This window comes from Acetobacterium wieringae (assembly GCF_001766835.1).
In the GTDB taxonomy this organism is placed as follows: domain Bacteria; phylum Bacillota; class Clostridia; order Eubacteriales; family Eubacteriaceae; genus Acetobacterium; species Acetobacterium wieringae.
Map to the genome: position 1 here is coordinate 56190 of NZ_LKEU01000042.1, position 41566 is coordinate 97755.

48 protein-coding genes, 2 tRNA genes, 2 riboswitches and 1 other annotated feature (1 of these 53 running past the window's edge) are annotated in these 41566 nt (G+C 42.0%); of the genes, 38 read left to right on the forward strand and 12 right to left on the reverse strand.

From position 1 onward, the window contains the following. On the reverse strand, positions 1-10 hold the 5' portion of the coding sequence (locus tag ACWI_RS16025; RefSeq protein ID WP_070372454.1) for a Crp/Fnr family transcriptional regulator. The gene continues 647 nt to the left of window position 1, outside the view; the window shows 10 of its 657 coding nt (coding positions 1-10); its start codon is at positions 8-10; its stop codon lies off the left edge, out of view. 99 nt (positions 11-109) lie between these two features. Between ACWI_RS16025 and ACWI_RS16030 the strand changes: the two genes are divergently transcribed. The 28 genes from ACWI_RS16030 (at position 110) to ACWI_RS16165 (ending at position 24095) form a co-directional block, all read left to right on the forward strand. Further along, a complete protein-coding gene (locus ACWI_RS16030; RefSeq protein WP_070372455.1) occupies positions 110-913 on the forward strand; it encodes an ATP-binding protein in 804 nt (267 codons plus the stop codon). 573 nt (positions 914-1486) lie between these two features. Further along, the gene (locus ACWI_RS16035) at positions 1487-2275 is read left to right on the forward strand and encodes an ATP-binding protein (protein WP_070372456.1); all 789 of its coding nucleotides are present in this window, start codon (positions 1487-1489) and stop codon (positions 2273-2275) included. Positions 2276-2338: 63 nt separating this feature from the next. Then, positions 2339-4264, forward strand: a complete 1926-nt coding sequence (acsV, locus tag ACWI_RS16040; RefSeq protein WP_070372457.1) for a corrinoid activation/regeneration protein AcsV — start codon at positions 2339-2341, stop codon at positions 4262-4264. A gap of 15 nt (positions 4265-4279) precedes the next feature. Further along, positions 4280-4927, forward strand: a complete 648-nt coding sequence (locus ACWI_RS16045; RefSeq protein ID WP_070372458.1) for a DUF3786 domain-containing protein — start codon at positions 4280-4282, stop codon at positions 4925-4927. Continuing rightward, a complete protein-coding gene (locus ACWI_RS16050; protein ID WP_070372459.1) occupies positions 4927-5583 on the forward strand; it encodes a DUF3786 domain-containing protein in 657 nt (218 codons plus the stop codon). The genes ACWI_RS16045 and ACWI_RS16050 overlap by 1 nt, the downstream gene beginning before the upstream one ends. A gap of 185 nt (positions 5584-5768) precedes the next feature. Continuing rightward, positions 5769-6704: an acetyl-CoA decarbonylase/synthase complex subunit delta gene (gene acsD, locus ACWI_RS16055; protein ID WP_070372460.1), complete on the forward strand. Its 936-nt coding sequence runs from the start codon at positions 5769-5771 to the stop codon at positions 6702-6704. Positions 6705-6723: 19 nt separating this feature from the next. Next, positions 6724-8064: an acetyl-CoA decarbonylase/synthase complex subunit gamma gene (gene acsC, locus ACWI_RS16060; protein WP_070372461.1), complete on the forward strand. Its 1341-nt coding sequence runs from the start codon at positions 6724-6726 to the stop codon at positions 8062-8064. A gap of 74 nt (positions 8065-8138) precedes the next feature. Then, positions 8139-8924 (forward strand): carbon monoxide dehydrogenase/acetyl-CoA synthase methytransferase subunit, encoded by a 786-nt coding sequence (gene acsE / locus ACWI_RS16065; RefSeq protein ID WP_070372462.1) that lies wholly within the window; start codon positions 8139-8141, stop codon positions 8922-8924. Between the two features lie 283 nt (positions 8925-9207). After that, entirely contained in the window at positions 9208-11106 is a 1899-nt protein-coding gene (cooS, locus tag ACWI_RS16070) for an anaerobic carbon-monoxide dehydrogenase catalytic subunit (protein WP_070372463.1), read from the forward strand. A gap of 26 nt (positions 11107-11132) precedes the next feature. Next, positions 11133-11918, forward strand: a complete 786-nt coding sequence (locus tag ACWI_RS16075) for an ATP-binding protein (protein WP_070372464.1) — start codon at positions 11133-11135, stop codon at positions 11916-11918. A 73-nt stretch (positions 11919-11991) separates the two neighbouring features. Continuing rightward, positions 11992-14160, forward strand: a complete 2169-nt coding sequence (gene acsB, locus ACWI_RS16080) for an acetyl-CoA decarbonylase/synthase complex subunit alpha/beta (RefSeq protein ID WP_070372504.1) — start codon at positions 11992-11994, stop codon at positions 14158-14160. 177 nt (positions 14161-14337) lie between these two features. Next, a complete protein-coding gene (locus ACWI_RS16085) occupies positions 14338-14985 on the forward strand; it encodes a DUF8180 domain-containing protein (protein ID WP_070372465.1) in 648 nt (215 codons plus the stop codon). Between the two features lie 157 nt (positions 14986-15142). Beyond that, positions 15143-15340 (forward strand): CooT family nickel-binding protein, encoded by a 198-nt coding sequence (locus tag ACWI_RS16090; protein ID WP_070372466.1) that lies wholly within the window; start codon positions 15143-15145, stop codon positions 15338-15340. 3 nt (positions 15341-15343) lie between these two features. Beyond that, a complete protein-coding gene (locus ACWI_RS16095) occupies positions 15344-15766 on the forward strand; it encodes a DUF3842 family protein (RefSeq protein WP_070372467.1) in 423 nt (140 codons plus the stop codon). Then, positions 15767-15985 (forward strand): DUF8180 domain-containing protein, encoded by a 219-nt coding sequence (locus ACWI_RS16100; protein ID WP_070372468.1) that lies wholly within the window; start codon positions 15767-15769, stop codon positions 15983-15985. Between the two features lie 216 nt (positions 15986-16201). Beyond that, entirely contained in the window at positions 16202-17035 is an 834-nt protein-coding gene (locus tag ACWI_RS16105) for a M15 family metallopeptidase (RefSeq protein WP_139142397.1), read from the forward strand. A gap of 142 nt (positions 17036-17177) precedes the next feature. Further along, positions 17178-17254: transfer RNA gene (locus ACWI_RS16110), tRNA-Arg, on the forward strand. A gap of 179 nt (positions 17255-17433) precedes the next feature. Beyond that, positions 17434-17619, forward strand: coding sequence for a hypothetical protein (locus tag ACWI_RS16115; protein WP_070372470.1), 186 nt, complete (start codon positions 17434-17436; stop codon positions 17617-17619). Positions 17620-17695: 76 nt separating this feature from the next. Then, entirely contained in the window at positions 17696-18193 is a 498-nt protein-coding gene (locus ACWI_RS16120) for a GNAT family N-acetyltransferase (RefSeq protein WP_242871638.1), read from the forward strand. A 255-nt stretch (positions 18194-18448) separates the two neighbouring features. Further along, the gene (rpmG, locus tag ACWI_RS16125) at positions 18449-18598 is read left to right on the forward strand and encodes a 50S ribosomal protein L33 (protein WP_014355470.1); all 150 of its coding nucleotides are present in this window, start codon (positions 18449-18451) and stop codon (positions 18596-18598) included. An 18-nt stretch (positions 18599-18616) separates the two neighbouring features. Next, the gene (gene secE, locus ACWI_RS18645; RefSeq protein WP_084633762.1) at positions 18617-18994 is read left to right on the forward strand and encodes a preprotein translocase subunit SecE; all 378 of its coding nucleotides are present in this window, start codon (positions 18617-18619) and stop codon (positions 18992-18994) included. Between the two features lie 13 nt (positions 18995-19007). Further along, positions 19008-19544 (forward strand): transcription termination/antitermination protein NusG, encoded by a 537-nt coding sequence (gene nusG / locus ACWI_RS16135; protein WP_070372471.1) that lies wholly within the window; start codon positions 19008-19010, stop codon positions 19542-19544. Positions 19545-19615: 71 nt separating this feature from the next. Beyond that, positions 19616-20041, forward strand: a complete 426-nt coding sequence (gene rplK / locus ACWI_RS16140) for a 50S ribosomal protein L11 (protein WP_070372472.1) — start codon at positions 19616-19618, stop codon at positions 20039-20041. Between the two features lie 61 nt (positions 20042-20102). After that, a complete protein-coding gene (gene rplA, locus ACWI_RS16145; protein WP_070372473.1) occupies positions 20103-20792 on the forward strand; it encodes a 50S ribosomal protein L1 in 690 nt (229 codons plus the stop codon). Between the two features lie 75 nt (positions 20793-20867). After that, positions 20868-20988 (forward strand) — a sequence feature (ribosomal protein L10 leader region). Positions 20989-21012: 24 nt separating this feature from the next. Next, a complete protein-coding gene (rplJ, locus tag ACWI_RS16150; protein ID WP_070372474.1) occupies positions 21013-21534 on the forward strand; it encodes a 50S ribosomal protein L10 in 522 nt (173 codons plus the stop codon). Positions 21535-21581: 47 nt separating this feature from the next. Continuing rightward, positions 21582-21965 carry a 50S ribosomal protein L7/L12 gene (rplL, locus tag ACWI_RS16155; RefSeq protein WP_070372475.1) on the forward strand — a complete coding sequence of 128 codons (384 nt, stop codon included), beginning with the start codon at positions 21582-21584 and terminating at the stop codon, positions 21963-21965. 80 nt (positions 21966-22045) lie between these two features. Next, positions 22046-23497: a proline--tRNA ligase gene (gene proS, locus ACWI_RS16160; RefSeq protein WP_070372476.1), complete on the forward strand. Its 1452-nt coding sequence runs from the start codon at positions 22046-22048 to the stop codon at positions 23495-23497. A 19-nt stretch (positions 23498-23516) separates the two neighbouring features. After that, on the forward strand, positions 23517-24095 hold the full coding sequence (locus tag ACWI_RS16165; RefSeq protein ID WP_139142398.1) for a hypothetical protein: 579 nt from the start codon (positions 23517-23519) through the stop codon (positions 24093-24095). A gap of 60 nt (positions 24096-24155) precedes the next feature. Here ACWI_RS16165 and folK read toward each other — a convergent pair whose 3' ends face one another. The 4 genes from folK to folE are packed head-to-tail and all read right to left on the reverse strand — an operon-like array spanning position 24156 to position 26844. Beyond that, positions 24156-24974 carry a 2-amino-4-hydroxy-6-hydroxymethyldihydropteridine diphosphokinase gene (gene folK, locus ACWI_RS16170; protein WP_070372478.1) on the reverse strand — a complete coding sequence of 273 codons (819 nt, stop codon included), beginning with the start codon at positions 24972-24974 and terminating at the stop codon, positions 24156-24158. Continuing rightward, positions 24956-25783: a dihydropteroate synthase gene (gene folP / locus ACWI_RS16175; protein ID WP_070372479.1), complete on the reverse strand. Its 828-nt coding sequence runs from the start codon at positions 25781-25783 to the stop codon at positions 24956-24958. The genes folK and folP overlap by 19 nt, the downstream gene beginning before the upstream one ends. Positions 25784-25793: 10 nt before the next feature. Beyond that, positions 25794-26276 carry an HD domain-containing protein gene (locus tag ACWI_RS16180; RefSeq protein ID WP_070372480.1) on the reverse strand — a complete coding sequence of 161 codons (483 nt, stop codon included), beginning with the start codon at positions 26274-26276 and terminating at the stop codon, positions 25794-25796. Between the two features lie 10 nt (positions 26277-26286). Beyond that, entirely contained in the window at positions 26287-26844 is a 558-nt protein-coding gene (gene folE, locus ACWI_RS16185) for a GTP cyclohydrolase I FolE (RefSeq protein WP_175440967.1), read from the reverse strand. A 138-nt stretch (positions 26845-26982) separates the two neighbouring features. After that, a riboswitch (THF riboswitch) is annotated at positions 26983-27075 on the reverse strand. A 368-nt stretch (positions 27076-27443) separates the two neighbouring features. On the opposite strand from folE, the gene ACWI_RS16190 reads away from it, so the two are divergent. The 6 genes from ACWI_RS16190 to ACWI_RS16215 all read left to right on the forward strand — a co-directional run bounded on the left by ACWI_RS16190 (position 27444) and on the right by ACWI_RS16215 (position 32881). After that, positions 27444-27746, forward strand: coding sequence for a MoaD-like domain-containing protein (locus tag ACWI_RS16190; RefSeq protein WP_070372482.1), 303 nt, complete (start codon positions 27444-27446; stop codon positions 27744-27746). Between the two features lie 2 nt (positions 27747-27748). Next, positions 27749-29044 (forward strand): hypothetical protein, encoded by a 1296-nt coding sequence (locus ACWI_RS16195; RefSeq protein ID WP_070372483.1) that lies wholly within the window; start codon positions 27749-27751, stop codon positions 29042-29044. Positions 29045-29049: 5 nt separating this feature from the next. Continuing rightward, complete coding sequence (locus ACWI_RS16200; protein WP_070372484.1) at positions 29050-29769, forward strand: hypothetical protein; 720 nt, start codon at positions 29050-29052, stop codon at positions 29767-29769. 491 nt (positions 29770-30260) lie between these two features. Continuing rightward, on the forward strand, positions 30261-30971 hold the full coding sequence (locus ACWI_RS16205) for a CoA transferase subunit A (protein ID WP_070372485.1): 711 nt from the start codon (positions 30261-30263) through the stop codon (positions 30969-30971). Positions 30972-30982: 11 nt separating this feature from the next. Continuing rightward, positions 30983-31636, forward strand: coding sequence for a 3-oxoacid CoA-transferase subunit B (locus ACWI_RS16210; protein WP_070372486.1), 654 nt, complete (start codon positions 30983-30985; stop codon positions 31634-31636). 21 nt (positions 31637-31657) lie between these two features. Then, positions 31658-32881, forward strand: coding sequence for an L-lactate MFS transporter (locus tag ACWI_RS16215; protein ID WP_070372487.1), 1224 nt, complete (start codon positions 31658-31660; stop codon positions 32879-32881). 54 nt (positions 32882-32935) lie between these two features. On the opposite strand, the gene ACWI_RS16220 is transcribed toward ACWI_RS16215, so the two are convergent. Continuing rightward, a complete protein-coding gene (locus tag ACWI_RS16220; RefSeq protein ID WP_070372488.1) occupies positions 32936-33469 on the reverse strand; it encodes a M48 family metallopeptidase in 534 nt (177 codons plus the stop codon). 235 nt (positions 33470-33704) lie between these two features. On the opposite strand from ACWI_RS16220, the gene thyX reads away from it, so the two are divergent. After that, entirely contained in the window at positions 33705-34475 is a 771-nt protein-coding gene (gene thyX, locus ACWI_RS16225) for an FAD-dependent thymidylate synthase (protein ID WP_070372489.1), read from the forward strand. Positions 34476-34536: 61 nt separating this feature from the next. Then, on the forward strand, positions 34537-35400 hold the full coding sequence (locus ACWI_RS16230; RefSeq protein ID WP_070372490.1) for a hypothetical protein: 864 nt from the start codon (positions 34537-34539) through the stop codon (positions 35398-35400). A 28-nt stretch (positions 35401-35428) separates the two neighbouring features. On the opposite strand, the gene ACWI_RS16235 is transcribed toward ACWI_RS16230, so the two are convergent. From ACWI_RS16235 to ACWI_RS16255, 5 genes are all read right to left on the reverse strand, one after another. Then, the gene (locus tag ACWI_RS16235) at positions 35429-35908 is read right to left on the reverse strand and encodes an S-ribosylhomocysteine lyase (protein WP_070372491.1); all 480 of its coding nucleotides are present in this window, start codon (positions 35906-35908) and stop codon (positions 35429-35431) included. A 2-nt stretch (positions 35909-35910) separates the two neighbouring features. Further along, on the reverse strand, positions 35911-36447 hold the full coding sequence (locus tag ACWI_RS16240; protein ID WP_070372492.1) for a Holliday junction resolvase RecU: 537 nt from the start codon (positions 36445-36447) through the stop codon (positions 35911-35913). A 2-nt stretch (positions 36448-36449) separates the two neighbouring features. Then, positions 36450-37427 carry an RluA family pseudouridine synthase gene (locus ACWI_RS16245; RefSeq protein ID WP_070372493.1) on the reverse strand — a complete coding sequence of 326 codons (978 nt, stop codon included), beginning with the start codon at positions 37425-37427 and terminating at the stop codon, positions 36450-36452. 197 nt (positions 37428-37624) lie between these two features. Further along, complete coding sequence (fba, locus tag ACWI_RS16250) at positions 37625-38554, reverse strand: class II fructose-1,6-bisphosphate aldolase (RefSeq protein ID WP_070372494.1); 930 nt, start codon at positions 38552-38554, stop codon at positions 37625-37627. Positions 38555-38824: 270 nt separating this feature from the next. Further along, positions 38825-39583, reverse strand: coding sequence for a folate family ECF transporter S component (locus tag ACWI_RS16255; protein ID WP_070372495.1), 759 nt, complete (start codon positions 39581-39583; stop codon positions 38825-38827). A 52-nt stretch (positions 39584-39635) separates the two neighbouring features. Beyond that, positions 39636-39728, reverse strand: a riboswitch (THF riboswitch). Between the two features lie 158 nt (positions 39729-39886). Here ACWI_RS16255 and ACWI_RS16260 point away from each other — a divergent pair. Both ACWI_RS16260 and ACWI_RS16265 read left to right on the forward strand, forming a co-directional pair. Then, positions 39887-40222 (forward strand): rubredoxin-like domain-containing protein, encoded by a 336-nt coding sequence (locus ACWI_RS16260; protein WP_070372496.1) that lies wholly within the window; start codon positions 39887-39889, stop codon positions 40220-40222. 56 nt (positions 40223-40278) lie between these two features. Beyond that, positions 40279-40354 (forward strand) — tRNA-Thr (locus ACWI_RS16265). A gap of 11 nt (positions 40355-40365) precedes the next feature. Here the strand turns inward: ACWI_RS16265 and ACWI_RS16270 are convergent. Beyond that, the gene (locus ACWI_RS16270) at positions 40366-41451 is read right to left on the reverse strand and encodes a tyrosine-type recombinase/integrase (RefSeq protein ID WP_070372497.1); all 1086 of its coding nucleotides are present in this window, start codon (positions 41449-41451) and stop codon (positions 40366-40368) included. Positions 41452-41566: the final 115 nt, after the last annotated feature.

The following is a 41566-nucleotide window of genomic DNA, read 5'->3' on the forward strand; positions in this document are numbered from 1 at the left end:
TTTTATCCATATTTTCCCTTTGTGTTGCATATGCAACGGTAGTTTTGGGTAGATTATATTATGATTAGCTCAAGAAATCAATACATGATATTTCAAGGAGGAAAAAAAGATGATCCGAAAAATAATTTCGATAGATGAACAAAAATGTAATGGTTGTGGCTTATGTGCCGAAGCCTGCCACGAAGGCGCCATTGGTATGGTGGATGGGGTGGCCAAGCTACTGCGCGATGACTACTGCGATGGATTGGGGGATTGCCTGCCCAGCTGTCCCACTGGGGCGATTACCTTTGTGGAACGGGAAGCAGCTGCCTATGACGAAGCTGCCGTGCTGGAAAATATGAAAAAGAAAGAAATGGCTCAAAACAGTGGCGAGAAAAAAGCTGGTGGTTGCCCCGGAACGCATGCAAAAACGATTGTCCGGGAAAGTGCAGCAGCGGATGATGGTTTGGAACCACTGGCCTGTGGGTGTCCGGGCTCCTCGTCCAAGGCGATTGTTCGAGAGTCAGCAACAGCGCCGGAATCAACGGCATCGGCTGCTCCGGAGTCACAATTGCGACAATGGCCAGTGCAGATTAAATTAGCACCGGTTAATGCCCCCTATTTCAATGGTTCACATCTGCTGATTGCGGCAGATTGTACCGCCTATGCCTATGCGGATTTCCATAATCGCTTTATTAAAAATAAAATCACATTGATTGGATGTCCAAAACTGGATGCCGTTGACTATGCTGACAAGCTGACGGAAATAATAAAGCTTAATGACATCAAAAGTGTGACAGTGGTGCGGATGGAAGTTCCCTGTTGCGGTGGTATAACAGCAGCCGTGACCACGGCTCTTCAGAATTCCGGAAAAATGATTCCCTGGCAGGTGCTAACCGTCACAACAGACGGAAAAGTGCTGGAAAATGTCTAAAATACCATCGTAAAAAAACAACGAATTACAGAAACGGGTGGAGACATTATCCATGTGGTTTCGGCAAAAGAACAATCCATGAAGCATTTGATTGATATTTTTCTGCTGCCGTGGAAGTCTCTCACGATGAATGAACACGGATTTGTTTTCAATAAGTGACCTACTGATAAAAATTTGTCCTCAAATTTATTGCCTAAAAAATACGGCCATATCCCGAATCTCCGGGGATATGGCTTTTTTTCGATCAGAATAAACAAAGGAAGGACCATGGCAATGAGAAATTAAATGAATTTCAGATCATGGAAGGTCAGATCCGATGCAAAAAAACGCAGGTCTTATCATGGTTTCGTAAACCTTTGCAAAAATTGTTTAGAAATATTTTGCAAAGGCCTTAATTTGTGCTTTAAGTGATAAAGTTATGTTGTAAAACCAGAATGATTATGATATGATAGCCCTGTCGATACATATATATACAAGTTGACAAAATACGAATTTTTCCTGTTGAAAAAACAGTGATAATAACATACACTGTTTAAAGAAAATTGACCGGGAAATGATAATGGAGGAAACATTATGGCTTTTAATATTGCAGTTGCAGGCAAAGGTGGCGTTGGCAAAACAAGTCTTACCGGTATGCTTATTGAATATTTAGTGGCAGAAGGTCTGGGTCCAATTTTAGCAGTGGATGCAGATGCCAATGCCAATCTTAACGAAGTGCTCGGAGAAGAGGTTGATCTTTCCATTGGAGAGATTAAAGAAGAAGTCAACCGGGCTGAAATGGAAGGTGTGCCACTACCTCCGGGTGTGACGAAAACCGATTTTTTAAGATTGCGATTGAATCAGGCAGTTGCTGAAGGCAACGGCTATGATCTGTTGGTTATGGGCCGTAGCCAGGGCGCTGGTTGCTATTGTTATGTAAACGGAATCTTAAAAACCCAACTTGATATGCTGGCGAGTAATTATCAATATATCATCGTTGATAACGAAGCCGGGATGGAGCATTTAAGCCGGGGAACTCTTGGAAGAATTGACATGCTGATTTTAGTCAGTGACTGCTCCCGTCGGGGGATTCAGGCAGTTGGTCGGATCAAGGAACTGGTTTCGGAACTGAAACTGAAAGTACCCGTGATCAAATTGATTGTCAATCGGGCACCCGATGGCATCTTAAACGAGGGAACCGCTGAAGAAATCGAAAAACAGGGTCTTGACCTGATTGGTGTTGTACCACTGGATCAAAATGTTTTTGAATATGACGCCTATGGCAAACCACTGGTTCAGCTGCCCGCTGATTCACCAGCGAAGATGGCTTTAAGAGATATTGTCAACAAATTGGAAATCATCAAGAATAATAAAAATAAATAAATATGATCGGGGCTGTTTATCAGCCCTTTCAGACGGAAACTGCGGAAAAGGGGAGATTGTTAAATGAGTAAGGTACGATTTATAATTAAAGGAAAAAGATCCGTTGATTTAGTGGCCGGTGAGGGTGAGAATCTGCTGGATGCGGCCAGAAGAGCTGGCGTCATGATCGATTCGCCCTGCAGCGGGAATGCCACCTGCGGCAAATGCAAGGTAAAAATTGTATCAGGACAGGTCAAAACAGAAAAAACCAGACATATTTCTGAGGAAGAAATGGCCAATGGGATCGTTCTTTCCTGCAATGCAACCATTATGGAAGATATCGAGGTGGAAGTACCGGATTTAGCATCTTCTTTTGTCAATGAAATGCAGATTACCGATCTTTCAAACAATGAAAATAAAAACATTAAATACGTTCGCAAGAAAATGATCAAAGAAGGCATGACCAATGCCAGTCGGCTCTGGTCAGAGATCATCCAATTGCCGTGCCCCAGCATTGAAGACAATAGCGCTGATGAAGATCGGCTAAAACTTTATTTTCAACAAAATCTGGGCTATGAAGACATCACCATTAGTCTGAATGTGATGAAAAAATTGCCGGATGCCTTTAGAAAAAAAGATTTTTTAATCGAAGTCGTCTATCTAAAGCGTCGGGAAGTGGCTGAAATTCTCGATGTTAAACCGGCAAATGGTGAGAAATCGGTGCTCTACGGCATTGCCTTGGATATTGGAACAACTTCCGTATCGGCCTGTCTGGTGGATATGAACACCAATGAAATCCTGACAAAAGCCTCAATGGGGAATGCTCAGGTTAAATACGGGGCAGATGTCATTAACCGGATCGTTTATTCGGAAAAACCCGGTGGACTGGAAAATCTGCGCCATGCCATTGTCGATGAGAGTATTAATAGTCTTATCGAAAAAATGGTGAAAACCGTCGGGATTAATAAAGAAGACATCTACGAGGTCTGTGCCGCCGGTAATACCACCATGAACCACTTGCTTTTGGGTTTAAATCCCGACTATTTAAGACGGGAGCCGTTTATCCCGGCGATTAATGATATCCCCGAAATGAAGTGTGCCGAACTGGGAATCAATGTAAATCCGGAAGGAAAAATTTATCTGGCTCCATCGGTGGCTAGCTACGTTGGCGGCGATATTACCGCTGGAGTCTTTGCAGTACCGGTATGGATGCGGGAAGACTTTACCATGCTGGTGGATCTGGGAACAAACGGTGAAATTGTCTTTGGCAACAAAGATTTCTTAATGACCTGTGCCTGTTCAGCTGGTCCGGCTTTTGAAGGCGGCGAAATCAGCTGTGGCACCCGGGCCGTACCCGGTGCCATCGAACAAGTTACCATCAATGAAGAAGATCTTAGGCCCTTTTATAATACCATTGGCCATGTCAGTCCGGTGGGAATTTGCGGATCAGGAATTATCGATCTGATTTGTGAAATGAAGCGAACCGGCATTATCAACGGCAAAGGTCGAATGGAACGGGATCTGAATCACCCGCGCATCAAATTTGACGAATACGGGATTGGTCAATATTATCTCTATTCTAAAGAATTGGATAATGGCTCTAAAGATATTTACATTACCGAAATTGATATTGACAGCTTTATCAAGGCCAAAGGAGCCGTGTTCTCGGCGATTTATATTTTAATGGAAAGCCTGGATATGCCCATTGATGTGCTGGAAAACATTTATGTTGCTGGTGGCATCGGCACGAATCTGGATATCACCAATGCCATTGCTCTGGGAATGCTGCCAGATATACCAGTCGATAAATATTTCTATATTGGCAACAGCTCGATGCAGGGGTGTTATCTGGCCCTGACCCTCAGTGAAGGAAAAGATAAGATCCGTGAGATCTCTCAAAATATGACGTACATGGAATTAAGCGTCCACCCGACCTATATGGATGAGTTTATCTCAGCTTGCTTTATTCCGCATACCAATATGAATTTATTTCCGTCTCTGGAAAACTGAAACAGGAGATTTTAAATGGAAAATACCTTACGGGATGAAACCGCAATTGAAGAAAAAAGAAAAGATAAAATACCCTACGAACACTACAAGAGCTTGTTAAAAGACCTCGATCCTCAAACTGTTGCCAAAAACAGCACCTGTCCCTATGATGAAGAAGGGCGCTTCTTTACCGCTACGCTGATGGGAACCCCGTATAAGGTTGCCTATCCTCAGGGAGATGTGACGGATATGGATGGACAGGACTTTGATAATTATAAACTAAAAACCATGATTTTACGCTATCTGATCAATGCCAAAGGGATTAAGGCTACCGGCGAAAACATTGCTTATCGGGATGTTTCCGGCGGAAACATTTACTATCCCTGCTTTGAGGGGCGCTGTTTAAAACGGTTTGCCTTTACCTTTAATTACAATCTTGAGGGGTTGAAAAAAGCGATGGCAATTCTGGGTGCTGAACCCCAAAGTATTGGGGATCTCTCCTGGCGGTTTGAGGTCATCAATAATATGTTTATGACCGTAATTCTTTGGATTGGCGATGATGAGTTTCCACCTGAAGCACAAATCTTGTTTGATTCTAATTTTCCCAGTGCCTTCAGTGCTGAAGATATGGCCGTTATGGGCGATATTTTTATACCGGCACTTAAAGAACTCAGTAAGAAATAATGAAGCAATCAAAATTACTGGATATTGATCCCCATTTTTCGGAGAGTAGTTATGTCATTAATCGTGATTTATTTATAAATTACGATCCCGGCGAGATGAGCATAAAATCATCTTGCCCCTATAATCCGGAAAATGGACGATTTGAAATTATTGTTCTGGGAGAAACGTATTTTGTCGATTATCCCAGTGGAGTGGTTCGCAACGCACAAGGTGAAGAATTTGATAACTACTCAATCAAAATTTTTATTCTCAGATATTTAATGAATGCCAACGGAAAAGAAGCCACCAACGAGTGGATTAGTTTCAAAGAATTTCCAGATGGCCCCTTATATTATTCCAATTTTCACAAACGCTGCATTCAAGTTTTTGCACAAATAGGCAACGAAATGCCAGAACAACTAAAGAAATATATGAGCAGGCTACAAGCGGTTCCCTATAATAAAGGTGACCTTTCCTGGCAGTTCACAGTGACACCTGGAGTGGATATCGTCTGGATAGTGTGGTTTGGTGACGATGAGTTCGAAGCTGAAGCGCAGATATTGTTCGACAAGAAATTAACAGATGTCTTTAACATCAAAGATCTGGCAATTTTAGGTGATGTTTTGATGATTTCGTTGAAAACCTTTACTTTCTCTTTAAACTCTAAAAAAAATTAAGATAAATTTTAGAAAAATGCCGAAAATTAATTGACAAACTTTTAACTAATATACTACAATCTGTGTATACTTATATATACAGGTAAAAAGCTGTAGAATATGTAATGGTTTTAATTTGGTTTTAAAGTCTTGAACTTTGAAATAAATATTTTGAAAAAAGGTAACAGGTTAGGAGGAAACAAAGAATGCCATACAAAAAAGCAGAACAAAAATTTAGTGGCAAGATCAACGTATGTGAGATAGGTGTTGGAGATGCAGCTATCAGCATAGGTGGAGAAAACTCATTACCATTTTTAGGTACTGAAGGGTTTAAAACTGCGGTTGGTATCGCAATTTCAGACACAACTGACGAGTGGGCAGATTGCTTCAAAGCTCTTTACGGAGATGATTTGAAAAACCCTGCAGCGTTAGCAAAAGCAGCAGTAGAAAAATCAGGTGCTGATTTCCTATTAGTTAAACTTGAAAGTGCAGATCCAAACGGCGCAGATGCATCAGTTGAAAGCTGTGTTGCAACAGCCGTAGCAGTAGAAGCTGCAATCGACGTACCTTTAGTAGTAGAAGGATGTAAAAACGCAGAAAAAGACGCGAAGGTGCTTGAAGAAGTAGCTAAAGCTCTTGAAGGTAAAAATGTCGTTTTATTCTCTGCAGTAGAAGACAATTACAAGACAATTGGTGCTGCTGGCGGAATGGCTTACGGCCAAAAAGTATCAGCTGAATCTGCAGTAGATATCAACCTTGCAAAACAATTAAACATCTTATTAACACAACTGGGTGTTAAGAGCAAAGATATTATCATGGATGTTGGAACAGCAGCAGCCGGTTACGGTTTTGAATATGTTGCTTCAACCATGGATCGTATTCGTTTAGCCGGCTTAGGTCAAAACGATGAATCCTTACAAATGCCAATTATGACCAATGTTTCTAACGAAGCATGGGGCGTAAAAGAAGCGGTTTCCACAATTGAAGATGCACCAGAATGGGGCGATCAGGAAGCACGTGGTATCGGTATGGAAGTAGCAACAGCTTCTGCTTGTGTTGTTGGCGGATCAAACGCTATCATCGTAAGACATCCAGAATCAGCTAAAACCGTTAAAGCTTTAGTTGCTGGAATCATAGGTTAGGAAAGGAAGGCGAATACAAATGGCAGTAAAAGGTTTAGATATCTTTAAACTCACACCAAAAACAAACTGTAAAGAATGTGGTTTCCCAACATGTATGGCTTTCTCAATGAAAGCTGCTACTGGCGGGGTACCTGTAGAAAAATGTCCATACATCTCAGAAGAATCTAAAGAATTATTATCAGAAGCTACAGCTCCTCCAATGAAAACCATCAAAGTTGGTTCTGGCGATACAGAAAAAGCTCTTGGCGGCGAAACTGTATTATTCAGACACGAAAAAACTTTGGTTAATAAAAACCTGTTTGCAGTAGAATTATCAGATGCTATGAGTGACGCTGATGTTGATGCAGCTTGCGCTACATTACAAAAAATTAACTATGACCGAATCGGCGAAATGATGTTCGTTGAAATAGTTGCCGTTCGTTTTGCAGCTGATGCAGCTAAATTTGCAGCACTTGTTAAAAAAGTAGCTGACTGTGGCAAAATTCCAATGATCGTTACAACTGATGCTGAAGTAGCAAAAGCAGCGGTTGCAGGTGCTGGCGCAGGCGCAATTATCATGGGCGCAACCAAAGATAATGCCGCAGCAATGGTAGACGTAGCTAAAGCTGCAGATGCTGTTCTTGGTGTTTCTGCAGACAGTATTGAAGCATTACACGATTTAGTCGAAGAAATCGAAAAAATGGGTTACAAAAACCTGGTATTAAATGTTGGCGAAACTTCAATCAAAGAAGCTTACGCAAATGCAGTTGATATCCGTACAGCAGCAATCAAGGGCAATGACCGTACCTTCGGATATCCTTCAGTTGTATTTGCAAACAAATTAGCACCAGCTAATACTAACCTGCAAATTGCTTTAGCATCGGCTTTCGTTCTTCGTTACGGTTCGATCATCGTTATGGACGAAATGGACTTCAACGCTGCTTTACCACTGTTTGGTTTAAGACAAAACATCTTTACCGATCCTCAAAAACCAATGCGTGTTGAACCGAAAGTATATGAATTCAACAAACCAACAGGCAACGATCCAGTTCTTGTTACCGTTGACTTCGCATTATCTTACTTCGTTGTTGCTGGTGAAATCGAACGATCTAAAGTTCCAGCTTACCTGGCAATTCCAGATGCTGGTGGTTATTCAGTACTTACTGCTTGGGCTGCTGGTAAATTTGGCGCTGGCGTTATCGCTAACTTCATTAAAGAAGCAGACGTAGCCAGCATGACTACTTCTCGTAAGTTAATCTTACCTGGTAAGGTTGCTGTTCTTCAAGGTGATTTAGCTGAAGAACTGCCAGATTGGGAAGTTATTGTTGGACCAAACGAAGCGATGCAATTACCTAAGTTCTTAAGAGACATGCAAGCATAAATAATATCAATCTGTGCCCGAAGATAACTTCGGGCACACCTAAAATATTTTTTTCAATTTGAAAGGGGAACAATATGTCAAAATTCATGGTTATTGGTGAAAGAATTCACTGTATTTCTCCAGCAATTCGTCAGGCATTCGCAGATAGAAATCCAGAGCCAATTCTTTTAAGAGCAAAAGAACAATTAGATGCTGGTGCAGATTATCTTGATTTAAACATCGGACCTGCTGAAAAAGGCGGCGAAGAATTAATGCAATGGGGTGTTAAATTACTCCAGGAAAACTTTGATAACGTGCCAATCGCACTCGATACAGCTAACATGAAAGCCATCGAAGCTGGTATTCAGGTTTATAACCGATCAAAAGGTAAACCAATCGTAAACTCAGCTGATGCTGGCGATCGTATCGAATACGTTGATTTAGCAGCTGCTAATGATGCGATGGTTATCGCTCTTTGCTCTAAAGAAGGTGTACCAGGAAGCAATGACGAACGTATTGCATACTGTTCTGAATTATTAGAACGTGGTATGGAACGAGGAATGGAACCAACAGATTTACTGTTTGACCCATTATTCATTGTTATCAAAGGAATGCAAGATCAATTAGGTGATGTATTAGAAGCAATTCAAATGATCACTGACATGGGTCTGTTAACAACTGGTGGTTTAAGTAACGTATCGAATGGCGCACCAAAACATATCCGTCCATTATTAGATAGCGCTACAGTTGCTATGGCTATGCAATGTGGATTCAGTTCTGCTATCGTAAATCCTTGCGACAAACGATTAATGGAAACCATCGTAGCTTGCGATATTATCAAAAATAATATCCTTTATGCAGATTCAGTACTTGAGTTCTAGAAATACCTTTATAAATTAACAACAGGTATTTGAAAATACTCATAAAAAAAAGCCCCCGACGTTAATTCATCACTTGCCGCACAAGTTACGATGAAAGTCAGGAGCAAACAACTATGTATAATGTATCACTCACCTACATTGTATAACATTTAACAATGTTTGTAAAGGGTAATTTGATTATTTTTTCAATATGACGAAACTTTTTACAAATACGTAAAAAATATCTTTTATACGAAACAGGTGCTTTGATATAAATTATAAAATTTAGAGAGGTAGAAAAAATATGAGCAATGAAATTTTAAACTACGATAAGGTCGCTGAAGCTTCCCTTGTGAAAGCTCAGAGAGATGGCGCAGAAACAATGTGGGATCGCCGTGCTGCACAAAAAACCCAATGTGGTTTTGGGGAAGCAGGGGTATGTTGCCGAATTTGTGCAATGGGTCCATGTCGAGTTAGTCCAGTTCCTGGAAAAGGTGCTGAAAGAGGTATTTGTGGAGCGAATGCAGACACAATTGTAGCAAGAAACTTTGCCAGAATGGTCGCTGGTGGAACATCTGCCCATTCAGACCATGCCCGTGATATCGTTCATGCAATGCATCATTCATCAGCTGAAGGTCCTTTCAAAATTCGTGACGAAGCAAAATTACGACGAATTGCCAAAGAATGGGACGTTGTTGATGCGGATACCAAAGAAACTTACGCATTAGCCCATGAAATGGCTGAAATCGCCCTTGAAGAATTCGGAAAACCGTTTGGAACTCAACGTTTCTTAAAGAGAGCACCTAAAGCTCGTCAGGAAGTTTGGGCACGTGAAGATATCGCACCTCGCGCAATTGATATGGAAGTAACGACATTAATGCATTCAACACATATGGGTTGTGCCGCTGACTATGAAAGCCTTTTCCGACGCGGTATGAGAACCGGTATGTCTGATGGTTGGGGCGGTTCCATGATCGGGACTGAATTCTCTGACATTATGTACGGTACGCCTACTGCTCGTGCATCTTCTTCTAACCTGGGTGTTATTGATTCTGAAATGGTTAATATCCTGATTCATGGTCATGATCCTAACCTTTCTGAAATGCTTGTATTAGCTGCTCAAGATCCAGCAATGGTTGAACTGGCTAAAGCTAAAGGTGCTAAAGGCATTAACATTGTTGGGATGTGCTGTACTGGTAATGAAATGACCATGCGACATGGTATTAAAATTGCCGGAAACTTCTACCAACAAGAAATGTGTATCATCACTGGTGCTATCGAAGCGGTTGTCGTAGACGTTCAATGTATCTTCCCGGCACTGCCAGAACTGGCTAAAACTTACCATACCCGATTTATCAGTACTTCACAGAAAGCTAAAATCGCTGGTGACATGTACATTGAATTCTCAGAAGCTACTGGCTTAGAGAATGCTGCTGAAATCGTAAAAATTGCTGTTGAAAACTTCCCGAACAGAGATGCTGCTAAAGTTGAAATTCCAGATATCAAACAAGATACCCTGGTTGGTTACTCTGTAGAAGAAATCATTAACCATTTAGACAAAGTTGTTAACTCTCAATTAGAAGATGGCTTGGGAACTGTTAAACCATTAGTTGATGTTATCTATGCCGGTGTTCTTCGTGGGGCTGCTGGTGTTGTTGGTTGTAACAATCCTAAACAACAACATGACTATGCGCATATCACCGTAATGGAAGAACTGATCAAACGTGATGTTATCTGTGTTGTTACAGGTTGTGCTGCTCAAGCGGCTGCAAAAGCTGGTTTATTAACATTAGAAGCAAAAGATCGATGTGGTCGTGGTCTGTTAGAAGTTTGTGAACGTGTAAACATTCCACCAGTACTTCATATGGGTTCTTGTGTTGATATCAGCCGTATCCTGCATATTGTAAACTTATGTGCTGACGTAAAAGGAATCGATCCAGCCTTATTACCAGTCGTTGGTATTGCTCCAGAATGGATGTCTGAAAAAGCGGTTTCTATTGCTAACTACGTTGTTGGTTCTGGTATCAATACTTACCTGGGTGTTATTCCACAAGTATTGGGATCACCAAACTTTACAAAACTGTTGACAGAAGATTGCCAGGAATTCATCGGTGCCCACTTCGTATTCGAAAAAGATCCAATGGTCATGGTTGATAAGATCATGGAAGATATGGAAGCTAAACGAACTGCTTTAGGTATCTAATTATATAAAGATAGACAGGTGATAAAATGAAAATAGCATTAACAGGAAAAGGCGGGGTTGGAAAAACAACCATCTCAGCAAGTTTGAGCCGATATTTTGCCGACCAGGGATATAATGTGTTAACAGTTGATGCTGACCCCGATGCCAATCTTGGCCTTGCCTTGGGCATGAGCGAAGAAATGATTGCCAGTATTGTTCCCATTTCTGAAATGAAAGACATGATTGAAGAGCGTACCGCAGCTGATACCGGTTCTTTTGGATCAATGTTTAGAATGAATCCGGAGGTAGCTGATATTCCTGAGCGATATGCCAAGGAATTTAATGGTGTCAAACTATTGACGATGGGGACGGTTGATACCGGCGGATCGGGCTGTGTTTGTCCGGAGCATGTGCTTTTAAAGATGCTGATGAGCCATCTGGTTTTATACCAGAAAGATGTGGTCATCATGGATATGGAAGCCGGTATTGAACATTTGGGTCGTGGAACCGCTGGTGCCGTCGATGCCTTTATCGTTGTCGTTGAGCCGGGTGTTCGCAGCATTCAAACTTATCATAAAGTCAAATCCATGGCTACGGATATTGGTGTAAAACAGGTTTATGTTATTGGAAATAAAATCCGGAATGACGGAGACATCGCCTTTCTTACCGAAAAAATCGGAGCTGAAAACATTATTGGTTTCTTAAACTACCGTGATGCGATTTCAGAATCTGACCGAAACAACAAATCGCCCTATGACGATCCTGTCATGAAAGAAGACATTGCCAATTTAGGCAAGCGCATTCTGGAAATTGTACAGGAAAAAAAGAAATAACGAGTTTTTTAATAAAGCAACAAAAATCTAATGTTAATTGAACGAATCTAAGGAGGAAAAAGTCCATATGAATATGAATCTTTTTGATATTGTTTACGACGGTCAAGCCCAGTATCAGCAACGTGCTGAAGAAATGGTTGCCAAAGTCGTTGCTGAAAAGGGAAAAGAAACACCGGTAAAATTCCCCGGTACTGCTTATGCTTTACCATGTATCTATGCCATCACCGGCAAAAAAATCACCAACGTTGGTGAATTAGAAGAAGCCTTAGAACTTGCAAAAGCTAAAGTAAACCGTACAAATTACCTGCAAGAAGGCTTGGATGCCGGAACTTCTGCTGCAATGTGTGCGGAAATCATTGAAGCAGTTAAATATGTATACGAAGAACTTCCATACGAAGGCCGTCACGTTGAAGATTTAAATACAACCGATGCCCGTTGTTTAGGACATATCACTGATGCTGAAGTACGTAACTTCGGTGTGCCACTGGTAACTGATGACATCCCAGGGGTTGCTGTTATTATCGGTGAATGTAGCGATGCTGAAATGCTGGCTTCTATTGTTAAAGACTACCAAGGTAAAGGTTTATTGACCTTCATGGTTGGTAAAGTTATCGATCAAGCCATTGAACAAAAAATCAAAATGGGTATCGACCTGCGAGTTATTCCTCTGGGATACGAAATTGAATCCGTTATCCATGTTGTATCAGTAGCGATCCGTGCCAGCTTAATCTTTGGTGCGACACCTCCTGGCGACTTCGTGGCTCACCGAACCTATACCAAAAACCGTGTTAAAGCGTTTGTTAACGTATTTGGACCATGGGATAACAAAATTATTGCTGCCGGAGCTGCTGCTATCGAGTTAGGCTTCCCAGCAATCACAGAAACCTATATCAACGAAGTACCAACCTTATTATTAAACCAACCAGATAACAGCAAAGTTGTTGCGACTTCTTTAGAAGCCCGTGGCATCAAAATTAAAGTTACTGAAATCGACTGTCCAGTTGCTGTTTCTTCAGCCTTCGAAGGTGAACGTGTTCGTAAAGATACTATGTTTGCTGAATTCGGTGGAAACAAAACTGAATGTTGGGAACTTGTAACAACTGGCGATGTTGCTGAAATGGAAGATCACAAAATTACCGTGGTTGGACCTGACATTGACGATGCCATGTTTGAAGGCAAAGACGTTGTTCGTCTGCCAATGGGTGTTGTTGTTAAAGTCGGCGGAAAAGCAATGCAAAAAGACTTTGAAACCGTACTGGAAAGACGTATCCATTACTTCACAAACTATATTGAAGGCGCAATGCATGTTGGTCAAAGAAATATTGCATGGATCCGTTTAACAAAAGAAGCATTTGAAAAAGGCTTCCGTTTAAGACACATCGGTGAAGTTTTATATGCAAAAATGCGTTCTGACTTTGATAAAGTTGTTGACAAATGTGAAGTTACCATTTACACCAATGCAGAAGATGTAAAACGTCTTGGCGAAGAACTGGTTAAACCGATCTATGCTGAACGTGACGAACGAATGGGCGCTCTGACAGATGAAAGTGTTGATGAATTCTATACCTGTCTGTTATGTCAATCATTTGCTCCAAGCCACGTTTGTGTTGTAACACCAGAACGTTTAGGTCTTTGTGGTGCTGTTTCCTGGTTAGATGCTAAAGCAACTAAAGAATTGGATCCAACCGGACCTAACCAACCAATCGTTAAAGGCGAAGCTACTGACGAACGTTTAGGACGTTGGGATTCTGTAAATGAAGTAGTAGCCAGAGATTCTCAAGGCGCTGTTGAAGCAGTTACACTGTACTCAATCCTTGAAGATCCAATGACATCATGTGGTTGTTTCGAATGTATCTGTGGTATCATGCCAGAAGCAAACGGTGTTATCATTGTAAACCGTGAGTTCGGTGATACTTCACCAGTTGGTATGACTTTCGGTGAATTGGCTTCAATGACCGGTGGTGGGGTTCAAACTCCAGGCTTCATGGGTCATGGTCGATTCCTGATCGGTTCTAAAAAATTCATGTCAGCTGAAGGCGGTTTACAACGAATCGTTTGGATGCCAAAAGAATTAAAAGATGATGTAGCAGAACGTTTAAATAAAGCTGTATTTGAAATGACCGGCATTGAAAACTTTGCAGACATGGTTTGTGACGAAACAATTGCCAGCGATTCTGAAGCAGTTTTAGAATTCCTAGAATCAAAAGGACATCCAGCTTTAGCAATGGATCCAATTATGTAATACATTTTGACCCTGTCAAAATAAAGACATGCCTGAAGGCAGAACACAGACGTGTTCTGCCTTTTTTTAACCCAAAGCATAAACTTACACAGTTTAGAATAATTCAAAATAGCTATCGATTTATTAAGAAAAGGATGCTATAATTATAAAAAAATCAGATCAACAGGAGGAAACAATATGTGTAGCAATAAAGAACAACACAGCCATGGTGAGCATCATGAGCATGAAGAAGGCCATCCGCATTTAGGTGGAGCCCAACACGAACATCAACATTCGCATCCGCATACCGGGGATGAAGGTCATGAACACATTCATGAGCATAATCACGAACATGGACACACCCATAGTCACCCTCACAGCGATGACCATGATCATGGCAGTGAACATACCCATACAAAAGAGCATGAGCATGAGCACACCCATCATCACGCCCATCCCCATCCTCATCAACATGAGCACCCGCATGGACATGAAAGTCAGGCCCATGCCCATGGCCATGATCATTCGCATGGACACGATCACACACACGGCCATGATCATCCCCACCCCCATGTTCACGGTGATGGCCATTGTGGACACCACAATAAAAACGGCGCCGGTTGTTGCCATGGTGGTGATGTCGAAAATAAGGATGTTGAAATCCTGGGATTGCTACTCGATCACTGGGTGGCGCACAATCAGGATCATGCCATGGAATACAACACCTGGGTTGAAAAAATGAATCGTTTGGGTAAAAATGATGTTGCCGAGTCCTTAATCGAAGCAATTGCACTGATGAGCGAAGCTGATAAGCATTTGGTGGCAGCTAAAAAAGAGTTAGGTTAAGCAATTCTAAAATTTGCACATTACTCGACCAGTGCGGATGATACGAATAGCGATGAAAGTCGTTTAAAAATGTATAATAAACCAGTTGCCCCCTGACTTGTGTTAGGGGGCAGACTATGTTAAAATAACCTCAATTAGAAGAAAGGAGACTGAGAACATGTGTGAATCTTCAGCTTATATGATCACTCCTGAAGGAGAAACTAAAATTATGGACTACGTTGTTGATATCGTTCCAAATGAAGATGGCAGTTTAACCCTGTCGGATTTATTGGGCGGTACAAAAATTGTTCAAGGCAAATTAAAAGAAGTCAAGCTTCTTAACCACAAAATTATTATTGAAGGAACAACGGTCTAGACGATGAACATAGTAGTGCTAGACGGCATGGGAGGAGGCATTGGCTCTCGAATTGTCGGTATTTTAAAAGATGAAATACCACCATATATTGAAATATATGGTTTGGGAACCAATGCGCTGGCCACTGCGGCGATGTTAAAAAAAGGCGCCAATAAAGGTGCTACTGGCGAAAATGCCATTGCTGTTACCGTGAAAAAAGCTGATTTTATCATCAGTTCAATTGCGATGACCATTCCAAACTCGATGATGGGAGAAGTCACTCCGAAAATGGTTGAAGCCATAGGAAATAGTGATGGATTTAAAATCTATATTCCGATTCTACCGGAAAATCACCATATTGTTTCACTGGAGGAAAAACCATTACTACTTCAAATTCGTGAAGCAGTATCCTTGATTAAAAAAGAACTCAATTTGGGAGACGTATAGATGGATGATAAATTAAATATGGATAAAGAAGCCGATATTTTCAAGGTGTTTCTTGCTCATTGGATTAATCACACCGGAGACCATATTGCAGGCTATCAGGAATGGGCCGATAAATTGCAGGGAACATCAAAGGACAATGTGTCCCAGGAGATTTTAATAGCGATCGCTAAAATGCGAGAAGCTCAAAAGAAGATTATGGAAGCGAAAATGCGCTTTTAATAACAGAATAATAAATCGCATCATAATGATTATTGCCATGCTTGAAAGCAGGACTTTTTGTTCTGTTTTTTTTATTGTAGCATCGAATTAAACCTGTTAATGTGACAAATCCCCGGAAGAATATAATGTTCGACCGGGGATTTTTTCATAAAAAATTATGCGAACTTTTAAAAGTTGGTGTATAATGAAATTATCAAAAAAGAAGAAGGTTTAAAAATGCGAATCAAAGATAAAAAACGTTTTATCGTTGCATGTGGTGGTCTGGCGGCTATTTTGATTCTGGCTATTGCAGTTTTAACGCTCGGTTTTTGGCATCGGAACGAAACCCAGTCAGAAACCACCAACCAGAAAAATTCACAGGCATCAACGGCGCAAACAACGAATGCAAAAACAGAGTCTGATCCGGTGACAACAAATCAGGCGGCTGTAACCGAACAACCGGCACAGAGCGAAACAAAAGAAGAAGAAAAAAACAACGCCGCAGAAAGTGGAACCGGCACAGATAGTATCACGACACTGGTTAATAAAAACCATAGTATTTCAGCCAGCTATATCCCCAGCGATCTGGTCACTGTTGACTTACCATCAACCCGGGATACCCAGCTGAGAAGTGTCGCTGCTGACGGGTTGACAAAACTGTTTAAAGCGGCAGAGAGCGCTGGTTTAGAATTATACTGCTGCTCGGGTTATCGTTCATATGAAACCCAGTCCGAGCTGTATGCCTGGAATGTGGACACGTATGGGGTTGACGGGGCCGAACTGGTCAGCGCCCGACCGGGAATGAGTGAGCATCAATTGGGCTTAGCCATGGATGTTACCAGTGCGACTGTTGGTTTTGATCTGTTAGAGAGCTTTGGTGCAACACCTGAAGGACAATTCATTAAGGATAACGCCCATAAGTACGGGTTTATTGTCCGTTATCCTCAGGGTAAAACCGATATTACCGGTTACGCCTACGAGCCCTGGCATTTGCGCTATTTGGGTGTGGATGTGGCGACGGCGATTTACAATAGCGGAAAAACCATGGAAGAATACTATGGCACTAATTAGGGTCTGGTTAAAAAATATAAATGCACAAAAGGATATCCTAGGGTATCCTTTTGTGAAATTTCAGTGTGTTTCCTGAGACAGAATGGATAAAAAAACTATTTTCAAAGAATTAATTGTCTGATATAATAAGCAAGTATTTTGTGCGCCCGTAGCTCAGGTGGATAGAGCAGTAGTTTCCTAAACTGCGTGCCGGAGGTTCGAATCCTCTCGGGTGCACCATTTGAATGTGGCGGCGATGGCCGTTTTTTTATTGGCGGAATTTACTATCGACGATTAAATGACAGGTGGATGTAAAAAAATAATTAAATAACTGAGAAACGGTTGCAAAGTGTGACAACAAGGCTTATACTTCTTAGAGTTATTAAGCGGTAGCAATGCCACAAAGCGGGGGAATGCTGATGGAAAATTATAAAAAGTATTTAATTGTCTGTGGACTGCTTCTATTGTTTGCGCTCATTTCTCCGATCATTATTGCCTGGATCAGTGTGATCCTCTCTCCGCTGATTACAACGGTAGGGGTCGTTGCCATTATTTTTATAGCAACGGTGATAATTGCCTGGTTTGGGAAAATTGGTCGCAAATAAACGGTTGATAACGAGTTTTAAAAAATCATCCGAACACAAAAAAACAATCTGAATGATACAGGAGATAATTGACACATTGGAAATACGATTAGTAGAAGAAAGAGATTACCTCAGAGTGCTGGAAATTCTGAACGAATCCATTGCGGCCCGAAAATTTACGGCCCAGCTTTCGCCGGCAACCATGGAGATGCGCAAAGACTGGTTCATTCATCATTCGGCGCCACGACATCCGATGTATGTGGCCGAAGTCGATGGCAAGGTGGTTGGTTGGGTGACGCTCACTGAATTTCGCGCTGGCAGAGAGGGGTTTCGCTTTACTTCAGAAATAAGTTATTACCTGGACAGCCATTTTCACCGCCAGGGCATTGGTTCAATGTTAATGCAGCGAGCGATAGAAGCGGCCCGGGAAATCGGATTCAAAAACCTGGTGGCAGTCGTATTTGACACCAATATCAGCAGCCGCAAGCTTGTCAAAAAACATGGGTTCAGGTTATGGGGACATATGCCAGAGGCAGTGGACATCGACGGAAACTTGATTGGCTGTGATTATTGGGGATTAAAAATAGAAAAATAGTAAATGCTGCTTGATTATTTTCGGCGTTGCTGATATAATTTTAATGTTGTTCAAAAGGCTATATGCCTTTTTTTATTTGAACCGCAACAGCAATAATCGGACAGTCACTGATAAAGAAAATCATGGATGATTAGCAATGTTTTCATTGACAAAAATCAGGGTCTTATGGTATTCTATGTTAGTGACTATGAAAATAGGGAACGTGTGCCTGCATGTTCCTGCGGGTGTTGATATAAGGATGTAGGAGGTGCTGGAATGAGAGTAAAAGTTACTTTAGCATGTACAGAATGCAAGCAAAGAAATTACGATACCATGAAAAACAAGAAGAATAACCCTGATCGTTTAGAAGTGGATAAATATTGCAAGTTTTGCAAGAAGCATACACCACATAAAGAAACGAAATAATGGATAAAGAGGAATATCATGGCAACTAACAAAAAAAGTAAAAATGCCAGTAGTAAACAAGGAAAAGATAACACCCCACAACAGGCACAAAAAACCGATGATAAGGCTGCAAACCTCGTAAAAGAGGAAAAGAAAGCGCCTCAGTCAACGGCAAAAAATGAGAAAAAAACAGCAAAGAAGTCAAGCGATAAAAGTAAGGAACCGAATATTTTTCAGAAGATGGTCGGCTTTTTAAAAGGCGTTCATCATGAACTGCGAAAAGTTACTTGGTTAACTAAAGATGAATTGATAAAGAAATCTGGCGTTGTTGCCGGAATTGTTGGGATATTCACTTTTCTCGTTTGGGTTGTTGATTCAGGATTAGGTGCACTTGCCGCGTTATTTATGAACATTTAGGTAAGGGAGAACCATGGATACTAATCAACAGGAACAGGCCCAATGGTTTGTTGCACATACCTATTCCGGTTATGAGAATAAGGTAAAGGCAAGCATTGAAGCCACCGTCGAAAACAGAAATATGGAGGACGTGATCCTTGAGGTTCAGGTTCCCGTACAAGAAATAGTGGAAAGTAAAAACGGCAAAAAAGTCGTTAAGGAGAAAAAGCTATTTCCAGGTTATGTCATGATTAAAATGTTCATGACAGATGATTCATGGTATGTTGTCCGAAATACCCGTGGTGTAACCGGGTTTGTTGGTCCTGCCTCAAAACCTGTTCCGCTCTCAAAGTCAGAACTTAAGAGTATGGGCATTCGTCAGCAGCGTGTGGAAATCAGTATGCATGTTGGTGAAGAAGTGAAGGTCATTGAAGGACCACTAGAAGGGTTCACCGGTGTTATTGAAGAAGTGCATGCCGAGAAATCAAAGGTCAAGGTCAATGTTTCCATGTTTGGTCGAGATACCCTCGCTGAACTGGGATTTGAACAAATAGAAAAAATAAACACTTAAGGAAAAAACTATTCTTCATGCTACTCCAATTAGGAGAAAAAAAACTATAATAAAATGAAGGAGGTGTTATCATGGCAAAAAAAGTAATTGGTATGATTAAATTACAAATTCCTGCCGGTAAAGCAACACCAGCACCACCAGTTGGTCCTGCATTAGGTCAACATGGGGTTAATATTATGGGATTCTGTAAAGAATTCAACGCAAAAACTGCAAATGAAGCAGGAATGATTATTCCTGTTGTAATCACTGTTTATCAGGATCGATCTTACTCATTTATTACAAAAACACCGCCAGCTGCGGTTCTATTAAAGAAAGTTGCTGGTATTGAGTCTGGATCTGGGGTACCTAACAAAACCAAGGTAGCTAAGGTTACAACTGAACAATTAAGAGAAATTGCAACATTAAAGATGCCTGACTTAAACGCAGCATCTGTTGAAGCAGCGATGAGAATGATCGCTGGAACTGCCCGTAGCATGGGTATCACAATCGAAGAATAATTTTAGAAGGTAGAAACACCTTAAGTGGGAGGGAAACCGCTATTACCACAAGGAGGCAAAGATGAAAAAAGGAAAAAAATATCAGGATTTGGTAAAAAGCTTTGATAAGCAAGAACTTTTTGAAATAGATGCAGCAATTGCACAAGTCAAAAAACTGGCTACAGCAAAGTTTGATGAAACCATTGAATTGCATGTTAAATTGGGTGTTGACTCACGTCATGCAGATCAACAGGTTCGTGGAGCAATCGTTCTGCCACATGGTACTGGTAAATCAGTTAAAGTTCTGGTTATCGCCAAAGGTGATAAACTCAAAGAAGCTGAAGAAGCAGGCGCCGATTTCTTTGGTGAAGACGATATGATCGATAAAATTCAGAAAGAAAACTGGTTTGATTTTGATGTAATGATTGCTACTCCAGATATGATGGGTAAGGTTGGTCGTTTAGGTCGAGTATTGGGACCTAAAGGGTTAATGCCAAATCCTAAATCAGGAACGGTAACTATGGATATTGCCAAAGCTGTAGCGGATACTAAAGCCGGTAAGGTTGAGTATCGTTTGGATAAGACCAATATTATTCACGTAATCATCGGAAAAGCATCATTTACCGAAGAAGCCTTAAAAGAAAACATGATGGTATTATTGGAAACTGTTAAAAAAGCAAAACCAGCTGCTGCCAAAGGTCAATACTTCCGCAGTGTAACCCTGGCAAGCACCATGAGTCCTGGAGTTAAAGTCAATACAGGAAAAATCTAGAAGTTTATTGCTTTATAAATAATAAACTTTGAAACGACTTGACATAGAAAATGACAAATGATACAATAACGTCGTTGTAAAAGACGCATTCATCCATAGACAGTAGGTTTGTAAATCCTACCGAGGTTGAAGAGATAAACGCTTATGAATAATAAAGCTCTCTTCACGCTGTGGAGTGAGCTTTTTTGATACGATTTTATAAAGGAGGTGCAGATAATACATGCCAAAAATTGAAGAAAAACAAGTGATTGTCCAGGAAATTGCGCAAAAACTTCGTAACGCCCAAACAGCGGTTCTCGTTGATTATCGTGGGTTGAATGTTGAAGAAGTAACTGAGTTACGTTCCCTGGCGAGAGCAGCAGGTATCGACTACAAGGTATATAAAAATTCAATGATGCGGTTCGCTGCAAAAGAAACCGGTTTTGAAGGTTTACTTGACGTTTTGGTTGGACCTACTGCAATTGCTTTCTGTGATACAGATCCAGTTGCACCAGCTAAATTACTCAGCGAGTTTGCAAAAAAACATAAGGCTTTAGAAATTAAAGCGGGTATGGTAGATGGTAAAGTCTTAGATGTCAAAGGCGTCCAGGATCTTGCTGAATTACCACCACGAGAAGTATTGGTTGCCAAGGTTCTTGGCGGCTTAAACGCACCAATTTCAGGTTTTGTTAACGTACTTAACGGAAACATGCGTGGATTGGTTGTCGCATTAAATGCGATTGCGGAACAAAAACAAGCATAATTCGAAAAAAACTAAATTAAAGAAAGAATATTTGGAGGTTTTATAAAATGGCAAGTGAAAAAGTAACACAATTAATTGAAGACGTAAAAGGTTTAACTGTATTAGAATTATCTGAACTGGTTAAAGCATTAGAAGAAGAATTCGGCGTTAGCGCTGCTGCTCCAATGGCAATGATGGCTGCTCCAGCTGCTGGTGGTGCTGTTGAAGAAGCTGAAGAAAAAACTGATTTTGATGTAATCCTGGCTTCTGCTGGCGATCAAAAAATCAAAGTTATCAAAGTTGTTCGTGAATTAACAGGCTTAGGCTTAAAAGAAGCGAAAGCATTAGTTGACGAAGCTCCAAAACCATTAAAAGAAGGCGCTACTAAAGAAGAAGCTGATGATATTAAAGCTAAAATTGAAGAAGTTGGCGGAAGCGTCGAAGTAAAATAATTACTCGATAACCACTAAAAATCACTTGCTTGCGCAGGTGATTTTTTTGTTTAACAGACGATGTCTGAGAAAGAAGAACAATGGGAAAAAAACAGACAAATCAAGTAAAGGAAATCACGCCCATGGCGGTAAACTTCCCCCAATGGTATACAGATGTTATATCCAAAACCGAATTGGTGGACTATTCTCCGGTAAAAGGATTTATGGTGATTCGGCCCTACGGTTATGCGATTTGGGAGCTGATCCAGGGTGCTTACGATAAACGCTTCAAAGAAACCGGTCATGAGAACATGTATTTTCCGCTTTTGATTCCAGAAAGCCTGCTAACAAAAGAAGCGGAGCATGTCGAAGGATTTGCGCCAGAGGTCGCCTGGGTTACCCATGGTGGCGGTAAAGAACTGGCTGAAAAATTGGCAGTGCGTCCTACATCAGAAACGATTATTTGCAGTATGTACTCTAAGTGGCTCAATTCCTATCGACAGCTGCCTTTTTTGTATAATCAGTGGTGTTCAGTAGTACGGTGGGAAAAAACCACCCGACCCTTCCTGAGAACCTCTGAGTTTTTATGGCAGGAGGGGCATACCCTCCATGAAACCCCGGAAGAAGCTCAGGAAGAAACCATGCAAATGCTGGGGATCTACCGGGAAATTGCCGAAAGCCATCTCGCCATGCCGATGGTCGTTGGTCGTAAAAGTGATAAAGAAAAATTCGCTGGTGCCGATGCCACCTATACCATGGAGGCACTAATGCACGATGGTCAGGCCCTGCAATCGGGAACCTCTCATAATCTCGGTCAGCATTTTACCAAAGCCTTTGAAATTACCTACCTGGATCGCAATAATGAGCAGTCTTTTCCTTATCATACTTCCTGGGGGGTATCGACCCGGTTGATCGGCGGGATTATCATGGTTCATGGTGATGATAATGGTCTGGTTCTGCCGCCGAAAATTGCACCGATTCAGGTGGTAGTTATTCCAGTGGCCCAACATAAAGAAGGGGTATTGGATAAAGCCTGGGAAATCAGTAAAACACTGGGAAAAGATTTCAGAGTAAAGGTTGATGATCTGGACGGCTATTCCCCTGGCTGGAAATTTAACCAGTGGGAAATGAAAGGTGTACCAATCCGCCTGGAAATCGGTCCTCGGGACATTGAAAATGGTCAATGCGTTCTGGCCCGACGGGATACCGGTGAAAAAATTCAGGTCAGTCTGGATAATATCAGCCAGGCTGTGGATGACTTGTTGGTCGAAATTCAGACCAACCTCTTTAATAAAGCGCTGAAAATGCGGGAAGAAAAAACCTCCACAGCGGAAAACATTGACGAATTCAAAAAGAATTTATCAGAAAATCCTGGATTTGTAAAAGCGATGTGGTGTGGTGAGCGGAGCTGTGAAGATCAGATAAAAGAAGAAACGGGTGCGTCGATCCGTTGTATTCCATTTGAAGACGAACAGGAAGTGTTGTACGCAGGAAAATGTGTATGTTGTGGGAAGCCGGCACAAAAGATGGCCTACTTCGCCCGAGCTTATTAGGAAGTATGAGCGTGTGAAAATGAGCAGCATTGCAATGACCAACCTGGGATTTTTCTTGAATGAAAGCGAGTTTTATGAACATATCCGGATGAAAAAAGGATCAAGACGGGCTTTGCCTATTGAGCGAATTCTTGAGTCAGCAAGAAATATTCCGAAGCCAAAGGTTCTCTATCGGGTATCCGAAGCGAAAATCATTGATGCTACTCACTTCACCTTGGATGGAGTTGAATTTGTCAGTGAAGTTGGGGTGGAAAAAATTGCCAAGTCTACCTATGTTTTTCCGAATATTGTTACAGCCGGTCGGGAAATTGAAAACTATTGCCTTTCTCGAGAGAATGTTCTGGATCAGTACATTATCATGGAGCTCTGCAATTTCGCCTGCGAATTTGCCAGAGAAGCGCTGATACGTGATGTGAAGAATCGCTATGGTGTCACGATAACAGATTGCATCTATCCCGGTGAAGATGGATTTCGTCTGGAATCGGGTAAGAAAATATTTGATTTATTCGACAATGTCGAAGCAGAAATTGGCGTTACAGTCACCGAGATGGGATTGACCACTCCGAGTCGGACAGCCTACGCAATTTATTTTGGCTAATCAATTAAATCGATAAAACGTATAAAGAGGCCCTAAGTTATCCTTAGATGGCCTCTTTTTTTATGCATTCTTTAAATTGTTAAACAATTCGATCATTCGTATATTGAGCAGGGGATGGACGAAGTACGGCGCAATTTCAGCCATTGATTCCATTACAAAAGTCCGTTCCTGAATCCGGGGATGGGGGAGAATCACATGGGGATCATCACTGATCAGATTATCGTAAAATAAAATATCCAGATCAATAGTCCGGGGGCCCCAGTGGATCGTTCGTTCCCGTTTAAGTTCCAGCTCGATCTCTAGCAGCCGGTTCATCAGGACAGGAGGCGGCAGGGTGGTTCTAATTTTCAACACACAGTTGAGAAAAGCATCCTGGTCGGTGTAGCCCCAGGGCTCGGTTTCGATAATTGTGGATTGGGTCAGTCCTTCAATGCCAGGGGTACTTTTTATGGCAGTAATGGCTTCGGTTAGATTTAGATTGCGGTCGCCCATATTGGTGCCCAGTCCGATAAAGGCCTGGTGCCAACCGCGGTTTATTTCAATGGCGACGGTATCCATCGATTTAAGGATCGGGGCCCAAGGCTTTTTAATGGTAAGGCTGACATGTTTAACCATCGGGTAGTGTTTTAAAACATAGGTCGCCAGCATTTCGCCAGCGGTTTCAATCAGGTCGTAGCTTTCTTTTTTAAATTCGATCTCCAGGGCATGACAGAGTTCGCCATAATGAACGGATTTTGTCAAATCGCCGGTAAGGGCTGCTTCCTGCATATCCAGAGATAGAGTCACAGAAATCAGAAATTTCTGGCCCAGGGTTTTTTCTTCGGGGAAAACCCCGTGATAGGCAAAGACCTCAAAGTCTTTTATATAGAGTTTGTCCATGGTGCTCCTTTCAGAATACTGGCGGTCATTTGTGCCGCCCGTTTATTTTCCAGGACATCATGAACCCGGATAATCGAGGCGCCTTTCATAATCCCGATAACCGTGGTGGCCACAGTGCCCTCCACCCGTTCGGTTACCGGCAGATCCAGGGTCAGGCCGATAAAGCCTTTTCGGGAGGTACCCAAAAGAACCGGGTAGCCGAGAGTTTGCAGGTCTTCCAGATGGTGCATTGTTTCCATATTCTGGGCGTAATCCTTGGCAAAGCCAATGCCGGGGTCAAGGATGATGGCATCCCTGGAAATACCGGCGCTTAAGGCGATATTAATGGATTCCTGAAGATCGCTATTAATATCGGTCATCAGGTTGTGATAATTCTGATTAGTGCGGTTATGCATCAGGACGCAGGGAACCTGGTATTGGGCGGTAATGTCGGCCAGGGTCGGATCATATTTAAAGCCCCAGATATCATTGACCATGTCGGCACCAGCCGCTAAGGCCGCTGCCCCAACAGGCCCCTTGTAGGTATCAATGGAAATGGGAATGTCAAAGCGCTGGTTGATTGCTTCGATCATTGGAACGACTCGCTCGATTTCTTCGGCATCACTGATTTTAGTATGACCGGGACGGGTCGATTCGCCGCCAAGATCAATAATATCAGCACCATCGAGGATCATTTTTTCTACCTGCCTCAGGCTGGCATCCAGGTTATTGAATTTGCCGCCGTCAGAAAATGAATCGGGGGTAACGTTTAAGATCCCCATAATGAGGACCTGATTGCTTAAGTCAAAATTTTTATTGCCAATTCGCATGAATACTCCTTTAATAAACAATGGTCAGGTTTTTCTTTTCACGTGACCAATCACATTCGGTTTCAACCGGGCAGCAAAAACAGGCCCGGGATAATTTGTCGCTTTGATAAACTAGTTTACTGAATCCCTGGGCTTTTGGATTACGATGATTAAGGATTGCCTCGAGGATTAGATTATTCTGATCGTCAGTATAATCAAGGGTTTTCAGCAGGGGAATTGCCAACTGGTGAGAGGCGATTTCATGGGGTGTTTTGTCCTGATATTGAACAAAACGACCAATGTCGTGGAGCAATGCGGTGGTATAAATCAGATCCCGGGAGAAGTTTAGTCCGGCTTCCATGGTTTTGATACTGGCAATGCGGGCGACTGATAAAAAATGGTCGATGTCATGACGACAAAACGGTCGATTGACCTCACAGGTTTCTATTTTTTTTAGATAATTCTGATAATCATTCATGTGAAAAAGGGTGTTGGTATTTTTTAACTGATCCATTAACCACGTCCTATTTGATGCTTAAAAGTTTATGGACTTCGTCTTTGAGCTCCTTGTTATGCTCAAATATACCGGCTTGCATCGCAGTAACGGTACGGGTGCCGGGACGTTTGACGCCGCGCATATTCATGCAGAGATGTTCGGCTTCAACGATAACCATGACGCCGCGGGCTTGCAGGTATTCCATAACGGCTTCACCAATTTCGGTGGTTAATACTTCCTGAAGCTGTGGTTTTTTGGCATAAACATCAACTGTTCGAACCAGTTTAGACAGTCCGGCAACCCGACCATTGGGAATATAGGCAATGTGAACCTTACCGTAAAAGGGTAACAGGTGATGCTCGCACATCGAATAAAAGGGAATGTCCCGTTCAATGACAATATCATCTGATTTTACGGCAAAGGTTTTGGCCAGGTGAACTTCGGCAGTATGGCCCAGACCTGAAAAAATTTCTGCATACATCCGGGCAACCCGGGCAGGGGTTTCAACCAGGCCTTCCCGGGTGGGGTCTTCGCCGATGGCTTCTAAAATCATTGTGACAGCTTCTTGGATTTTCTTTTGATCAATCATTTTTCTCCTATCGCCGAATCAACTTCAATTTGATCCGGAATGGTTTTTACTAAAACCAAATAAAAAAAGCATTACTTAAATAAAACAAAATGTTTTAAGCAATGCTTCCGCAACCCTTAATTGGTTGTTAAGGGGTCCAGCGGAAGCAACAAGATATCGCAATGAGTTCATTTCGTTTAAAGGCAACTTCCCATCCTCTAACACTTTACGCATCTTGTCTACTCTGTTATATTTAATTGGGTGTATTTTAACATGGGACGGGGCAGGTTACAAGGGTAATATAACGTATTCTTAAACGTTCTAAGTATCGATTGGCTGGAAATTTGCGGATAAAAAAATCAAAAAAAAGTTGGTGAAATCAACAAAAAAAGTAAAGAGAAAAAATTTAACCATTTTTTTAACAAAGTCGCTCAGTTGATGTAATCGATTGGCAATATTTTTACTTGTCGGTCACTGAAAGATGAAAGATAGTTGCGAAAGTTGACAACCGAAAGCGGAGAGAATTACGAATTACATCGTTTACTTAAGCCGGATATGGTAAAATAATTCTGCCAAATAATCAGAAAATTAAAATATAGTTAGAAATGAGTGGAACGATGACCGAATCAGATATATTAACAGCCAACGTGCCAAGTGGCGATCAATTTATTAAAAAAACGTTATATATGCGGGGGATTCCCAAATGGGAATTTGACCGTTATCTGAGAAAGAAAGCCGAAACAATTGGGAAAGATTGCTATACCGGTGCGGGCTGGCAGGTAACCTTGTCGCCAGAGCGACAGGAAAGTATTGGGGTCTGTTCACTGGTGGCAGTGGATGTTACCCTGGTGGTGGAAAAGGATCAGTTTGACGACTTTTTGCGCAGCTTTCGAAAGAACTTTCTTCGAGGTGGAGGTTGACCATGGAAGAAAAGAATTCCAAGAAGAGTTTTTATTCGCTGGATAACGCGGGTGTCCTCTACACGGCCATTGCCTCATCACGAATCACTACTGTATACCGGATGACCGTGGAATTATCAGAAGAAATACAACCAGTGACATTACAAAAAGCGCTGGAACAGATTATTCATCGGTTTCCCTATTTTCAGGTGACGTTAAAACGTGGTTTTTTCTGGTACTACTATGAACACACCGAGGCGATACCAAGGGTAGAGGAAGAAACCTATTATCCCTGTAAAACAATGCGACAGCGGCAGGGCAAGACCTTTCCCTTTCGGGTGCTCTATTATAAAAAATACCTCCATGTCGAATTTAATCACAGCATCTGTGATGGTAGCGGTGGCCTGGCCTTTCTGCAAACCTTGATTATCGAGTATTTTAAGCTGTGCAAAGAGATTTTTCCCAGAAATCTGGGTAAAGCCATGGATATTGATACGGATGTGGATCCAGGGGAGTTTGAAGACTCCTTTAAGGTCTATTATGAAGAAAATGTACCGCCGCCGCCGGGTAGTAAAAAGGTCTTTCATTTTCCCTTTGAACTACTGGATAAGGGGGAGTACCTTTTGCTGACCGGTTTTGTGCCAGTAGCACCCCTGTTGACCTTGGCTAAAAGTCATGGTTGTACCCTGACCCAGTTTATTCTGGCTCTTTACTTTGAAAGTATTCAGGAATATATTATGGAGCTGCCAATCAGTGAGAAAAAAAAGCGGCGCCAACGGATTGCCATCAATGTACCGGTCGATTTGCGAAAGATGTTTCCTTCGATTACACTGCGAAATTTCTTTATCAGTCTTAATCCGGAGATTGATCTGGCCCTGGGCTATTATACCCGGGCGGAGATTATTGAGCAGATCAAAGGCTATATGGGTTTATATATGAATCGGAAGCATATTAACCGCTATATTTCCCGTAATGTACGCAATGAACAACTGATCTTTCTTCGGATCATTCCCCTGTGGGTAAAAAAGCTGCTGATGCCTCTTGTCTATAAACGTTATGGCGAGCGGGGCTATACCAGTGGTTTATCCAATTTGGGGGTGGTCACGGTTCCGGAAGAGCTGCGCCCCTATGTGAAGAGTTTTGAAGTCTTTCCTTCCCCCAGCGCTGAAAGCCGACTTAAGATGGTAACGGTCAGTTATGAGAATCGGCTGGCCCTGTGTTTTGGCAAAACCACTGGAGAAACGGTCATTGAAAAGATCTTTTTTGGAAAAATCAGACAGCTGGGAATTCCGGTAAAAATTGAAACGAATAAGAGGTGAGAATCATGGCCTATTGCCCAAAATGTGGTGTTGAAGTTGAAGATGATGTGAAAAACTGTCCGCTTTGCGACTTTCCCGTTCCGGATGTCAATGATGGAATTTTTTCTCAGGACAGTAAATATCCTCAGGCGATCAATACCTATGAAGAAGATCATCTGGGAAAAAAGAATCAGGCGTTTTTTTCGATTACGATTATTGCGGCCAGCATTATGGTGATTATTGGCGTCATCTATCTGGTTTATCCCTGGAATCATGTTTTGCTGAAATATATCGCCCTGGCGGATCTCAGCATTTTTGCCATTGTCTTTTTTGCCATGGGTTACCTCAAACCGAACTATAATTTTCTGGGAGCCTATATTACCGTGGTGATTACCTGCCTGTTTGTTTATATGATTGGTGGAAGCCAAACCAACTGGTTTTTAAGTTATGCCTTTCCGATTGCCACCCTGCTTTATCTGGATGTCAGCCTGTTTCGCTTTATTCTGAAACACACCCGGCATAAAAGTCAGTTCATTTTTATTCCCACCAACCTGATTCTTTTTGTGATTGTACTGGCAATCGGCATTGATGGAATTGTCAGCTTAAATGTACTGGGGGAAGTCCAATTAACCTGGTCATTGATTGTAGCGGTCTCGGGCCTTTGCATCATTGGCCTGCTCCAGACGATTTATCATCGGATTCCGGAAAAAACCCGGAGAATGCTAAAAAAGAAAATGCATGTATGATCGGTAACGGATCAGTCAATTGATGTGATTAATGTTGACTTTAATAAGTGAAAATAAAGAGTTTCCCAAAAGAAGGCTGGAAAAGATAGCATCGCTATTTTATCCAGTCTTCTTCTTTTTTTTGACTAAATAAGACATACATGAGTAAAATATCGTTATATAAATTGTAAAAAAATCATAAAATTTTAAATAATCGAACTAAATCTTTAAAATACTTAATAAGTCTTAATGAACAGATATTATTCAGCGAATGCTTACTTATAAGATAGTTCTTGAAGTGGATTAAAGACACTCCAAATACGAATATAAGGGTAACATTAATATCTCAAAGACACGCTTAAAATATATTGAATTTAACCCTAGAGAAATAGTATGAAAAATTCCATTTATCAGTCAAAAAATTCTCGTTTCAATTGAGCGGTTTCGTGTTAAATTGAGGAACCATCTTAAATGATTTGGGTAATTATCACGTACAAAAGGAGGTCATTGTAATGGCAGTACAAATTACGACAGCAGAAGCCGTAAAAAAAATTGTTGATCAATCTTCTGTTATGATCGGAGGATTTTTAGGGGCTGCTGTTCCACTAAAAATGATCGATGAAATAGCAGCAGCTGGCGTTAAGGACCTGACCGTCATCAGTATTGGCGCCGGGTATCGGGGTGGCGGTGTGGATGTTGGCAAATTGGTTGTGAATCATCAGATTATAAAATACGTGACATCACATGTGGGAACTGATCCCAATTTGATCAAACAAATTGTGGGTGAAGAAGTGGAACTGGAGTTAAGCCCCATGGGCACCTTTGTGGAGCGGGTGCGTGCTGGCGGTGCCGGATTGGGTGCTGTTGTCACACCGGTGGGGATGGGAACAGAGGTCGAAGCGATGGCACAAAAAATTACCGTCGATGGAAAACCTTATCTGTTATTTAAGCCGATCCGGGCTGATGTAGCGGTAATTAAAGCCTATCGGGCTGACCCTTTGGGAAATTTGCAATATCAGGGAATGAGTAATACGAATCCGATTATGGCCACGGCTGCCGACATTGTCATTGCTGAGGTGGATGAGATTGTCGAGATTGGCGAGATTGCTTGTGAACAAATTGGGACACCGGGAATCTTTGTGGATTATATTGTTAAAGGACACAGTTATGAAGCACGTAAGGTGATTTATGAAGAAATGTGGATCGCCACAAATAAATTATAGGAGGTTCCAAGATGCCTAAAAATTATATTGCCAGAAGAATCGCTAAAGAATTTAAAGACGGAATGTATGTCAATTTGGGAATCGGCATTCCGACGGAATCGGCCAATTATATTCCAGAAGGAACCCGGGTGTTTCTTCAGACCGAAAATGGCGGCCTGATGTTTGGGCCTAAACCAAAACGGGGTGAAAGCAATCCGGATATTGCCAATGCTGGTGCCGAGCCGATTACCATGCTGCCTGGTGGTGCGGTATTTGATGTGGCCACCTCGTTTGCGATGATTCGCGGTGGACATATTGATATGACGGTGGTCGGTGCTCTGGAAGTTGATGAAGCCGGAAACATTGCCAGCTGGAAAATTCCCGGGAAGCTGTTAACGGGAATGGGTGGTGCCATGGATTTGCTGTATGGTTGCAAACGCGTGATTGTGGCGATGACCCATACCGACAAGCACGGCAACCCGAAAATCAGGAAAAAATGCACCCTGCCCTTAACCGCCGCTGGGGTCGTGGATATGATCATCACCGATAAGGCGGTGTTTCGGGTGGATAAAGACGGATTGTATCTGGAAGAACTGGCACCAGGGGTTACTGCGGCTGAGATTGAGCAACTCACCGAAGGGACAATTTTAAACATCATCGAATGGGAACATATCGAAATTACTTAGAAAGATTGAAGAGGAAAGAATATGAATAACAATAAAAAATGGTTGATCCTGGCTGTCAGCATTGTGATCAACTTGTGCATTGGCTTTGCTTACGCCTGGAGTGTTTTCTCAAAACCGTTACAGGTCGATTTTGGCTGGACGCCCTCCCAGGCATCAATGGCCTTTACCATCAACTTATTTGTTTTGCCGATTGCAATGATTTTTGCCGGGCCGCTGGTAAAACGTTTCGGGGTGCGGGTGGTCGTCTTGTTAGGTGGGGTGCTGTTCGGTTTGGGCCTTTACTTAAGTGGCATGATCACCACCGTTTATCAGATCTATATTACCTATGGCTTAATTGCCGGATCGGGAATTGGACTGATCTACTCCATTACCGTTTCCAATACCGTTAAATGGTTTCCGGAACACAAGGGGTTGGCTGGGGGACTGACAGCCGGAGGTTTTGGTGCCGGTTCGCTGATTTTTGCTCCGGTGGCGGTACAGTTTATTGCTGCCCAAGGCGTATTGGGGGCCTTCCAGACTTTGGGATTGATCTTTGCCGGAGTGATTCTGGTGTTGGGGATCTTTATTGCGGCTCCGCCAGCATCGGCGGTTGATAACAAGGCGACCACTGCGGCAGCAAATCAGAGTAGTGGTGATGTCACCACCCGGGAGATGTTAAAAACTGTTGACTTTTATGTGATTTGGGGATTAATGGTGCTGGGCTGTATCTCGGGATTAATGATTATCAGCCAGGCTTCGCCGATTGGTCAGGTGATGGTTGGCTTATCGCCCGAACAGGCGGCTTTTGCGGTTGGTTTTATCGGCTTGGCTAATGCCACCGGACGGGTTGTCTGGGGAACTGTTTCTGATAAAATTGGACGCTACAATACCCTGATGTGTATGTTTGCTTTAAGTGGTGCTGGCTTGGTGGCCTTGTATTTTACCAAAGACTTACCGCTTTTTATGGTAGGGATCTGTTTGATAGCAGCCAGCTATGGCGGTGTCTTCGGATTATTCCCGTCGATTACGGCTGATAACTTTGGGATCAAAAACTTGAGTATGAACTATGGGGTGGTCATGACCGGCCTATCAATCGGGGCTTTTATTGGACCGCAAATTGCGGCCTACGCTGTAGAAAAAAGCGGTGGCAGTTATAACCTGGCCTTTATCATCACCCTGGGCATTAACATCGCGGCGATTATTCTGGTATTGATTGCAAAACGGATGAATGCCAAACACAAAATGATGCTGGCAACGGAGCACTAAAAATTAAAAGTGAAAAAAACAAGATCTGTCGCACGAGACAGATCTTGTTTTGGTTTAAGTTAAGCGATATTTGCGGTTGAGCATGTCTTCCCGTTCTTTCCAGTCCGACATCAGTGTACCCAGGGCCCCGTAGAAGGAAAGATTATGATTGGGAAAACGGAAGTGAAGCATCTCGTGGAGAGCAATGTATTCAATACATTCCTTGGGGGTCTTAATCAGCTCCAGATTCAGGATCACCCGCTGACTTTTGGGTGAACAGGCGCCCCAGCGGTTGTCCAGCCGATAGATTTTCAGGTCGGGAAAACGGATTTGATAGGGCGCCGCTTTGATGATGGCAGCGGCCATGGCCTCGACAAAAATTTCCCGGGCCTGCTCCCGGTACCACATATCCAGAACAAATTCTTTATGGGAAAGGGACGAAACATCCTGGACATTAAGAACCATGTTATAGTTGTTGATCACCACTCCGGTGGTGGGGGATTCTTCAATCATCAGGCGATAATAATCACCCAGAAATTTATGTTTTTCACCAGTTTTGTACTGATAGTTTTTTAATAATTCAGGGACGGTATCAAGATTGCCAAACATAGGGGTACCTCCATCTTCTGGTTGAACAATTCATTTTGACAATTATATCCAAGAAGCAGCCAAACCTGAATAGAAATAGTTGTCACCATAGGGAAAGAATTGGTGATTAACTTGCAAATTTTTAAGATGCCGTTTATGAACTGTACTTTCACTGGAAAAATGTTATAATGAGATATTATCGTTCCCAAACATGTTGAGAATAATCAGAAGTGTTTTTAAATGAAAGGAGAATCTTATGGAGACAAGATTAAGTGTAACTTTGATTCAACACACCCCGGATCCTGAGAAATTAGTGGCGGCAGCGGCCAAGCTATGTTATTCCAAAGCCGGTGCCGGTGAGATCATGGATGACTTGACCGATGATAATGTGGAGCGCTTCTTAACCCGTTTGATGGACATGGGCCACGCATCGCCCATCGAACATGCCAGCTTTACCTTTGCCATTGAAGGGGTTAGCCGGGCCTTAACCCATCAGCTGGTGCGCCATCGGATGGCCAGCTTCAGTCAGAAATCGCAACGCTATGTAGCTGAAGGTCAGTTTAGTTATGTGATTCCTCCAGAAATTAAAGCTCTGCCGGATGGCGAAAAGATCTTTGTGGAAGGAATGGAGAATGCTCAGAAGACCTACGATGCACTGGCCCAAAGACTTATTGAAAAATACACAAAAGAATTGATGGCAGCAGGGCTTTCAGAAAAACAGGCTGCGATGGCGGCCGAAAAACAGGGCATTGAAGATGCCCGATTTGTTTTGCCCAATGCCTGCGAAACGAAAATTGTGACCACCATGAATACCCGGGAACTGCTGCATTTCTTTAATCAGCGTTGTTGCAATCGGGCCCAATGGGAAATTCGGGAACTGGCTACCCAAATGCTTAAAGAATGTAAAAAAGTGGCCCCCTTACTCTTTAAAAATGGCGGACCCCGCTGTGTCGAAGGCCCCTGCCCAGAAGGCAGTATGACGTGTGGCCAAATCGTTGAGGTCAGAGAAAAATTCAAACACATTTAGGACATCGATATACGTCTTGTCCAATAAAAATAAACTAAAATTGAAAAGGTCGTGAAAAGGTATGTTGGAAATTAAAAATCCTGAAAAACAGAATATTATTATTGCTCTAATCGTCGCTGTTTTAGGGATCGCTATTATTTTTGTTCCGTTTGTGATAAAAGCGGTGGTAAGCTATCAGTTTTACTTTACCTATGTAGGTGTGGTGATTATTGTTTTTTCGCTGGGTTATGCCATCTTTTTCTACCGCCGCTATCGCCAGTTTGAAACGTTTATGGCAAAAAAAGACGAAGCGCTGGTCTGGGAATACGATGAAGCTCAATATGAGGGATTTATCGGCGAGTTAAACCAGATTCAGAAAAATTCTGAAAAGAAAAAGATCTGGGTTTTATTGGGAATCGAACTGGTTATCTCGGTTTTACTGGTAATCATGCTGTCTGAAGGATCAAAGTGGCTGGGATTTGTTTTTTTTGGATTCTTTGCTACCATGTCAGTATTATTCACCATTGTCTTTCCGCAGAGCTTTAAATATAGGGCCCTGGTTAAACCCTATGTCACGATTATCCACGAAGACAGCGCTTATATTATGGGACGGTTTCATAAATGGACAAAAGCTCAGGCCAAGCTGAAGAATTATGACAACGGTGAAAAAATGTACAAGGTCCTGGCGATTAATTATGAAGCCTTAACCCGAAACGGCAAGCTGTTTCAGGAATGGACTGCCGTTATCCCAAATCCTGATGACAGCAGGATGATTGCAGATGCCAAAACTTGGGTTGGCAGAATCAATAAATTCACGAGACTCCATGAAAAGCAAATGAGTGAACGCAAATCAGGATCAGAAAAATTGTTTGAAAAAATGCTTGGTAAAGGCAAAAATGACAACAAAAAATTAGAAAAGGCAACAGATTCAAAAGCCCGCAAATAAAAAAAGCCCACCGGGCTTTTTTTTGGGTTTATTCTGGATAAATCATATTTTCTGGTTGGATTTTTTCAAGAATTTCAGTTAGAAACTTCCGGGCTTCATAGCGGGCCATGGGGAGATTCATATCCAGATAGTTGCCGCAATCCCGGGGTGAGGCACCGGGAATCTCGTCCTGGTAATCGGCCATAAAGGTAAATAACTTGATAATCAAGGGCATGATATCGGCTGGAGTTCGTTCGCCTTTCATCAGCAGGTAGAAGCCGGTGCGGCAGCCCATTGGTCCAAAATAGACAATTTCGTCACTGAGTACCGGGTCATTGCGCAGAAAAGTTGCGCCCAGGTGCTCCATGGCATGGAGTTCGCCGTTGTTAATGACTGGTTCGCGGTTGGGTTCTTTCATCCGGATGTCAAAGGTGGTGATGCAGTGATCGCCGCAATAATCTTTTCGGGAGATATAGACTCCTCGTAATAAATCCAGGTGGTTGATGGTGAAGCTGGCAATTTTTTTCATTGTTATTTTTCCTTTCTGGTAAGATAATGGTTAATAGCCTCCAGATAATGAAGGAGAATATTATGGTAGGGATAAATCCGCAGATTCTGGTCGAAGTCCCCGTAGGGAATGGATTTGCGACCGCTATGCTGGGCATGATCCCAATAGGTTTTTAGAATATCAAAGGGCAGCAGGAAGGTTTCGTCGCAGAATTTAAAATGGACAATCAGGAAGGACAACCCCTCCTGTTTCTCGAAGGCTTCCATAAATTCCATCTGATGCTGATGGATATTGGCAATCGGTAATCGCTTCTGGCTGGTTTCCTTAGCATCAAAGCAGACCGGAATTCCCTGGATGTTGCCCAGATAGTCGACGGTACTTTTCTCTTCAAAATAGGCCAGTTTAATGGTTCCTTTAGTAGGATCTAACTCTACTGGTTTGATGGAAGTAGGAATTTTTTGAACGACCGCCAACCCCTGTTCCAGATAGATTTTATTGGTGATATTTAAGTTTTCCTCTAGCTGACTGCCCCGAAGCCCCCGGCTGTTCCAGTAACCCATTTTTATTGCTCCGATAGAAAGGGGTCTTTAAAGCCAAAGCGTTTTAAGGCTTTTTCAAAAACCGGTGGGAGCGGGGCGGTAAAGGTTTTATTCATGTCAGGCAGGGTATACCGGGCGCTGTGGAGCAATTGGCTTTTCAGACCGAATTCTTCATATAACCGGCTGTTAACCAGGCGACTCCCATATTTGGGATCGCCGACTATCGGCAAACCCATGGCTGAAAGTTGAACCCGAATCTGGTGGGAACGGCCGGTTTTTAAAATGATTTTTAACAAGGCATAGTCACCGTGACAAGCCAGAGTTTCGTAGTTCAGGACGGCCTTTTTATCGATTGGAGCGGTTTGCTGTGTCGAGAAGGTGACAGAGTTTTTATCACCATCTTTTTTTAAATAGCCAATAATCTCATCGGTAGCCTTGGGTTTTCCGGTTACGATGGTGAAGTAGATCTTTTCGGTGCGATCTTCCCGGATGGCACAATTGACCGCTTGAAGGGTTTTATAATTCTTGGGAACCAGGATGATTCCGGTCGTATTTTTATCCAATCGATTGGCACAGGCGGGGGTGAAGGTTAAATTGGTTTTAGGGTCATAATCACCTTTTTTTATCAGATAGCTAACGGCATGGTCAATCAGTGATGCTTCCTCGGATTTATCTGGCTGAGTAAGCAGTTCAACGGGTTTATTAAGTACCAGCAGATCAGTGTTTTCAAAAATAATATCGAGTTGAGGGCTGTTTTTATCTAATTTTTTTGGTGGTGTAGCAGCCCGGAAATTGGCAATGGTTTCTTCTGCGAAGTAAATCGAAACCACATCGCCAGCGGTAATGTTTGTGGATGGCTCCGATTTTTGACCATTTAGTTTGATCCGCTTTTTTCGCAGCATCTTCTGGAGAAATCCGGTGGAGGCTTGGGGCATCAGTTTTTTTAGAAAGCGATCCAGTCGTTGGTTGCTTTCGTTTTCAGTAATAACAATTGTTTTCATCTATAATCCTTAAATAGTATTTTGTGTCATTATACCATGGATGTGGCGTGAATAAATTAAGTTTCGGTTGTCGAGGTGGAAAAATTAATTAGGCGAGCGTTTTTTTTACAAGAAATAAAAAGAGCATCTGCCCAAGTAATCAAAGTTAGCTTGCGAGATGCTCAAAAAACGGAGAAACAAGTTAAGGATAAAATAAATTATCGTTTATGGCTGCAGTCCAGGACATTTTTTATTTTATGGGCAACCATGGCTTTGATGGCCGATCGACCTGGTCCCAAATATTGACGGGGATCGAACCAACCGGGATTTTCAACAAAAACCTGGCGGATCGAGGCGGTCATGGCCAGACGCAGATCGGTATCGATATTGATTTTACAAACGCCAGATTTCGCAGCTTTTCGCAACATATCTTCGGGAACACCCTGAGCGCCAGGAATTTGTCCACCGTATTGATTGCAAAGATTGACGAATTCTTTGGGAACCGAAGATGCCCCATGGAGTACCAAAGGAAAGCCGGGGAGCATGTCGGAAATTTTGTAAAGCCGTTCGAAATCCAGTCGGGGTTCGCCTTTAAATTTGAAAGCACCATGGCTGGTGCCAATTGTTATGGCTAACGAATCGCAGCCGGTTCGTTCTACAAACTCGACCGCTTCATCGGGATCAGTATAGGTTGCATTGCGGGTATCGACGTTGACATCATCTTCAACACCAGCCAGTTTTCCCAGCTCGGCTTCAACGACAACACCATGATCATGAGCGTACTCAACCACTTGCCTGGTTAAGGCAATATTTTCAGTGAAGGAGTGTTTTGAACCATCAATCATAACCGAGGTAAAACCGCCATCGACACAGGCTTTGCAAATCTCAAAATCATCGCCGTGATCTAAATGGAGGCAGATATCCAAACCAGTGACTTCGACGGCTGCTTCGACCAATTTTTTAAGATAGACCGGATGGGCATATTTTCTGGCCCCTGCCGATACTTGTAAGATAAGAGGCGCTTGTTCTTCAGCAGCTGCTTCTACGATTCCCTGAATTATTTCCATATTATTAACATTAAAAGCCCCAACGGCATAGCCACCGTCATAAGCTTTTTTGAACATTTCAGTTGATGTTACTAGTCCCATTTTGAAAACCTCCTAAGTGTTATCCTATTTTGCTTGTTGTTTTATATGACATTTATATTTAGCGACAGTAGTATCAGTATACTATCTTTTGTGATAATAATCAAGCAATCAGAACAAATTTGATCGGTATTTACATTTTTATCTATATGGAAATAAAGAAAAAATCAAAGCATTGCTTTGACAAAAGAAATAATAAGAAGAAGGATGTATTCGCTGAAAGTAAAAGTAAAAGAGGCAACAGATTGTGCTGCCTCTTTTCTTATTTTGTAACTAACGTTGTTTAATGAAGCTGGGAAGGACTTTTAATAAACCAACGAGCATGATTGTGTATAAGGGAATCAGGAAAATGTTGGTAATGATTCGGGCAGGTAGCAATACAGCAACCGCCTGTCCATATAGAATGCTCAAAAACCAGGTGTTTAACAATATTGATGTGACCAATTGTGAAACACTGACGATAAACAGGATATGATCGCTACGAAATTCACTATCAAGATTTGATCTCTTTACAACAATAATGGGGAAGACCGCAAACGCGATCATTAAAGCAATAAAGAGTACAAAGACAATCGTACTGATCGGTTCACCTGCATAATAAATGGTACCATTGTCGAAACCAAAGGTGCCGGAAACAGCCAGAATAATTGTGGCCAGTACGATAAAAACCAGGTTGAACCATTCCAGATATTTTACTTCTTTTTTTCGCAACATCATAAAGAGTAAACCCGGAATCAAACCAGTCAACCCGCTGGCTAAGGTAAATCCGATAAAGAAAGGGCCGCCCGGCTTAATAATAAAGCAGAGGATATCGGAAATAAAACCTACGGCGAAACCTGCTAGCGGTCCAAACAGAATACCACTTAGCATAATTGGCAAAGCAGTGATGTTTAACCGTAATGAAGGAAAGCCACCAAGAGGGATGTATACCTCAAACAAAATCTTCAGCACGATGCTGATGGCAATGAGCAGTCCACAATTCACCATGACCCGGGTTCGGGTGGAACTACTAATAAAAGCATTACTTTTCATAAAACCTCCTTGAGTTTAAAGTAATGCTTCCGCAACCTACAATCTGCATTGTAACAGCGGAAGCGACAAGATACCGCAATGGTCACATTTCGTTTAAAGGCAACTTCCCATCCTTTAACACTTTACGCATCTTGTCTACTCTGATATTTAATTGTTATCATTTTAACATGTAGTTAAAGGTTTACACAAGGATAAATAATTATCGTTATTTTTTAATCAAAGTGGTAATTATTGTGATTTTGGGTATATAATAGTATCAGTCAAAGAAAAACTGAAAGAAAAAAAGTAAATGGAGGGTAATAAATGAAAAAGCTATGGAAATGTGGTGTCTGCGGTTATAAGATGGAAGGCCTTGAAGCCCCGGAAAATTGTCCTAAATGTGGAGCTCCCCGGGAGCAATTTGCAGCTTTAAGTGACGAAGAGGCTAAAAAAGTATATGACTCCTATGTTACCAACGATATTCATATGGAAGTGATTGGACTGGCTGAAAAAATCGTTCATCTGTCAAGAAAGGGTGCAGAAATCAATCTGGATCCAGGATGTCTGCATATTTTTCAGAAAGCCGAAGCCGATTGTTACGTCATCAAGGAAATGTGCAAAGCAGAAATAGCCGGGCATATCTCAAAAGGTAAATGGTAAAAAAATATTGAAATGGAGCTAGGGTTTGTGTTATGATAGTTCAGTAAGTTTTTACTGCTGGCGTGGCACAGATGGTAGCGCAACTGATTCGTAATCAGTAGGTCGGGGGTTCGATTCCCCCCGCTAGCTCCAGTATCAAGTAATTAAGCCCTTTCTGAGGGCTTTTTATTTTTGTCCATTTTATTTTGCCCCTTGATTTGCCCCTTATAGAATTTATCAAGTTTTTTTGATGAAAGCACCTTTTGTTTCTCCAAAACGGTTGTATAGGTGTTTAAAGTCTCGGAGATGTCCGCATGGCCCATCAGCATTTGGACAGTCTTAGGAGCTTCTCCCAGTTCAAACAAACGGGTGGCATAGGTATGCCGGAGATCATAAAACCTTTTATTTTTTATTCCGCAGGATTCATAAATCTTCTTAATCCGTTTATTCATATTCTGTCGATCCAGGTATGTGCCAATTGAATTACTGAAAACAAGAAAATCACCTTCAACGGCAACGCCATATTTTAAAAACTTTTCCTTTTGATTAATTTGATATTGTTTTAATTTGGTCAAGATGCCATCAGGAATAGGCACCAGGCGATTGGCGTTTTTAGTCTTAGGCGGGCCGGTAACTCCGATGTATTTGTTTAAATCAATATCTTTGCTGACTTTATAAGCCTTGTTTACTCGAATTGTTTTCCCTTTGAAATCAATATCCTCCCAGATTAATGCTGAAAGTTCCCCGGGGCGCAGTCCAGTATACATGGCCGTAAGATAAAGCATTTCATAGTCATCATCTTTGATCGCAATTTCGAATGCTGTTTGTTCTTTAATCGTTAGCGGTCTGACAGTTGGGGTAGGCGTTTTGATGATGGTTCTGTCCTCTGGAATCTTGATGATTTTTGAAAAATCATTTGGTATCCGGGCTGTTTCTGCAGCAAAGCGGATGGCAGGCCGTACTATTTTATTTACACCGTTGATAACGCTGGTTGATACGCCTGATTTGAAGAGGTCATTATACCAATCCTGAATTTTCTTTGGTGTGAGTTTTTTTAGTTGAACATTGGACACTGGTGAATGCTCAATATATTTTCTGAACTTATTATCATAGGACTCTTTGGTGGATGGCTTTTTATCCACCAAATGGACCTGGTACAGCCAGTATTTGACAAATTCACCAAAGGGTTGGGTATCGGTTGAAAGATCCCCATCCATTTCTTTTTTTGCTTTTCCAATTGTTTTTTGCAAGTACTTTTTGCAGAAAGTTGCAAGTTAAAAATACAGAATGTTGCATTATGGAAAATCCATAGTTTTGCAAGCTGAAATGCGAAGCGATTTCGATAAAACTCAAAGCATTGCAGGC

What these genes read in the sequence shown, in the direction of transcription:
- rplK (WP_070372472.1), top strand. Translation starts at nt 19,616, where the DNA reads ATGGCAAAAAAAGTAATTGGTATGATTAAATTACAAATTCCTGCCGGT.
- proS (WP_070372476.1), top strand. Translation starts at nt 22,046, where the DNA reads ATGGGAAAAAAACAGACAAATCAAGTAAAGGAAATCACGCCCATGGCG.
- thyX (WP_070372489.1), top strand. Translation starts at nt 33,705, where the DNA reads ATGGAGACAAGATTAAGTGTAACTTTGATTCAACACACCCCGGATCCT.
- ACWI_RS16210 (WP_070372486.1), top strand. Translation starts at nt 30,983, where the DNA reads ATGCCTAAAAATTATATTGCCAGAAGAATCGCTAAAGAATTTAAAGAC.
- ACWI_RS16045 (WP_070372458.1), top strand. Translation starts at nt 4,280, where the DNA reads ATGGAAAATACCTTACGGGATGAAACCGCAATTGAAGAAAAAAGAAAA.
- ACWI_RS16200 (WP_070372484.1), top strand. Translation starts at nt 29,050, where the DNA reads ATGGCCTATTGCCCAAAATGTGGTGTTGAAGTTGAAGATGATGTGAAA.
- ACWI_RS16235 (WP_070372491.1), bottom strand. Translation starts at nt 35,908, where the DNA reads ATGAAAAAAATTGCCAGCTTCACCATCAACCACCTGGATTTATTACGA.
- ACWI_RS16115 (WP_070372470.1), top strand. Translation starts at nt 17,434, where the DNA reads ATGGAAAATTATAAAAAGTATTTAATTGTCTGTGGACTGCTTCTATTG.
- rplA (WP_070372473.1), top strand. Translation starts at nt 20,103, where the DNA reads ATGAAAAAAGGAAAAAAATATCAGGATTTGGTAAAAAGCTTTGATAAG.
- ACWI_RS16245 (WP_070372493.1), bottom strand. Translation starts at nt 37,427, where the DNA reads ATGAAAACAATTGTTATTACTGAAAACGAAAGCAACCAACGACTGGAT.
- rplJ (WP_070372474.1), top strand. Translation starts at nt 21,013, where the DNA reads ATGCCAAAAATTGAAGAAAAACAAGTGATTGTCCAGGAAATTGCGCAA.
- acsV (WP_070372457.1), top strand. Translation starts at nt 2,339, where the DNA reads ATGAGTAAGGTACGATTTATAATTAAAGGAAAAAGATCCGTTGATTTA.
- ACWI_RS16230 (WP_070372490.1), top strand. Translation starts at nt 34,537, where the DNA reads ATGTTGGAAATTAAAAATCCTGAAAAACAGAATATTATTATTGCTCTA.
- ACWI_RS16035 (WP_070372456.1), top strand. Translation starts at nt 1,487, where the DNA reads ATGGCTTTTAATATTGCAGTTGCAGGCAAAGGTGGCGTTGGCAAAACA.
- ACWI_RS16165 (WP_139142398.1), top strand. Translation starts at nt 23,517, where the DNA reads ATGAGCAGCATTGCAATGACCAACCTGGGATTTTTCTTGAATGAAAGC.
- ACWI_RS16100 (WP_070372468.1), top strand. Translation starts at nt 15,767, where the DNA reads ATGGATGATAAATTAAATATGGATAAAGAAGCCGATATTTTCAAGGTG.
- ACWI_RS16255 (WP_070372495.1), bottom strand. Translation starts at nt 39,583, where the DNA reads ATGAAAAGTAATGCTTTTATTAGTAGTTCCACCCGAACCCGGGTCATG.
- ACWI_RS16085 (WP_070372465.1), top strand. Translation starts at nt 14,338, where the DNA reads ATGTGTAGCAATAAAGAACAACACAGCCATGGTGAGCATCATGAGCAT.
- ACWI_RS16195 (WP_070372483.1), top strand. Translation starts at nt 27,749, where the DNA reads ATGGAAGAAAAGAATTCCAAGAAGAGTTTTTATTCGCTGGATAACGCG.
- ACWI_RS16240 (WP_070372492.1), bottom strand. Translation starts at nt 36,447, where the DNA reads ATGGGTTACTGGAACAGCCGGGGGCTTCGGGGCAGTCAGCTAGAGGAA.
- ACWI_RS16050 (WP_070372459.1), top strand. Translation starts at nt 4,927, where the DNA reads ATGAAGCAATCAAAATTACTGGATATTGATCCCCATTTTTCGGAGAGT.
- rplL (WP_070372475.1), top strand. Translation starts at nt 21,582, where the DNA reads ATGGCAAGTGAAAAAGTAACACAATTAATTGAAGACGTAAAAGGTTTA.
- ACWI_RS16095 (WP_070372467.1), top strand. Translation starts at nt 15,344, where the DNA reads ATGAACATAGTAGTGCTAGACGGCATGGGAGGAGGCATTGGCTCTCGA.
- ACWI_RS16030 (WP_070372455.1), top strand. Translation starts at nt 110, where the DNA reads ATGATCCGAAAAATAATTTCGATAGATGAACAAAAATGTAATGGTTGT.
- ACWI_RS16075 (WP_070372464.1), top strand. Translation starts at nt 11,133, where the DNA reads ATGAAAATAGCATTAACAGGAAAAGGCGGGGTTGGAAAAACAACCATC.
- rpmG (WP_014355470.1), top strand. Translation starts at nt 18,449, where the DNA reads ATGAGAGTAAAAGTTACTTTAGCATGTACAGAATGCAAGCAAAGAAAT.
- ACWI_RS16090 (WP_070372466.1), top strand. Translation starts at nt 15,143, where the DNA reads ATGTGTGAATCTTCAGCTTATATGATCACTCCTGAAGGAGAAACTAAA.
- folK (WP_070372478.1), bottom strand. Translation starts at nt 24,974, where the DNA reads ATGGACAAACTCTATATAAAAGACTTTGAGGTCTTTGCCTATCACGGG.
- ACWI_RS16215 (WP_070372487.1), top strand. Translation starts at nt 31,658, where the DNA reads ATGAATAACAATAAAAAATGGTTGATCCTGGCTGTCAGCATTGTGATC.
- cooS (WP_070372463.1), top strand. Translation starts at nt 9,208, where the DNA reads ATGAGCAATGAAATTTTAAACTACGATAAGGTCGCTGAAGCTTCCCTT.
- ACWI_RS16105 (WP_139142397.1), top strand. Translation starts at nt 16,202, where the DNA reads ATGCGAATCAAAGATAAAAAACGTTTTATCGTTGCATGTGGTGGTCTG.
- acsE (WP_070372462.1), top strand. Translation starts at nt 8,139, where the DNA reads ATGTCAAAATTCATGGTTATTGGTGAAAGAATTCACTGTATTTCTCCA.
- ACWI_RS16220 (WP_070372488.1), bottom strand. Translation starts at nt 33,469, where the DNA reads ATGTTTGGCAATCTTGATACCGTCCCTGAATTATTAAAAAACTATCAG.
- nusG (WP_070372471.1), top strand. Translation starts at nt 19,008, where the DNA reads ATGGATACTAATCAACAGGAACAGGCCCAATGGTTTGTTGCACATACC.
- ACWI_RS16180 (WP_070372480.1), bottom strand. Translation starts at nt 26,276, where the DNA reads ATGGATCAGTTAAAAAATACCAACACCCTTTTTCACATGAATGATTAT.
- secE (WP_084633762.1), top strand. Translation starts at nt 18,617, where the DNA reads ATGGCAACTAACAAAAAAAGTAAAAATGCCAGTAGTAAACAAGGAAAA.
- ACWI_RS16190 (WP_070372482.1), top strand. Translation starts at nt 27,444, where the DNA reads ATGACCGAATCAGATATATTAACAGCCAACGTGCCAAGTGGCGATCAA.
- folP (WP_070372479.1), bottom strand. Translation starts at nt 25,783, where the DNA reads ATGCGAATTGGCAATAAAAATTTTGACTTAAGCAATCAGGTCCTCATT.
- acsC (WP_070372461.1), top strand. Translation starts at nt 6,724, where the DNA reads ATGGCAGTAAAAGGTTTAGATATCTTTAAACTCACACCAAAAACAAAC.
- acsD (WP_070372460.1), top strand. Translation starts at nt 5,769, where the DNA reads ATGCCATACAAAAAAGCAGAACAAAAATTTAGTGGCAAGATCAACGTA.
- ACWI_RS16260 (WP_070372496.1), top strand. Translation starts at nt 39,887, where the DNA reads ATGAAAAAGCTATGGAAATGTGGTGTCTGCGGTTATAAGATGGAAGGC.
- acsB (WP_070372504.1), top strand. Translation starts at nt 11,992, where the DNA reads ATGAATCTTTTTGATATTGTTTACGACGGTCAAGCCCAGTATCAGCAA.
- fba (WP_070372494.1), bottom strand. Translation starts at nt 38,554, where the DNA reads ATGGGACTAGTAACATCAACTGAAATGTTCAAAAAAGCTTATGACGGT.
- ACWI_RS16205 (WP_070372485.1), top strand. Translation starts at nt 30,261, where the DNA reads ATGGCAGTACAAATTACGACAGCAGAAGCCGTAAAAAAAATTGTTGAT.